Source organism: Bradyrhizobium sp. IC4060, from assembly GCF_020193715.1.
Lineage (GTDB): Bacteria > Pseudomonadota > Alphaproteobacteria > Rhizobiales > Xanthobacteraceae > Bradyrhizobium > Bradyrhizobium yuanmingense.
The window spans coordinates 1-56,460 of record NZ_JADYVJ010000014.1 but is presented as its reverse complement, the minus strand read 5'-3'; the positions used below and the strand labels follow the sequence as shown (position 1 = coordinate 56,460).

At 64.7% G+C, this 56,460-nt stretch carries 51 protein-coding genes and 1 tRNA gene (1 of these 52 only partly in view); 27 read left to right on the top strand and 25 right to left on the bottom strand.

Going from position 1 to position 56,460, the window contains the following annotated elements; translation table 11 throughout:
* The 3 genes from I6F16_RS31840 to I6F16_RS31830 all read left to right on the top strand — a co-directional run.
* Nucleotides 1-41 carry the end of a transporter substrate-binding domain-containing protein gene (locus tag I6F16_RS31840; protein WP_225113712.1) on the top strand. 1,156 nt of this gene lie to the left of the window's left edge, so the window shows 41 of its 1,197 coding nt (coding positions 1,157-1,197); its start codon lies off the left edge, out of view; it ends in the stop codon at nt 39-41.
* Nucleotides 42-194: 153 nt separating this feature from the next.
* Nucleotides 195-887, top strand: a complete 693-nt coding sequence (locus I6F16_RS31835) for a response regulator transcription factor (protein WP_036016149.1) — start codon at nt 195-197, stop codon at nt 885-887.
* Nucleotides 888-1,002: 115 nt separating this feature from the next.
* On the top strand, nt 1,003-1,704 hold the full coding sequence (locus I6F16_RS31830) for a response regulator transcription factor (RefSeq protein WP_050996263.1): 702 nt from the start codon (nt 1,003-1,005) through the stop codon (nt 1,702-1,704).
* A 36-nt stretch (nt 1,705-1,740) separates the two neighbouring features.
* Here I6F16_RS31830 and I6F16_RS31825 read toward each other — a convergent pair whose 3' ends face one another.
* Nucleotides 1,741-2,418 (bottom strand): VOC family protein, encoded by a 678-nt coding sequence (locus I6F16_RS31825; protein WP_225113713.1) that lies wholly within the window; start codon nt 2,416-2,418, stop codon nt 1,741-1,743.
* Nucleotides 2,419-2,566: 148 nt separating this feature from the next.
* On the opposite strand from I6F16_RS31825, the gene I6F16_RS31820 reads away from it, so the two are divergent.
* The gene (locus tag I6F16_RS31820) at nt 2,567-3,082 is read left to right on the top strand and encodes a MarR family transcriptional regulator (RefSeq protein ID WP_225113714.1); all 516 of its coding nucleotides are present in this window, start codon (nt 2,567-2,569) and stop codon (nt 3,080-3,082) included.
* Nucleotides 3,083-3,183: 101 nt separating this feature from the next.
* On the opposite strand, the gene I6F16_RS31815 is transcribed toward I6F16_RS31820, so the two are convergent.
* Together I6F16_RS31815 and I6F16_RS31810 are read right to left on the bottom strand one after the other, a co-directional pair.
* Nucleotides 3,184-4,539 (bottom strand): hybrid sensor histidine kinase/response regulator, encoded by a 1,356-nt coding sequence (locus I6F16_RS31815; protein WP_225113768.1) that lies wholly within the window; start codon nt 4,537-4,539, stop codon nt 3,184-3,186.
* A 5-nt stretch (nt 4,540-4,544) separates the two neighbouring features.
* On the bottom strand, nt 4,545-5,711 hold the full coding sequence (locus I6F16_RS31810; protein ID WP_225113715.1) for an FIST N-terminal domain-containing protein: 1,167 nt from the start codon (nt 5,709-5,711) through the stop codon (nt 4,545-4,547).
* 205 nt (nt 5,712-5,916) lie between these two features.
* Between I6F16_RS31810 and I6F16_RS31805 the strand changes: the two genes are divergently transcribed.
* Together I6F16_RS31805 and I6F16_RS31800 are read left to right on the top strand one after the other, a co-directional pair.
* Nucleotides 5,917-7,956, top strand: coding sequence for a HAMP domain-containing methyl-accepting chemotaxis protein (locus I6F16_RS31805; RefSeq protein ID WP_225113716.1), 2,040 nt, complete (start codon nt 5,917-5,919; stop codon nt 7,954-7,956).
* A 158-nt stretch (nt 7,957-8,114) separates the two neighbouring features.
* A complete protein-coding gene (locus tag I6F16_RS31800) occupies nt 8,115-10,163 on the top strand; it encodes a HAMP domain-containing methyl-accepting chemotaxis protein (protein WP_225113717.1) in 2,049 nt (682 codons plus the stop codon).
* An 83-nt stretch (nt 10,164-10,246) separates the two neighbouring features.
* Here the strand turns inward: I6F16_RS31800 and I6F16_RS31795 are convergent, their stop codons facing one another.
* Nucleotides 10,247-10,627, bottom strand: coding sequence for a DUF3175 domain-containing protein (locus tag I6F16_RS31795; RefSeq protein WP_128265462.1), 381 nt, complete (start codon nt 10,625-10,627; stop codon nt 10,247-10,249).
* 182 nt (nt 10,628-10,809) lie between these two features.
* Here I6F16_RS31795 and I6F16_RS31790 point away from each other — a divergent pair, with 182 nt between their 5' ends.
* The 3 genes from I6F16_RS31790 (at nt 10,810) to I6F16_RS31780 (ending at nt 14,829) form a co-directional block, all read left to right on the top strand.
* A complete protein-coding gene (locus I6F16_RS31790) occupies nt 10,810-12,297 on the top strand; it encodes an MFS transporter (protein ID WP_225113718.1) in 1,488 nt (495 codons plus the stop codon).
* A gap of 4 nt (nt 12,298-12,301) precedes the next feature.
* Nucleotides 12,302-13,123, top strand: coding sequence for a trehalose-phosphatase (otsB, locus tag I6F16_RS31785; protein WP_036016048.1), 822 nt, complete (start codon nt 12,302-12,304; stop codon nt 13,121-13,123).
* A 242-nt stretch (nt 13,124-13,365) separates the two neighbouring features.
* Nucleotides 13,366-14,829: a trehalose-6-phosphate synthase gene (locus I6F16_RS31780; protein WP_057030182.1), complete on the top strand. Its 1,464-nt coding sequence runs from the start codon at nt 13,366-13,368 to the stop codon at nt 14,827-14,829.
* Nucleotides 14,830-14,987: 158 nt separating this feature from the next.
* On the opposite strand, the gene I6F16_RS31775 is transcribed toward I6F16_RS31780, so the two are convergent.
* Entirely contained in the window at nt 14,988-15,329 is a 342-nt protein-coding gene (locus tag I6F16_RS31775; RefSeq protein WP_057030181.1) for a hypothetical protein, read from the bottom strand.
* Between the two features lie 193 nt (nt 15,330-15,522).
* On the opposite strand from I6F16_RS31775, the gene I6F16_RS31770 reads away from it, so the two are divergent.
* Nucleotides 15,523-15,612: transfer RNA gene (locus I6F16_RS31770), tRNA-Ser, on the top strand.
* A gap of 24 nt (nt 15,613-15,636) precedes the next feature.
* Here the strand turns inward: I6F16_RS31770 and I6F16_RS31765 are convergent.
* Nucleotides 15,637-16,677: an SMI1/KNR4 family protein gene (locus I6F16_RS31765; RefSeq protein WP_225113744.1), complete on the bottom strand. Its 1,041-nt coding sequence runs from the start codon at nt 16,675-16,677 to the stop codon at nt 15,637-15,639.
* Between the two features lie 263 nt (nt 16,678-16,940).
* On the opposite strand from I6F16_RS31765, the gene atzF reads away from it, so the two are divergent.
* Nucleotides 16,941-18,353, top strand: a complete 1,413-nt coding sequence (gene atzF, locus I6F16_RS31760; RefSeq protein ID WP_346730185.1) for an allophanate hydrolase — start codon at nt 16,941-16,943, stop codon at nt 18,351-18,353.
* Here the strand turns inward: atzF and I6F16_RS31755 are convergent.
* The 6 genes from I6F16_RS31755 to I6F16_RS31730 all read right to left on the bottom strand — a co-directional run bounded on the left by I6F16_RS31755 (nt 18,350) and on the right by I6F16_RS31730 (nt 24,173).
* Complete coding sequence (locus tag I6F16_RS31755) at nt 18,350-19,039, bottom strand: Crp/Fnr family transcriptional regulator (protein ID WP_225113746.1); 690 nt, start codon at nt 19,037-19,039, stop codon at nt 18,350-18,352. The two genes, atzF and I6F16_RS31755, sit on opposite strands and share 4 nt — an antisense overlap.
* Before the next feature lie 204 nt (nt 19,040-19,243).
* Nucleotides 19,244-20,110, bottom strand: a complete 867-nt coding sequence (locus I6F16_RS31750; RefSeq protein WP_225113747.1) for an ABC transporter ATP-binding protein — start codon at nt 20,108-20,110, stop codon at nt 19,244-19,246.
* Entirely contained in the window at nt 20,107-20,769 is a 663-nt protein-coding gene (locus I6F16_RS31745; RefSeq protein WP_225174283.1) for an ABC transporter permease, read from the bottom strand. Before I6F16_RS31745 ends, I6F16_RS31750 begins: the two co-directional genes overlap by 4 nt.
* Nucleotides 20,770-20,876: 107 nt before the next feature.
* Complete coding sequence (locus I6F16_RS31740; RefSeq protein ID WP_225113748.1) at nt 20,877-21,872, bottom strand: NrtA/SsuA/CpmA family ABC transporter substrate-binding protein; 996 nt, start codon at nt 21,870-21,872, stop codon at nt 20,877-20,879.
* Between the two features lie 229 nt (nt 21,873-22,101).
* Nucleotides 22,102-23,061 carry a fatty acid desaturase gene (locus I6F16_RS31735; RefSeq protein ID WP_225113749.1) on the bottom strand — a complete coding sequence of 320 codons (960 nt, stop codon included), beginning with the start codon at nt 23,059-23,061 and terminating at the stop codon, nt 22,102-22,104.
* Between the two features lie 158 nt (nt 23,062-23,219).
* Nucleotides 23,220-24,173, bottom strand: coding sequence for a LysR family transcriptional regulator (locus I6F16_RS31730; RefSeq protein WP_225113750.1), 954 nt, complete (start codon nt 24,171-24,173; stop codon nt 23,220-23,222).
* 98 nt (nt 24,174-24,271) lie between these two features.
* Here I6F16_RS31730 and I6F16_RS31725 point away from each other — a divergent pair, with 98 nt between their 5' ends.
* From I6F16_RS31725 to recQ, 7 genes are all read left to right on the top strand, one after another.
* Nucleotides 24,272-25,453, top strand: a complete 1,182-nt coding sequence (locus tag I6F16_RS31725; protein ID WP_225113751.1) for an MFS transporter — start codon at nt 24,272-24,274, stop codon at nt 25,451-25,453.
* A 10-nt stretch (nt 25,454-25,463) separates the two neighbouring features.
* Nucleotides 25,464-26,498, top strand: a complete 1,035-nt coding sequence (locus tag I6F16_RS31720; protein WP_225113752.1) for an aldo/keto reductase — start codon at nt 25,464-25,466, stop codon at nt 26,496-26,498.
* A gap of 123 nt (nt 26,499-26,621) precedes the next feature.
* Complete coding sequence (locus tag I6F16_RS31715) at nt 26,622-28,181, top strand: amidase family protein (RefSeq protein WP_225113753.1); 1,560 nt, start codon at nt 26,622-26,624, stop codon at nt 28,179-28,181.
* A 353-nt stretch (nt 28,182-28,534) separates the two neighbouring features.
* Nucleotides 28,535-29,836, top strand: coding sequence for an O-acetylhomoserine aminocarboxypropyltransferase/cysteine synthase family protein (locus I6F16_RS31710; RefSeq protein WP_225113754.1), 1,302 nt, complete (start codon nt 28,535-28,537; stop codon nt 29,834-29,836).
* 12 nt (nt 29,837-29,848) lie between these two features.
* A complete protein-coding gene (locus I6F16_RS31705; protein WP_225113755.1) occupies nt 29,849-30,880 on the top strand; it encodes a homoserine O-succinyltransferase in 1,032 nt (343 codons plus the stop codon).
* A 63-nt stretch (nt 30,881-30,943) separates the two neighbouring features.
* Nucleotides 30,944-31,687 (top strand): polysaccharide deacetylase family protein, encoded by a 744-nt coding sequence (locus I6F16_RS31700; protein WP_345960936.1) that lies wholly within the window; start codon nt 30,944-30,946, stop codon nt 31,685-31,687.
* A gap of 240 nt (nt 31,688-31,927) precedes the next feature.
* The gene (recQ, locus tag I6F16_RS31695) at nt 31,928-33,793 is read left to right on the top strand and encodes a DNA helicase RecQ (RefSeq protein ID WP_225113757.1); all 1,866 of its coding nucleotides are present in this window, start codon (nt 31,928-31,930) and stop codon (nt 33,791-33,793) included.
* A 200-nt stretch (nt 33,794-33,993) separates the two neighbouring features.
* On the opposite strand, the gene I6F16_RS31690 is transcribed toward recQ, so the two are convergent.
* Both I6F16_RS31690 and I6F16_RS31685 read right to left on the bottom strand, forming a co-directional pair.
* Entirely contained in the window at nt 33,994-34,944 is a 951-nt protein-coding gene (locus I6F16_RS31690) for a transposase (RefSeq protein ID WP_225113758.1), read from the bottom strand.
* Nucleotides 34,945-35,296: 352 nt separating this feature from the next.
* Nucleotides 35,297-36,313 carry a 1-aminocyclopropane-1-carboxylate deaminase gene (locus tag I6F16_RS31685; protein ID WP_036014767.1) on the bottom strand — a complete coding sequence of 339 codons (1,017 nt, stop codon included), beginning with the start codon at nt 36,311-36,313 and terminating at the stop codon, nt 35,297-35,299.
* Between the two features lie 159 nt (nt 36,314-36,472).
* Between I6F16_RS31685 and I6F16_RS31680 the strand changes: the two genes are divergently transcribed.
* The 3 genes from I6F16_RS31680 (at nt 36,473) to I6F16_RS31670 (ending at nt 38,815) form a co-directional block, all read left to right on the top strand.
* Nucleotides 36,473-36,937: an Lrp/AsnC family transcriptional regulator gene (locus tag I6F16_RS31680; protein WP_057030169.1), complete on the top strand. Its 465-nt coding sequence runs from the start codon at nt 36,473-36,475 to the stop codon at nt 36,935-36,937.
* A gap of 44 nt (nt 36,938-36,981) precedes the next feature.
* Nucleotides 36,982-38,145, top strand: a complete 1,164-nt coding sequence (locus I6F16_RS31675; RefSeq protein ID WP_225113760.1) for a PLP-dependent cysteine synthase family protein — start codon at nt 36,982-36,984, stop codon at nt 38,143-38,145.
* Nucleotides 38,146-38,254: 109 nt separating this feature from the next.
* Entirely contained in the window at nt 38,255-38,815 is a 561-nt protein-coding gene (locus I6F16_RS31670; protein WP_036014759.1) for a carboxymuconolactone decarboxylase family protein, read from the top strand.
* On the opposite strand, the gene I6F16_RS31665 is transcribed toward I6F16_RS31670, so the two are convergent.
* On the bottom strand, nt 38,812-39,675 hold the full coding sequence (locus tag I6F16_RS31665) for a hypothetical protein (protein WP_249785676.1): 864 nt from the start codon (nt 39,673-39,675) through the stop codon (nt 38,812-38,814). The genes I6F16_RS31670 and I6F16_RS31665 overlap by 4 nt on opposite strands.
* Before the next feature lie 210 nt (nt 39,676-39,885).
* On the opposite strand from I6F16_RS31665, the gene I6F16_RS31660 reads away from it, so the two are divergent.
* Nucleotides 39,886-40,134: a hypothetical protein gene (locus I6F16_RS31660; RefSeq protein WP_036014770.1), complete on the top strand. Its 249-nt coding sequence runs from the start codon at nt 39,886-39,888 to the stop codon at nt 40,132-40,134.
* A 9-nt stretch (nt 40,135-40,143) separates the two neighbouring features.
* On the opposite strand, the gene I6F16_RS31655 is transcribed toward I6F16_RS31660, so the two are convergent.
* The gene (locus I6F16_RS31655; protein ID WP_225113762.1) at nt 40,144-41,079 is read right to left on the bottom strand and encodes an alpha/beta hydrolase; all 936 of its coding nucleotides are present in this window, start codon (nt 41,077-41,079) and stop codon (nt 40,144-40,146) included.
* Nucleotides 41,080-41,299: 220 nt separating this feature from the next.
* Here I6F16_RS31655 and I6F16_RS31650 point away from each other — a divergent pair, with 220 nt between their 5' ends.
* Nucleotides 41,300-42,187: a branched-chain amino acid aminotransferase gene (locus tag I6F16_RS31650; RefSeq protein ID WP_225113763.1), complete on the top strand. Its 888-nt coding sequence runs from the start codon at nt 41,300-41,302 to the stop codon at nt 42,185-42,187.
* A gap of 104 nt (nt 42,188-42,291) precedes the next feature.
* Here I6F16_RS31650 and I6F16_RS31645 read toward each other — a convergent pair whose 3' ends face one another.
* The gene (locus I6F16_RS31645) at nt 42,292-42,813 is read right to left on the bottom strand and encodes a class I SAM-dependent methyltransferase (RefSeq protein ID WP_225174282.1); all 522 of its coding nucleotides are present in this window, start codon (nt 42,811-42,813) and stop codon (nt 42,292-42,294) included.
* Between the two features lie 137 nt (nt 42,814-42,950).
* On the bottom strand, nt 42,951-43,541 hold the full coding sequence (gene phaR / locus I6F16_RS31640) for a polyhydroxyalkanoate synthesis repressor PhaR (RefSeq protein ID WP_027577426.1): 591 nt from the start codon (nt 43,539-43,541) through the stop codon (nt 42,951-42,953).
* Nucleotides 43,542-43,853: 312 nt separating this feature from the next.
* Between phaR and I6F16_RS31635 the strand changes: the two genes are divergently transcribed.
* From I6F16_RS31635 to I6F16_RS31625, 3 genes are all read left to right on the top strand, one after another.
* Nucleotides 43,854-45,032, top strand: a complete 1,179-nt coding sequence (locus I6F16_RS31635; RefSeq protein ID WP_036026194.1) for an acetyl-CoA C-acetyltransferase — start codon at nt 43,854-43,856, stop codon at nt 45,030-45,032.
* A gap of 243 nt (nt 45,033-45,275) precedes the next feature.
* Nucleotides 45,276-46,001, top strand: coding sequence for an acetoacetyl-CoA reductase (gene phbB, locus I6F16_RS31630; protein WP_036014745.1), 726 nt, complete (start codon nt 45,276-45,278; stop codon nt 45,999-46,001).
* Between the two features lie 142 nt (nt 46,002-46,143).
* Nucleotides 46,144-47,013, top strand: a complete 870-nt coding sequence (locus tag I6F16_RS31625) for an EamA family transporter (protein WP_057030162.1) — start codon at nt 46,144-46,146, stop codon at nt 47,011-47,013.
* 11 nt (nt 47,014-47,024) lie between these two features.
* Here the strand turns inward: I6F16_RS31625 and I6F16_RS31620 are convergent, their stop codons facing one another.
* Both I6F16_RS31620 and gloB read right to left on the bottom strand, forming a co-directional pair.
* Nucleotides 47,025-47,447 (bottom strand): cupin domain-containing protein, encoded by a 423-nt coding sequence (locus tag I6F16_RS31620; protein WP_057030161.1) that lies wholly within the window; start codon nt 47,445-47,447, stop codon nt 47,025-47,027.
* 23 nt (nt 47,448-47,470) lie between these two features.
* Complete coding sequence (gene gloB, locus I6F16_RS31615) at nt 47,471-48,238, bottom strand: hydroxyacylglutathione hydrolase (protein ID WP_225113764.1); 768 nt, start codon at nt 48,236-48,238, stop codon at nt 47,471-47,473.
* Nucleotides 48,239-48,346: 108 nt separating this feature from the next.
* Here gloB and I6F16_RS31610 point away from each other — a divergent pair, with 108 nt between their 5' ends.
* Complete coding sequence (locus tag I6F16_RS31610) at nt 48,347-49,093, top strand: methyltransferase domain-containing protein (protein ID WP_036014737.1); 747 nt, start codon at nt 48,347-48,349, stop codon at nt 49,091-49,093.
* 110 nt (nt 49,094-49,203) lie between these two features.
* Here the strand turns inward: I6F16_RS31610 and I6F16_RS31605 are convergent, their stop codons facing one another.
* The 5 genes from I6F16_RS31605 to I6F16_RS31585 all read right to left on the bottom strand — a co-directional run bounded on the left by I6F16_RS31605 (nt 49,204) and on the right by I6F16_RS31585 (nt 56,314).
* Complete coding sequence (locus I6F16_RS31605) at nt 49,204-49,962, bottom strand: DUF4167 domain-containing protein (protein WP_036042629.1); 759 nt, start codon at nt 49,960-49,962, stop codon at nt 49,204-49,206.
* A 461-nt stretch (nt 49,963-50,423) separates the two neighbouring features.
* A complete protein-coding gene (prmC, locus tag I6F16_RS31600) occupies nt 50,424-51,305 on the bottom strand; it encodes a peptide chain release factor N(5)-glutamine methyltransferase (protein WP_225113765.1) in 882 nt (293 codons plus the stop codon).
* Nucleotides 51,306-51,308: 3 nt separating this feature from the next.
* Nucleotides 51,309-52,394, bottom strand: coding sequence for a peptide chain release factor 1 (gene prfA, locus I6F16_RS31595; protein WP_225113766.1), 1,086 nt, complete (start codon nt 52,392-52,394; stop codon nt 51,309-51,311).
* Between the two features lie 59 nt (nt 52,395-52,453).
* Nucleotides 52,454-54,721, bottom strand: a complete 2,268-nt coding sequence (ptsP, locus tag I6F16_RS31590) for a phosphoenolpyruvate--protein phosphotransferase (RefSeq protein ID WP_036014720.1) — start codon at nt 54,719-54,721, stop codon at nt 52,454-52,456.
* Nucleotides 54,722-55,057: 336 nt separating this feature from the next.
* Nucleotides 55,058-56,314, bottom strand: a complete 1,257-nt coding sequence (locus I6F16_RS31585; protein WP_225113767.1) for an aspartate kinase — start codon at nt 56,312-56,314, stop codon at nt 55,058-55,060.
* Nucleotides 56,315-56,460: the final 146 nt, after the last annotated feature.

Genomic DNA, 56,460 nt, shown 5'->3' with positions numbered 1-56,460 from the left:
ATTCCTTCCTGCTGACGGTCCAGGTCGAATCGAACGATTGAACGGTCTTGACCGAACCCGATCGGGAGGATGTGGTAGCGTTCATCCGGCGCCATCCCGGTGCCGGATTGATGCCGGATGGTTCCGCCTCTTCCGCTGCGGCGGCGGATGCCCGTACGGTGCAGCATTCGGCGGTGCAGTCCTGTGAAGGCGCCATGACCAGCTTCCTGATCATCGACGATCATCCGCTGTTTCGCGAGGCCCTCGGTAATGCGGTGCGGCTGGCCTTGCCGGAGGCGCGGATTGTCGAAGCGATGTCGATCGAGGACGCCCTTCACATCCTGACGGCCGAGCAGGGCGAGGGCATCGACCTCGCGCTGCTCGACCTCCTGCTGCCCGATGCGACCGGCTTCTCCGGTTTTCTGCGCTTGCGCGAGGCCCATCCGCGCCTGCCCGTCGCCATCGTGTCGAGCGAGGAGGACCAGCGCGTCGTTCGCGAGGCGCTGGAGCTCGGGGCCGCGGGTTTTCTGCCGAAGTCGCTGTCGAAGCGCGAGCTGGCGCAGTCGATCGAGGGCGTGCTGAACGGATCGGTGTCGGTGCCGAAGGATTTCGTGGCAACGTCGCAGCGGCGCCGGGCCGAGGCCAGCAAGGCGCTCGAGGTCAAGCTGCGCGAGCTCACGCCGCAGCAGCTTCGCGTGCTCGATCTGCTGCGGCGCGGCTATCCGAACCGGCAGATCGGCCAGGAGCTTCAGCTCGCCGAATCCACGGTGAAGGCGCATATCACCGAAATTCTGCGCAAACTCGGCCTGTTCAGCCGCAACAAGGCGATCATCGAGATCGGCAAGGTGGACCTGCCGGATCCCAAGGCCCGGCCTTATGCGCGGGCCGACCGCGGGCGGCCGCAATGACGCGCGATGTCCCGCTTGACCTGGATCAAGCCGGTCTGGTCCGGCTGCGACATTCTCGTTTCGGCGTCGAACCCGTCGATCATCTGGCCAATCAACCGAGAATGGCTCACGCGTGATGCGATTTCTGATCGTCGAAGACCATCCGTTGTTTCGAGAAGCCTTGGAGGGCGCGCTCCAGATGGCGGCGCCGGCGGCCGAGATCCTTCAGGCGACGTCGATCGACGGTGCGCTCGAGCAGGCCGCGGCGGCTGCCGAGCTCGACCTCATCCTGCTCGATCTGTCGATGCCGGGCACCACGGGCCTTTCCGGCATCATCCGCATCCGCAAGGCCTTTCCCAGGATTCCCGTCGTCATCGTATCAGGGCATCAGGATCCGCAGATCATAGCCGGCGCCTTGTCGCTCGGCGTCTCCGGCTACATCCTCAAATCGTCCTCCAAGCAGGAGCTGGCGCAGTCGATCGGCGAGGTGCTGCGCGGTGCGGTCTGTGTCCCAGCCGCCTATCGCGGGCTCGTCCGCCCGCAACGCGCCGCCGGCCCGGCGCAGGATCTGCTGAAACGCCTGCACGAGCTGACGCCGCAGCAATTGCGCGTGCTCGAAATGCTCAAGCGCGGCCTGCAGAACAAGCAGATCGCCTTCGAGCTGAACATCTCCGAGACCACGGTGAAGGTCCACGTCTCCGACATCCTGCGCAAGCTCAACGTGCTCAGCCGCACCAAGGCCATCGTCGAAATGTCCCGGATCGATTTCGCGACCCTGGCCGGCGAGGGGGCCGGCCTGAAGGGGGAGCGTTCGCAGGCCGATCCGCCCTCAGGATAATCCGGTGTCATTCGTCGGAACGAGGCGAGCCGCGGTTCAAGCCGGTAGCGGCTGGCCGGCTTGCTCGCGAGCGATGTAGTCGGCGTACCAGTCCGGCCAGTTCGCATCGTACTGACCGCCGTTCCGCTTCTCGTGCTCACCGTGTGCCTTAGCCGCACGTCGGAGCGCGCTCGCGAGCTCGGACGAGGAGGTGAATGTTGTTCCTGCTGCCTCTACGCGTCCCGGCAATCGCGTGGTGATCTCCTGGAACAGCCAGCCGTTGCCATCGGGATCGTTGAACGAGACGTACGAGCGATAGCTGGCGCGTGCGGGATCCAGACCAGCAATCCGACGGCGCCCGAACAGATAAGGCTCGTCGGGTCCGGTGTGGACGTCGCCTTCAGCGTGGAAGACTTCGCTGACCTCGACGCCGCGACCGCGCAGATCGTCTCGCGCGGCTTCAATGTCGGAGACGATCAGGTACAGACCCTGGGCGGAGCCGGGCGCCGCCGCGGTCACGTTCTTGCCGAAAATGACCGAGGAGGGGGAGCCGGGAGGTGTGAACTGGATGACGCGGTAGTCGTCAGGCCCGGCGAAATCGGCATCGAGCCGCCATCCGAGGTTCGCATAGAACTTCTTGGCGCGATCGACGTCCGAAACAGGGATGACGACGACTTCGAGCTTCATGTCGATCGTTGGCGCTTGGGTGGTTTCATTTGCATCGGGGGCAGGCATTGCTTCTCTCCTGAATTGTAGCGTTTACGATATAATCGTGTGCGCGATATAAAGTACCTTGGAGCCTCAATGTCAACCTTCCGATTTAATCGGACACGATATATATGCACGCGGAGTTTCACATGTCCGTGTTGGAAAGGGCACCCCCATGAGCCTGCAGAACGGTCCCAGAGCCGAATTCAGAGACGATTCCAGAGATGATTCAACGACCAATCAGCCGAAACCGGCCGAGGGCGACCGGCGCCTCGACGATTTCCTGTGCTTCGCAATCTATTCGGCCAACCTCGCCTACGGACGAGCCTACAAGCCGGGCCTCGATAAGCTCGGCCTAACCTACCCCCAGTGGATCGCGATCGTAGCGCTGTGGGAGCAGGACGACCAAACCGTCAGCGAACTCGGCGACAAGATGTTCCTGGAATCCAACACCCTGACGCCGATCCTCAAAAAGCTCGAGGCGGCGGGCTATTTGCGCCGCCAGCGCGATCCCGCCGACGAGCGGCAGGTGCGCGTCAGTCTCACCGACGCCGGCCGACGCCTCCGCGAGAAAGGCATGCACATGAATCTCGTGAAGTCGAGCGGACTAAAGCCCGATGAGTTCGCGCTGCTGCAGAAAAGCGTCGTCAAGCTCCGCGACAATCTAATGAAGGCGATGGAGGAGGAGTGACAGGCCCCTGTCTACTTTGCATGGGGTTGTTTTCGACATTTTTGTCTTGGCTACGTCCGATAGCCCCGCCGCAAGGAAGACGAGGCGAAGATCATCGCGCTTCAGCTCAGCAGGAATGACAGCAGCGCCCGCATCTCGGCCGGCTTGATCGGCTTCTTCAGCACTTCGAGGCCCTGCAGGCTCGCCTGCTTCGCCGCCTGCTCGGAATAGTCGGCGGTGATGATCATGGCGGGCGTGTCGAGCTTCAAATGCTCCCGCACGTCGGTGATGGCCGAAAGGCCGCTTTCGCCGTGGTCGAGATGGAGGTCGGCGATCACGACATCGGGCGCGCCGCCGAGCTCGCTGAGGCGCACGAGCGCGTCCGCACCCGATCGCGTGGTCGCGACGTCGCAGCCCCATCCCTCCAGCAGCGCGGCCATCGCCTCCGAGCCGTTCGGATCGTTCTCGATCAGCAGGATCTTGGCGCCTTCGAGCCCGCTGTAATCGTAGTGCCGCGCGGCGGGCGCGACCTCCTGCACCTCGTCGGCGACCTCGGCGAGGTCGGCCGGCTCCAGCTCCAGGGTGAAGGTCGATCCCTTGCCGAGCTGTGACGACAGCCGCACCTCGTGCCCGAGCTCGCTGGCGAAGCGGCGGACGATGGAGAGGCCGAGCCCGAAGCCGGCTTGGTCGGCCGCGTTGGCATCGCCGCGCTGGAATTCGCGGAAGATCGCCTCCTGCTGCGCCTGCGCGATCCCGGGTCCGGTGTCGGAGACCTGGACGCAGATCTGCCCGCTGCGCGGCCGGCATCCGATCACGACGCCGCCGCTGCGGGTATAGCGAATGGCATTGGCGAGCAGGTTCTGTAGGATCCGCCGCAGCATCATCGCGTCCGACATCACCGCGAGCTGAGAGGGGCGGATGCGCAAGGACAGGCCTTGCCGCGCGGCGATCGGCTCGAACTCGTTGCGGAGCTGCTCGAACAGGGGGGCCAGCGCGATCGCGCGCACGTCGGGCTTGAGCGCGCCGGAATCGAGCTTGGCGATCTCCAGCAGCGAGCGCAGCAGGTCCTCCAGCATCACCAGCGAGCGGCTCGCCTGGTCGATCAGCACGCCCGCTTCCTGCGACTCCATCATCTCCGTCAGTGCGGACAGGGTCAGGCGCGCCGCGTTGAGCGGCTGCAACAGATCGTGGGTGACCGAGATCAGCACGGAGGATTTCAGCGAGCTTGCCGCCTCTGCCTGCTGCTTGGCGCGGTAGAGCCCCTCATTGGCACGCTCGACCGAATGCAGCGCCTCGCGCAATTGGTGCGTCCGGTCGCGAACCTTGTGGTCGAGCGCGATGGCGGTTTCGAACAATGAAAAGGCGTTGAGCTGCTGGTCCATCGAGCGCTCGACGCGCGACATCAGCGCGGCATTGATCTTCCTCAGCTTGGCGGCCTCGCGCCTGAGCTGGTCGACCGCATCGGGGCCCTGCCACATGTCCGTCACGACGGGCGCCTTCCGATCGCAACTCCCGTGAAGGTCTGATTCACATGCATGGAGCCGAACTGCTCGCCGTAAGTGTGAAAGCCGACCACACGGTTCTGCCGGTACAGTTCTGACATGTCGCGGGCGAGCTGATGCTGCTCGGCATCGAGCCGGCGGAGCAGGCATTCGAAGCCGATATAGATCGAGACGTCTCCGATCTGGTCGCGGATGTCGGCGAACGTCTCGCGGGCCGCGCCGACCAGGCTTCGCGAGGTCGCGGCGGTCAGCACCATGCCCTCGTCGATGGCGCAGAAGAAATGCAAGGAGCCGTCCGGCTCGACGCGCTGGATCGAGCGTGCGTAATAGGCGCCGCCGACGCGCACGAGGACCGGATGCGAGGCGAAGGAGAACGGATCGAGCTTGGCATCCATGATGCCGACCACGCGCGAATATTCTTGCGCGGCAGGCTCTGCGTTCAGCTCCCGGACCATGCGGTTTTCGATGTCGGCCTCGGTCACCACCATCTTCTGCGCCTGCGGCTCGAAATTGTCGCACTTGAAGACGCGGAACGGCAACGAGGTGTTCAGCAGGATCAAGAGGGCGGCATTGCTGTGTGCCTTGCCGTCGAAGAACACGAATGTCTTCTCGAAGCGCAGCCCGTCGCCTGCCGACCCGCCGACGACCGGAATATCGTCCAGCGATGCATAGATCGCGGACATCACCGCTTCTTCGCGGCGGCACAGGCCGTCGATCAGGACTAGGCCGAAGGGACTGCCGCGCTCGACCTGCGGCGCGGCCCGCAACAGCTCGTGCCGGAGCTCGCCGCCGATCCTGCGGCCGTCCTCGACGCGGAAGCTGTCGAGATTGAAGATCGGCCGCACCACCGCGGAAAAGTCCGCGCGGCTGAACGCCAGCGCCACGACGCTGTTCTCGTCCCAGCCGTCAGGAGCAAGCTCGCCCGCGGTGGTACAGCCGCAGACTTGGGTGTCGTCGAATTGGCGGCTGATCTCCGCGATGAAGCGATCGGGGTCGTAGCTTGGGGAGACGAACACCAGGAGCAGCGCCAGCCCGTCGGACGGGAGCTGGGCCGCCAGCTCGGCCACGGCGTCATCGACGCTCGCGGCCTTCGACTTGGCCACGGCAACGCCAGACGCACCGCCAAACCGAAAATCGGTTTGCCCCACTCCGTTTCTCCCTTAAGGCTCGGTCTGATGCCAAGTGCCTGATAATTATCGAGAGTAGGGCGTTTTCCGGTGAGCCGCAACACGGCAGCCGCTCCCCGCAAGCCCGGTCGGATTTACCACCCCTTGAGGATTCTGCCCTAATTTTCCGCAACGTTCGGAAAGGGCTGCTTCCGGGCCGCAGAATCACATGAGCTGGGGGTTGGGAATGTCCGGGCGTACCGCGTCGCCGTCGAAGCGTGCACTATTTCCGACCCTCAAGTTCCGCGCAAAGATCATACTCGGCTTCGCCGCCGTGCTGGTGATCTCCGCCGGCAGCATGGCGTTTTCCTATTTCGGCTTCGAGCGGGTCGCCGCCGGGGTCGGATCGTACCGCAGCAGCGTGTCGGAGGCCGATCTCGCGCGCAACATCGATCGCGAGCTGCTCGCCTATCGTTCGGCCGCCAAATATTTCGTCGTCACCGGTAAGGAAGACGACGCCAAGGCGGCGCTCGATGCCGAAGCCAGCCTGAAGAACGCCATCGACCAGGCCGTCAAGGCCGCCACCAAGCCGGCGCGGCAGGAAAGCCTCGGCAAGCTCGCCAAGGAGTTTTCCAACTTCTCCGCAACCTTCGCTAAGGTGCTCCAGGCCAAGCGCGACAGCGCGCTGCTGGTGCAGAACCAGCTCCAGCGCCAAGCCAATCTCCTGAAGTACAAGCTCGACGACATCGGCAACAACGCCTCCGACGCCGAAGCGCAGGCGATCGAGTTCGGCACCAAGCAGGTCAACGCCCAATTCCAGACCGCAAGCGCTGCAGCCACCCAGTTCGTGCTGACGTCCGATCAGGCGATCGCGAACAGCGCCCTGGCGCGGCTGAAATTCGTCGAGAACTCGCTGGGCGCGGTCTATTCCATGGACGACAAGATTGTCGCTGGCCTGAAGGCGGCCAAGTCCATCCTCGGCGCCTATCGCGAGGCGCTGGAGAAGTTGATCGCCAACGCCAAGCTGGTCGATGGCCTCGTCACGGAGATGAGCGGCTCGGCCGGCGCGATCCAGCAAGGCGCCACCGCCATGAAGGCGGACCTCGTCGCCGAGCAGCAGCGGCTGGATTCGGAGTCGGCGGCGACCATCGGGCAGACCGAGCAGCTGGTGCTGATGCTGGCCGTCGGCGGCACGCTGTTAGGCGCGGTCCTCGCCTTCCTGCTCGGCACCGGCATCTCGCGGCCGATGATTGCGATGTGCAAGGCGATGCGCGAGCTGGCCTCGGGCAATTTCGATGTCGTGTTGCCGGGCCTGGGGCGCAAGGACGAGATCGGCGAGATGGCCAGCGCGGTCGAGGAGTTCAAGATCCAGGCCGTCGCTAAGGCCGAGCGCGATGCCGCCGCCAGCGAAGTGCAGAACCGCGAGCAGGCCGCAAGCCGCCGCGCCGAACTGATCCGCTTTGCTGACGATTTCGAGAGCGCGGTCGGCGCCATCGTCTCCAACGTCTCGGCCTCGGCCGTGCAGCTGGAATCGGCCGCCTCGACGCTGACCCGCACCGCCGAGACCACGCAGAGCCTGTCGAGCCAGGTCGCCGGCGTCTCCGAGCAGGCCTCCTCCAACATGCAGTCGGTCGCGACCGCGACCGAAGAGCTCTCGGCCTCGGTCGAGGAGATCGGCCGCCAGGTGCGCGATTCCAGCCGCATCGCGGAGGCTGCTGTGATGCAGGCCAAGGAGACCGACGGCCGCATCGGCAAGCTGTCGCACGCGGCCCAGCAGATCGGCGAGGTGGTCAAGCTGATCACCGCGATCGCCGAGCAGACCAATCTGCTCGCGCTCAACGCCACCATCGAGGCCGCCCGCGCCGGTGAAGCCGGCCGCGGCTTCGCCGTCGTGGCGAGCGAGGTGAAGTCGCTGGCGAGCCAGACCGCGAAGGCGACCGACGAGATCTCCTCGCACATCACGGGCATGCAGGGCGCCACCGCCGAATCGGTTGCCGCGATCAAGGAGATCGGCGCGACGATCGGCCAGATCTCGTCGATCTCGACCTCGATCGCGAGCGCGGTGGAGCAGCAGGGCGCCGCCACCCAGGAGATCGCCCGCAGCGTCCAGACCGTCGCGCAGGGCACCCAGACCGCGGCCACCGATATCGGCGAGGTCAACCGCGGCGCCGCCGAGACCGGCTCGGCCTCGGAAGAGGTGCTGAACTCGGCCAAGACGCTATCGAGCGAAAGCACCCGTCTTCGCGCCGAGCTCGACCGCTTCATGGCGAACATCAGGGCGGCGTAGTAAAGCGCACCTTAACAAATCCCTACGTCACCTAACCGCCAGTTGCGGCGCCACAAGTTTACCGCAGCTTATCCTTTGCCGGTTACCGTGCACACGAGTCGGAAGCGGGCTGCTTCCCGGCTGCGCCTGGTTTTCCGCGAATGGAATGGGGTGGGGGAATGTCGGTCACGTCCAAATCGAGCCAATCGAAGTCGCGCCAATCGAAGCTGCCAACGCTGCGTTTTCGCGCAAAAATCGTCCTCGGCTTCGTGGCGGTGCTCGCCATCCTCGCCGTCAGCATGGCGTTCGCCTATTTCGGCTTCGAGCGGATCGCAGGCGCTGTGGCCTCCTACCGCACCAGCGTAGCGGAAGCCGATCTGGCGCGGACGGTCGATCGCGAGCTGATCGCCTATCAGGGGTTGGCACGGGCCTATACCCTGACCGGCGCGGCCGATGACGAGACCGCAGCCAAGGCCGCTGAAGGAAATCTGAAGAGCGCGATCGCCAAGTCGATGGCCGCCACCACGGGCGCGGCTCGCCGCGAGCAGGTCGGCAAGCTCGAGGCCGAGTTCCAGAGCTTTACGAAAGTCTTCAGCGAGATCATCACGCTGACGCGCGAGAACAACAAGATCGCGGCCGACGAGCTCAACAGTGTCGGCAACAAGATCCGCTTCAAATTCGACGATCTCGCCGACACCGCGGCGCTGGCGGGTCTCTCCTCGGTGCAGACCACGGCCAAGGACATCACCTCGCAATATCTGGCGGTCTCGACCTCGGTCAGCGCTTTCGTCGCCAAGCCGGAGCCGAAGACCGCCGACGGCGTGATCGCCCGCATCAAGTTCCTCGAGACGCTGCTGGTCTCTGTCTACGCGAACGACCAGAAGATCACCGATCGCGTCAAGGAGATCGGCGATCTCTTGAAGCAGTACCGCACCTCGTTCGCAAAGCTGACCGAGAACGTGAAGGTCATCGTCAAGCTGAACGGCGAGATGACCAAGACAGCGGCGACCATCCTCAAGCTCTCGGCCGAGCTGCGTTCGGATCTCACCGCGGACCAGCAACGCATCGAGGCGAGCGCCAATGCGACGATCGTAGAGACCCAGCAGCTGATGCTGATGATGGCGCTCGGCGGGCTGGCCATCGGCATCGTGCTGGCCTTGTGGCTCGGCAACGGCATCTCGCGGCCGATGATCGCGATGTGCAAGGCGATGCGCGAGCTGGCCTCGGGCAATTTCGACGTCGTGCTGCCGGGTCTTGGCCGCAAGGACGAGATCGGCGAGATGGCCAGCGCGGTCGAGGAGTTCAAGATCCAGGCCGTTGCAAAGGCCGAGCGCGACGCTGCCGCCAGCGAAGTGCAGAACCGCGAGCAGGCCGCAAGCCGCCGCGCCGAACTGATCCGCTTTGCCGACGATTTCGAGAGCGCGGTGGGTGCCATCGTCTCCAACGTCTCGGCCTCCGCCGTGCAGCTGGAATCGGCCGCCTCGACGCTGACCCGCACCGCCGAGACCACGCAGAGCCTGTCGAGCCAGGTCGCCGGCGTCTCCGAGCAAGCCTCCTCCAACATGCAGTCGGTCGCGACCGCGACCGAAGAGCTCTCTGCTTCGGTCGAGGAGATCGGCCGCCAGGTGCGCGATTCCAGCCGCATCGCAGAGGCTGCCGTCATGCAGGCCAAGGAAACCGACGGCCGCATCGGCAAGCTGTCGCACGCGGCCCAGCAGATCGGCGAGGTGGTCAAGCTGATCACCGCGATCGCCGAGCAGACCAATCTGCTCGCGCTGAACGCCACCATCGAGGCCGCCCGCGCCGGTGAAGCCGGCCGCGGCTTCGCGGTGGTTGCGAGCGAGGTGAAGTCGCTGGCGAGCCAGACCGCGAAGGCGACCGACGAGATCTCCTCGCACATCACGGGCATGCAGGGCGCCACCGCCGAATCGGTTGCGGCGATCAAGGAGATCGGCGCGACGATCGGCCAGATCTCGTCGATCTCGACCTCGATCGCGAGCGCGGTGGAGCAGCAGGGCGCCGCCACCCAGGAGATCGCTCGCAGCGTCCAGACCGTGGCGCAGGGCACCCAGACCGCGGCCACCGATATCGGCGAGGTCAACCGCGGCGCCGCCGAGACCGGCTCGGCCTCGGAAGAGGTGCTGAACTCGGCCAAGACACTATCGAGCGAAAGCACCCGCCTTCGCGCCGAGCTCGACCGCTTCATGGCGAACATCCGCGCGGCGTAGGTTCGCTGCTCCTGTAGCTCGCGGTCCCGAAGGGCCGCGCTATCGCCTTACACTCCGCTGTCCGGAACGACAGCGGAGTGAGTTCATTCCCTTCCGAACGCCCGCTTCAGCTCGACCTTCGCGCGCTCCAGTCGCGTGCGCTGCGTCTTGGGCAGCGTCTTGCCGGCGCGGTTGATGTAGAAGGTCAGCATCGACAGCGCCGAGCGATAGGCGCCAGTCTTGCGTCGCGAGCTGTGCTCGGCCGAGCGCTTCAGCGAGGCCGCAATCCTCTTCGCGCTGGTCAGCTTGAACACCCCTTGCTTGAGGTCGAGCGCATCGCTCTCCTCCGTCACGCGCTGCGACCAGCGCCTTGTGGCGCGTTTGGTGCTCTTGTGCGCGGTCCCGCTCCGCCGGGTGTTTGCCTTGCGTGCCGTCTTGCGCGGGCTGCTGTTTCGAGAATGTGTCGTCTTTCTGACCTGAGCCATGCGCCAACTCCTTGCGGGTCCAGCGGAAACGAGCGGTGCTCGCTGGCGTTCCCGCGGGAACCCGGCCCCCTCGCAAACGTTGTCGCAGGTGGCAGGCAGAATGCCGCACCCCGATGATCGGATCGACCCCGTCCACGTCATGTGAGCCGGGGCCGCTTCCATTGATCAGACGCAACAATCCGATGGAACTGCAGCAGAGCCCAGCGCTGAACTATGCACCCGTAGTCTCGGCGGCGGCCGTGACCGACCGCATCGTCGAGACCAGCATTCCCTCGCGGCTCGATGCGCTGCCGTGGAGCGGTTTTCACACCCGCGTCGTGCTCGCGCTGGGCATCACCTGGATTCTCGACGGCCTCGAGGTGACGCTTGCGGGTGCGCTCTCCGGTGCGCTGAAGCAAAGCCAATCGATGCAGTTCTCCAATCTCGATCTCGGCATCGCCAACTCCGCCTATCTCGCGGGCGCCGTGCTCGGTGCGCTCGGCTTCGGCTGGCTGACCGACCGTATCGGCCGCAAGAAGCTGTTCTTCATCACGCTGGCGCTCTACCTCTCGGCAACGGCCGCAACCGCGCTGTCATGGGATGTCGCGAGCTATGCGCTGTTCCGCTTTCTCACCGGCGCCGGCATCGGCGGCGAGTACACAGCGATCAACTCGACGATCCAGGAGTTGGTGCCCGCACGCTATCGCGGCTGGACCGATCTTGTGATCAACGGCAGCTTCTGGATCGGGGCTGCGATGGGCGCAGTGGCGGCCATCGTGCTGCTCGATCCCGCAGTATTCGCTCCCGATCTCGGCTGGCGCCTGGCCTATCTGATCGGCGCCGCCCTCGGCCTCGTCGTGCTCTTGATGCGGATGTGGATCCCGGAAAGTCCGCGCTGGCTGATGATTCATGGTCGTCCCGACGAGGCCCATGCCATCGTCGACGGGATCGAGCGGTCGGTGATCGGGCACGACCAGGATACGAGCGACGGACGCTTCACCAAGATCCGCCTGAAGATGCGCGATCACACGCCGATCGCCGAGGTGGTCCACACCTTGTTTTCGGTCTATCGCCGGCGCGCATTGGTCGGCCTCGTGCTGATGAGCGCGCAGGCATTCTTCTACAACGCCATCTTCTTCACCTTCGCGCTGGTGCTGACTGATTTCTACGGCATCAAGGCCGACCACGTCGGCTGGTACTTGCTGCCGTTCGCGGCCGGCAATTTCCTCGGGCCGCTGCTGCTCGGCCGCCTGTTCGATACGCTGGGACGCCGCACCATGATCACGTTCACCTATGGCGCATCGGGCCTGTTGCTGGCGCTATCAGGCTATCTGTTCTCGATCGGTGTCCTGAGCGCGCAGGGGCAGACCATCGCCTGGATGGTGATCTTCTTCTTCGCCTCGCCCGCCGCGAGCGCGGCCTATCTCACCGTCAGCGAGACCTTTCCCCTCGAGGTTCGCGCGCTGGCGATCGCGGTGTTCTATGCGGTCGGCACCGGCATCGGCGGCGTGATCGGGCCGGCGCTGTTCGGCGCGCTGATCGACACGGGATCGCGCACCAGCGTATTCGCCGGCTATCTGCTGGGGGCCGTCCTGATGATCGCGGCTGCGATCGTGGCGTGGCGCTATGCCGTCGCCGCCGAGCGCAAATCGCTCGAACACATCGCGCGGCCGCTCGCCTTTATGGAGTAGACTGATGAAATCGGAACTTGCGGAAATGGCGTTGGACCAGAAGCTCACCATACCTGATGACGACGAGACGCCGGAAACGGTGCCGGTGCCGCATGCGTTGGTGCCGCATCTCGATGAAATCGCCATTCTGCTCGACATCGATGGCACGCTGCTTGAGCTGATGCCGACGCCGCGCGAGGTGTGGGTGCCGCCGGGCCTGTCGGAAACGCTGAAAGCTTTGACCGAGCGCACCTCGGGGGCGCTGGCGCTGGTCAGCGGCCGCTCGCTCAACGACATCGACCTGATCTTCGCGCCCGACGTGTTCCGCGCCGTCGCCGGTCATGGCGCGGAGATGCGGCTGGCGGTGGACAGTGAAGCGGATGCCCTGCACGCGCCGCCGCTCGACAAGGAGCTGAAGCGGCGCCTCGCCGCCATCGCCAAGCTCAGCCCTGGAATCCTGCTCGAGGACAAGGGCTATTCGCTCGCGCTGCATTACCGCCTGGCGCCGCATGCGGAGAAGGCGATCTACGAATCCGTCTCACTGATCCGCGCCGATCTGCCCAATGCGCCGATCGAGGTGCTGCCGGGCAAGTTCGTCTGCGAGATCAAGCATTCCGGATTCACCAAGGCGAGCGGCGTGCGCGAGTTGATGAAGCGCGCGCCGTTCAAAGGACGTCGTCCGCTGTTCATCGGTGACGACGTCACCGATGAGACCGTGTTCGCGATCATGCCCGACATGGACGGGCTGGCGTTCTCGGTCGGCCGCCGCGCCATGGGCGTGAATGGCCACTTCGATGCGCCGGCGGATGTGCGTGCGTTCCTTGCGCACCTGCTCGATCCCAGGTGAAACCAAGGCAGCGTCATCTCGCAGACACAAAGGCTTGCATCGCAGCGCCATTGCGCGGTGCGATGCATGCTGCGCAACAGGACCGGAAACGCTGTCTTTGCAGCGAAATGACTGGGTTCCACGAGCGAAACCAGTTCCAACGCGCACGCCCGATTTTGGTTTCAATTGGTTGAAACGATGATCAGGAACCATATTGATGAACGGCAGTTAAATGGGGCGGAATGAACAGGAGGGGACGACCTGTGAACTTGATCGTCGTTTCAAATCGCGTCGCCCGCGGCAAACCCAACGAGCCCATGACGGGCGGCCTTGCGGCGGCATTGCTTCCCGTTGTGGAACATTCTGGTGCGATCTGGGTCGGTTCCTCCGGCCGGGTGCGTGATGGCCACCAGAAGGAGCCGTTCGCCGAGATCGAGGCGCTCGGGACAGGCGCGATTGCGACGTTGGATCTGCCGGCGGCCCATTACGGCGGATACTACGAAGGCTTTGCCAATTCGGCGCTGTGGCCGGCGCTGCATTCGCGCAGCGACCTGATCCGCGTCTCACGCGAGGACTATGTCAGCTATCGCGAGGTCAACGCCTTCATGGCGCGCGCCTTGATGCGTTTCCGCAAAGCCCGGACTGCGTTCTGGGTTCAGGACTATCATTTCCTCGCGCTTGGTGCCGAGCTGCGCGAGCTCGGCGTCGATGATCCCATCGGCTTCTTCCTGCATACGCCGTGGCCCGTCACTGCTGTGATGCAGGGCGTACCCAACCATCGCGAGCTGATCACCGCGATGCTGGCCTATGATCTGCTCGGCTTCCAGACCGAGGAAGATCGGCAGAACTTCCTCGGCTATGTCGGCGCCGAGCTCGGCCTCACCATCGAGGACGGGGTCGTGGTCTCGCAGCATGGGCGCACGCGCTGTGAAGTTTTCCCGATCGGCATCGATGCGGAGAAGTTCGCCGCCTATGCCGCGAAGTCGGCCGCGCATCCGGATGTGTCGCGCCTGCGCCGCAGCCTCAACGGCGAGCGCCTCGCGATCGGCGTCGACCGGCTCGACTATTCCAAGGGTCTCGTCAACCGCATCAGCGCATTCGACCGGCTCTGGACCGAGCAGCCGCAATTTGCGCGCAGCATCTCGCTGCTCCAGATCGCCAATCCCTCGCGCGGCGGCATCGAGGCCTATGGCAATCTCCAGAACGAGGTCGCGCGCCTCGTCACCGACGTCAACGGCCGCCACGGCGAGGTCGACTGGACGCCGATCCGCTATTTGAACAAAGGCTTCAGCCAGGCCGTGCTCGCCGGTCTCTACCGCACCGCGCAGGTCGGCGTGGTGACGCCGCTGCACGACGGCATGAACCTCGTCGCCAAGGAATACGTCGCCGCGCAAAATCCCGCCGATCCCGGCGTGCTGGTGCTGTCGAAGTTCGCCGGCGCCGCCAACGAGCTCGACGCTGCGCTGCTGGTCAATCCGCACGACGTCGACGGCATGGCCCGCGCGATTGCGGTCGCGGCCTCGATGCCGCTCACCGAGCGCAAGATGCGCTGGGACGCGATGATGAAGAAGCTGCGCGGCCACACCATCCAGCAATGGTCCGCCGATTTCGTCGCCGAGCTCGAGAAGTGCCGCACCGAGAAGGCCGCCGTGGCGCCGCTCGCGGCCCAGCCGCCGCAGGCGCTGCGCTGGTTGAAGTCGGCGATCTCAGGCGTGCGGTTGATCTAGTTCTTCTCCCTCTCCCCATTCTTACGGGGAGAGGGTTGGGGTGAGGGGCTCTCTCCATACCTGATATCTATCGAGAGACCTGTATCCCCTCACCCGGATTGCATCTACGATGCAATCCGACCTCTCGCCGCAAGCGGGGAGAGGTGAAAAACGGCCCCTCAATAGCAATACGACACGCCGTCCAGGATCGCGCATTGCCGCTTGTTCGGCGCGTTCGGATCGTCCAGCGGCACCACGCCCTTGCCCTGACCGACAAACACGCCGGTCCCGACACGCACCGAGCTCTTGTTGCCGATGATCACGCTCTGATGCGGCGTCGAGCTGGAGCGGGTTCCGTCCGGCCAGAGGATGGTATCGCCTGAAAGCACCCCGCGCCGGCCGTCGTCGCAGCTGACGTCGACCCCCTGCCGGGTGCAGACCTGTGCCAGGGCCGGCGCGGCAAGGGCGGAGCCGAGGGTCGAAATCAGGCTCAGGGCGGCGATGGTCTTGCGGATGGTCATGGCGTCCCCGGTCGTGTGTGGCGGCTTGCCGTGAATCGTCGCGCCAGGGCCGCCCGCGGTTCAGCCCCGCGGCCGCTTCGGGTGCCCGCGGAGCCGGATATTGTGCTGCAATACAGTAAGTTGCGGAAAAATCGCCCGATATCTCCGCGATCCCTTGCAAAATCGTCGGCGCCCCTTCAAGAGAGGGCGCTCCGGAGAGATGGCCGAGTGGCTTAAGGCGCACGCTTGGAAAGCGTGTGTGCGGGAAACCGTACCGTGGGTTCGAATCCCACTCTCTCCGCCACCCGCTCAAATCAATGGCGCCGGCTTATTCGCCTTGCGCACCAGCAATCGTCGCCAAGCGTCCGAGCAGGGCCGCCTCGGCCTTGGGAGTCAGACGGTAGCCTTCCGCCATCTCGACGATGTCGCCACGGGCGACGCACGCGTCCCACCAGTCCCTCACAAAGCCCTCGGCGTACCCGCGCGTGTTGAAGCCGTAAGGTTCGGTGACAAGGTCGAAAGCGATCATCAGCTCATAACAAGGCGAGTCGTAGGAGGTGCTGGTCTCGGGACGGCCCACGAAAGCTTCGAAGGATCTGGCCGTACAGAGGCTCGAATAAAGCCAGAACATCAGTCCATACATCAGGTGCGAGCGCTCGTCGTCGTGCAGGGCAAAGAAACCTTTCTCGTCCACGATCTGCCGGGCCAAGGCTCGCAACATTCGCTCGCCGTGCGGCAGACGGTCGCCGACGGCGGCCAAGGCTCGCACCAGGATTGGCGATAACGTTCCCCGCTCGACGGTCGCGATCGCAGCGGCCCGATCCTCCTCAGCAGTGTCGTACTGGGATTCTTCGACCAAGCCTCGAATGAAGCTCTCGAAGTCCGGTGCAATGACGGCGATGCGGTAATCATCCTCCTGGTCGACGTACACGACCTGCGGCTCGCCCCGCTTTCCGCAGGTCCGGTAGTCCAGCATAATCAGTTCGTGGCCCCCGGCCGGCGTGTCGGCGATTCCAACGCCGATCGGTGGGTAGCCCCATTCCTCGATCATGAACTTGGCGCCAAACTTCCCGGCGAGCGAATATGTGGACGTGCGGCCAATGGCGAACAGCCCCTCGATAGCCACGTGGTCCTCCGCCCAGCCTGTACGCTCCTTCATTGGGTGGCAGTTGCGCTTGACCATTCCGCCATTGTGGCGCCGTGCGAGGTCGACATAGGCCGCCGGCAGCCGATACCCACCGATTTCATGCTCAATGGAGGCGATCAACTCATCGGTCGGCGGAGGCTCGACATAGTTCTCCAGGGAATACGGACAGTCGTCCCAGAAGCCTTCGAAATCGAAGTCGTCAAAGAGCCGTTTCGTCGTCATTCTCATTACCCCGTCATGTACGAGGCGTGTCTACGCGCCCAGTCGCCAGGACCGTTGATTGCCATTCTTCGGAATGAAAAACAGCTTATACGTCAATCAGGATTGACTGACACTCTCTCCGCCATTTGCACGATTTTGTACGCCAGACTGCGATTTAGGATACCTACGAACCGTGCAATTCCCGGCGTGAATGCGCCGGGGTATATGCGCGGTGCGGTCGAGGCGCTTAGTTGCTTTCATTGCTGGGCAGCGGCTTCATATTCGTGGGGTCATTGCCCTCAGGAGCTTATTCCGTGCCGCAAGCCACCCCATCAGCGCAGAGCCGATCCCTCCGTTCCCGTGCAGAGTTAGCCTCCGTCATCATAACCGCCTATGAGCGCATCGAACGGGACCGGCGCCGCAACTGCTGGATCTATGTGCGGCCCATGGAAGAAGCGCTGGCCGAGGTTGATGCCCTTGTGCAACGAGCGGAAGAGGGTGAAGTCCTGCCGCTCCTTGGCGTGCCATTCGGCGTCAAGGACAATATTGACGTCGAGGACATGCCAACGACAGCAGCCTGTCCGTCATTCGAATATAGGGCTGCGCGATCGGCCGGATGCGTCGAGAAATTGACGGCCGCGGGTGCGATCTGTCTAGGCAAAACCAACCTGGATCAGTTCGCAACCGGACTGTCCGGCGCTCGGTCCCCCTATGGCGCCTGCTCCAGTGCGGCGAACGATCTGTATGTCTCCGGCGGTTCGAGCTCCGGCTCGGCTGCTGCCGTAGCATCCGGCCATGTTGCCTTTGCTCTCGGCACAGATACCGGCGGCTCGGGCCGGATTCCCGCAGGCTTCAATGGGATCATCGGGATCAAGCCAACCGTCGGCCTCGTCTCATCCCGGGGGCTTGTGCCGAACTGTCCGACGCTCGATTGTCCCTCGATCTTCTGCAATTCCATTGGCGAGGGTCGAATTCTGCTCGGGTTGATCGAAGGATTCGACGACAGCGATCCCTTTAGCCGCCAACGGATTGCCTCGTCCTTCCCATCGCCTCGCAAATTTCGGTTCGGCCAGGTCCCCGTCGGTCATCTCAATTCATTCGGCATGCCGGAATGCGATGACCTTTACAGGCAGGCCTGCACGAAGCTTTCGGGACTGGGAGGTCAAGCCAGGAACATTGACTTCGCGCCTTTCGCCGAAGCCGGTGAAATGCTCTTTTCAGGGCCTTGGATTGCCGAACGTCATGCGGCGATCAGCAAGCTCCTGGATATCGATCATGGAGACCTGCTTGACGTCATCCGCAAGGTGCTGAGCGGAGCTGCCCGGTTTTCCGCAACAGATGCATTCGCCGCGCAACATAGGCTTTGGAAGCTGCGACGCCAGATCCAAACGCTTTTCGAGGAGATCGATGTCCTGGTGGTACCAACCGCGCCACGCCCCTTCACGATCGCGGAGATGATGGAAGATCCCATCGCGCTCAACAACCGCCTCGGCTACTATTCCTATTTTGCCAATCTCGTGGACTTGTGCGCGGTGGCAGTTCCCAACGCAACGCTCGGCAACGGCATGCCGATGGGTATCACTTTGCTGGCGCCTGCGTGGCGTGATCACGCTCTTCTCGACCTTGCCGAGCGATGGTTGCCCGATGCGAAGGCCGGACTGTTCGATCTAAGAGTATTTCCGCAGGCCGCCTCCTAGACGACTTCGAGATCGAGAGCGCGCAGATTGAGGATCACAATCAGGCCCCGGTGATAACGGATGACGCCTCTTGCCTGCATGCGGGAAAGCTGCACCGTCACCCATTGGCGGGTTGAGCCGATCAGATTGGCGAGATCACCATGCGTGAACGGGATCCCGATCACGATCTCGCGGCCCTGCTGCGAACCGTAGATCTTCGAGAGGAAGACCAACAGACGATGCAACCGCTCGGTCACCGAGCGGGTCCCCAGCATTTGCGCCATGGCCGAGTAGCACCGTGCCTTGAAGGCGAGCGCATCCAGCAGCGCGACTGCGATACTTGCCGATTGAAGCGCCAGCGCGCGCAGGGCTGGGCCGGGCAAGAACGTCACGCGGCTCCGTTCCACTGCAACCGAAGACCATACGTGGGCGCCAGTACCGAACAGATCCGGGCCGCCGACGAAATTGCCGGCGAACCAGTAGGCCAGCGTCACCTCGCGTCCGGAAGGCGCCGCGTAGTAGCTGCGAATACGGCCCTCATCGATCAGATAAATGCCGTTCTGCAGATCGCCCTGACGCCAGACATGCTTGCCTGCCTGCAGGACCTCCTCGCGGCCGATGGCGAGGACACGACGCCGGTCAGCCTCACACAACGGATCCAACAAGCTCGGCAGCGACCCGACCAGAGCATCCGATCCCGCCAGCATGATGCCGGTCGCATTCCTGAGACTTGCCGCTGACATTTGCTCGCTCCCCTGTCGCCGCAGGGGAAACCCATTCAAGAGCCATGCCAGAACTGGCGTAAGAGCATGATCCGGAAAAGTGTGAAGCGGTTTTCCGAAAAGATCATGCTCAAACAAAGACCTAAAGCGCGATGACGATTCATCTTAATCCCATCGCGCTTTAGGCGCCTACGTCTTGATTTCCATCTGCTCGAAGGCCCTGCGGCCTTCCGAGCGGATCAAGTCAAGGCAATCCCGCTTGAGGGCGAGATAGGCGGCCTCCGCGACGATGGCGCTGGAGCGCGGCCGCGGCAGGCTCACCTGAAGATCCCTGAGGATGCGGCCAGGTCCGGCGCTCATGATCAGCACACGGTCAGAGAGAAGGATCGCTTCATCGATGTCGTGCGTGACGAAGACGATTGTTGCGTTGATCCGCTCGCGGAGCTCGAGCAGGTTGTCCTGCATGACCGCACGGGTCTGCGCATCCAGCGCTCCGAACGGCTCGTCCATCAACAGGACGCTCGGCTGATTGGCGAGGGCACGGGCAATCGCAACCCGCTGCTGCATGCCTCCCGATAGCGTGTGCGGATATGCCGACGCAAATCTGGTCAGGCCGATCATCTCGATGAGGCCGTCGGCAATCCGCAGCGCCTCCGCTTTCGGCTTGCCGAGGGCGCGGGGCCCGTGCGCGATATTCCGGCGCACCGATTTCCACGGAAACAGATGTGGCTGCTGGAAGACCATTCCGATCTCGGGCCGTGGCTTGCGCATTGCCTCGCCGGCGATGAGCACCTGGCCTCCGAACGGCCGCTCGAGGCCGGCCATTGCATTCAGCAGCGTGGACTTGCCGCAGCCGGATGGACCGACGATCGAGACGAATTCCCCCTGGGCTACTGCCAGCGATACGCGGTCGACCGCGATGACCTGCCCGCTCGGTGCGTCGAAGACGATGCTCAAATCCTCGACCCGGATGATCGCCTGACGCGCCGCGGCGGACGGCGAGTGCGTATCCACGAGCCTGAGCGGCTGGTCTGGACGAAGCAGGCTCGGGGTCATCGCCACCACACGGCACGTTCGGCAAGAATCGCGAAGGAACGGTCGGCGACGAAGGAAAGCAGCCCGAGAGCTGCCAACCCGCCCATGACCTGGCCCGTTTGCATGTTCTGTTGCGCAATTTCGATACGGTAGACGATACCGGCGAACGCTCCCGCCAGCTCGGCGGCGACCAGCGTGTAGAAGGAGATACTCACCGCGGTTCGAAGACCGACCGTGATATAGGGTAGCGCGCCAAGAAGGACGATCTCCCACAGCATCTGCGGTTGCGGCGTGCCGAGCATCTGGGCGGCACGGATAAGTCCGCGGTCGACTTTCTGCACCCCGATGTGGGTCGCCAGCCATACCGTGAAGAACACGCCCCAAACGACCAGGAAAAGCTTGCCTGTTTCCGAGAGGCCAAACCAAAGGATGACGATCGGCACGAAGGCTATGGGAGGAATTGGGCGAAGGATGTGAAACAAGGGCGAAAGCAGGCTGGACACCAGCCGAAACCGGCCGGTCAGGATGCCGAGCACGATTCCGCCCGCGGCCCCGATGGCAAATCCCGCGGCCACGCGCGCGAGGCTCGCCATCAGGTCGGCGAAGAATTGTCCGCTGCGAATCCATTCGAGAACGGCGACGGCGACGGTCGATGGCGGCGGAAACAGCACGGTGTTCACGATGCCGGAGCGCGCAACCAATTCCCACATGCCTGTGAAGGCGGGCACGGAGAGGATTGCGACCAGTACGCTCAGCCGTTCGGTCGCGTTGCTGCGTCTGCCGACGCTCACGGGCGTGCGCCAAGCGTGACGCGAGCCGGATCGAGCGCCTTCAGCGGCGCCGTCACCAGGACTTTCGTGAAATCGGGCATGCTCGCTCCAGGGGGATGATTGCCGGTCTCGAGCCGCCAGGCGGCATGGGTCTTCAGAGTCGTGAGAATCCTGTCGTCGAGGCGCACATGGTAGACGTAGTCCGACCAGATCGACGCCAATTCATCGCGTTTCATCCCCGTCGCCGCTGCGATGACGTCGATTGCTTCACCCGGATTCGCCTTGAGCCAGCCCTCGGCTTCGATGAGGGACGCCAGGAACTTGCTGACGATCGCCGGGTTGGCGGCGAGGTAGGACTGCGTCACGACGATATTGAAGGTCTCCGAGTAGAGACCTTTGGTATCAAGCGGGATCGCGCCTTCGCCGAGAGCCTTCTTCGCATTCGCGACGTGCGGCTCCCAGGTGTCGAATGCGTCGATGCTGCCGGCCGCCATGGCAGGAAGCATCTCCTGCGGTCGCAGGTTGACGAGCGTCACGTCCTTCGACGTCAGGCCCGCCGCTTTCAACAGAACCGAGGTGTAGACCTCGCTGCCGGTTCCGGCCGTAAACGCAATTCGCTTTCCACGCAGATCGGCCTTCGTCTTGATCCCGGCGGAAGTTGCAGTCATGGTCTTCAGATCCGAATATTCCATTCCCGCCACGAAGGCGATCGGCTGTTGCGCCATCGCGGCCGCCGTGACCGGCGCCTCGGCTGTTGTCGCGAAATCCGCGCCTCCCCCAAGCACCGTATCGAGGCACTGCTTCCCGCTGGTGAAATTGGAAACCGAGATGTCGAGCCCGTGCTTGGCGAAAATGCCCTTCGCATGGGCAACGATCGCCAGTCCCGAGATCGGCCCGAGATTCTGGGCGAGCCGCGCCTTCAGCAATTCCTGGGCTGTCGCGCGCTCGGACGGCGCAAACAGGAAGGACGCAGATAACACGAACACGGCGAACCGAAGAGTTGTTGATCGCATGCCAAACCCCTGTGATGCCGGCGACCGGAGGTGATCGACCTTAACGACAGGATCGTCTGAAGATCGAAGACCATGAAGCAATTAATCGACAAGGTCCTGCTGTCCAGTTTTTGCGCAAGCAAACAGCTTCTAGCTGTGATCGGGGCAATAAATTCATCAAGCTGCTCACACCTTGGGCGCAGCATGGCCTGCGGCAACGGCACTCTGCTGGCCAAGTCCTGATCTCGACTTAATCAGAACCGATCGGGCTTTCGATGCCGTTGCGTGCGCGGCGAAACCAGGCCCACGTCTGCCGCGTCACTGCGATGTAGCCCGGGCCCCGGTAGACGATCCGATCGGCGACGATCCGGTTCAGTTTCGGCAGCGCATGGAAAGGAATCGAAGGATAGGCATGGTGTTCGACATGATAGGGCATATTCCATGCGAACCAGCGGACGAACCTGGCGGTATAGGTGGTGCGGGTGTTCTGGAAGGCGCTGCGCGTGCGATCGCAGCCGGTGTGTTCGGCAAGCAGATACGGACGCAGAAACAATTGACCGACGATCACGGGGACGACCCAGACCCACAACAGGATCAAGGTGTGCAACGCGATCGATGCCAGCAACAGCGCGACGTAGCCTGCCAGATGGAGACGCGCTTCTGTCACGACAATGTGGCGTTTGCTTTCGGGAATCCAGGGTGACGTGGCGTTGCCGGTCAGCGCATGGCGAAGCATCAGCCCCACCCGGAAGGCAACCTGCCGCAAGCCGCTGTAGACGATCACCAACTGCGCGTCCGAGGCCGGGATCGGAACCGACAGCAGTTCCGGATCCCTCTTTGGATCCTGCGTATACCGATGATGATCCCAGTGGAATAAGCAGTAATATTCGTAAGGCAAGCCGACCGCGAACGAGGAGAGATGACCGAAGGCGAGATTAAGCGCCCGGCTGCGAAACGCCGTCTTGTGGGCGGTCTCGTGGACCACCATGAACAGGAATGCGACAAAGTAGCCTTGGACGACCACCAGCGGCAACGCCCAGATGATTCCGGATCGCGATGAGACCAGCCAGATCAGCGCGCCGACAACGACGATGACGCCGTAGTGGCTGGCCGCGCGGATCAGGCCCTGCCAATCGGACCGCACCGACAACTCGCGCAGCATGGCCGGAGTCAGCGGCTTCTCCCCGGTGGCGGTGATGGCATTGCTCATGATCGTCGTCGCCTCTTTTTCGGAATCGCACACCTGACCGTGCTCATGCGGACGCTGGAATTGGTCAAGAACAGGCCGACCCTAGGAAGCGCGGCCGCAATGCAGAAGCAATTTATTTCGCCGCCGTTGGCTCGCCGGGCATCCCGAGACTGACACTTTCACCCCGTCAATTTCCACTTCCCGTCCCCCGCCCGCTTCAGCGCGGGGTCACTCACCTGCACATATTCGGCGAGAAAATCGATGAACGCGCGCACGCGTGCCGGGAGTGGGGCGGTGTGGCCGACATAGACGGCGTGGATGTCTTCGCGGTCGCCGGGGTTGTAGCTTTGCAGCACCGGGACGAGGCGGCCGGATTCGATGTCGGGGCCGATATGGAAGAGCGCGAGGCGCGCGAGACCGACGCCGCCGAGGCAGAGACGGCGGGCGGCTTCGCCGTCGCTGGCGCGCGCGACGGGCGGGGGCAGGGCCTCCTCGGCGTGGTCGCCACGCTTGAATGGCCAGCCGCGGATGCTGCGCGGAAAGGTCCAGCCGATGCCACGGTGGTCGGCGAGATCGGCCGGAATCTTCGGCGTGCCGCAGCGGGCGAGATAATCCGGCGCGCCGACCACGACCATGCGGCTTGTGCCGAGCTTTCGCGCGACCAGTCGTGAGGCGCGCAGCGGGCCGACGCGAATGGCGACGTCGGCGCGCTCCTGCATCAGGTCGATCACCGTGTCGGTCAGCACGAGGTCGAGCGTGACGTCGGGATGCCGCTCGAGGAAGCGCGGGATCAGTGGCATCACATGCAGCATGCCGAAGGGGATATTGCTGTTGACCGTGAGGCGGCCGCGCGGCGCCGCACCTGAGGCTGCCTCGCGCTCGGCTTCCTCCATCTCGCTGAGGATACGCACGGCGCGGTCGTAAAAGGCCTGCCCTTCCTCCGTCAGCGTGAGCTTGCGCGTGGTGCGGTTGACAAGGCGTGAGCCGAGCCGCGCCTCCAGCCGCGAGATCAGCTTGCTCACGCCTGACGGCGTCAGGCGTAGCTTTCGCGCGGCCTGGGTGAAGCCGCCGAGGTCGACGACGCGGACGAAGACCTCCATCTCCGCCGAGCGGTTGGTGTCGAAACGGGCCATGTTGAATTCACGTCACAAATGATTGGATTGCGGACATTCTAATGGTTTGGCGGCGACGCCGCTATCTGCGTGGCTCGTCTCATCCCTTGGAGCAACGCATGCCTCCTGCCGTCCTCGCGCTCACCGCCGGTGCCTTCGGCATCGGCACCACCGAATTCATCATCATGGGCCTGCTGCTGCAGGTCGCCGCCGACATGCACGTCTCGGTGCCGGTCGCGGGCCTGCTCATCTCCGGCTACGCGCTCGGCGTGTTCGTGGGGGCACCAGTCCTCACCCTGGCGACGCGCAAAATGCCGCGGAAAACCGTGCTGCTGGCGCTGATGGCGATCTTCACGCTCGGCAATGCGGCCTGCGCGCTGGCGCCCACTTACGAATTGCTGATGGCCGCGCGCGTGCTGACCTCGCTCGCGCATGGCACGTTCTTCGGCGTCGGCTCGGTGGTGGCCACCAGCCTCGTCGCCGAGGACAAGCGTGCGTCTGCGATCGCCACCATGTTCATCGGCCTGACGGTCGCGACGCTCCTGGGCGTGCCCTTCGGTGCCTGGCTCGGCCTGATGCTTGGCTGGCGCGCGGCGTTCGGGGCGGTGACTGTCATCGGTGTGATCGCGTTCGCGGTCGTCGCCGCGCTCGTGCCTGGCCATGTCGGCAATGGCGACAAGCCGATCTCGCTTGCCGAGGAAGTGGCCGTGCTCGGCCGTCCGCAGGTGCTGCTCGGTCTTGCCATGACCGTGTTCGGCTTCGCCGGGCTCTTCGTCGTCTTCACCTATATCCAGCCGATCTTGACGCGCTTCACCGGCTTCTCGGAGGCTGCCGTCTCGCCGATCCTGCTGGTGTTCGGCGTCGGCCTTGGGATCGGCAATATCGCCGGCGGCAAGCTTGCGGACCGCGGCCTCGCACGGGCCCTGACCGGCACGCTTGCCGCGCTTGCGATCGTGCTGCTCGGCCTGGCGGCCATGCTGTCGATCAAGATCTTGTCCGTCGCGCTGATCCTGCTCCTCGGCACCGCCGCCTTCGCGACCGTCGCGCCGCTTCAGCTTCGCGTGCTGGAGGCTGCAGGTCCCAGCGGCCGGACGCTCGCCTCCAGCCTCAACATCGCCGCGTTCAATCTCGGCAACGCACTCGGCGCCTGGGTAGGCGGCGTCACCATCGACCGCGGGCTCGGCCTTTCGGCGCTGCCGCTGGTCGCGGCCGGGATCACGGCCATCGGTCTCGTTCTGGCGCTGTGGAGTCTCCGGCTCGATCGCGCGCCGGCCACCGTCGCGGCCTGCCCGGCGGAATAGGAGAGCGATCATGGAATACCGCAATCTCGGTGCTTCCGGGCTCAAGGTCCCTGTCCTCAGCTTCGGCACCGGCACGTTCGGCGGACAAGGTCCGCTGTTCTCCGCCTGGGGCCGCAGCGGCACTGATGAGGCCCGCAGGCTCGTCGATATCTGCCTCGATGCCGGCGTCAATCTGTTCGACAGCGCCGATGTCTATTCGAACGGCGCCTCCGAGGAGATCCTCGGTGCCGCCATCAGGGGGCGCCGCGACAAGGTGTTGATCTCGACCAAGATGAGCCTGCCGATGGGCGACGGTCCGCTCGATGCCGGCTCATCGCGGCCGCGGCTGCTGGCCTCAATCGATGCGGCGCTACGACGGCTCGGCACCGACCATATCGATCTGCTTCAGCTCCACGCCTTCGACGCGTTCACCCCGATCGAGGAGGTGCTGTCCACGCTCGATATGCTCGTGCGCGCCGGTAAGCTGCGCTATGTCGGCGTCTCGAATTTCGCCGGTTGGCAGCTGATGAAGTCGTTCGCGATCGCGGACCGGCATGGCTGGCCGCGCTATGTCGCGCACCAGGTCTATTACTCGCTGCTCGGGCGCGACTATGAATGGGAGCTGATGCCGCTCGCGCGCGATCAGGGTATCGGCGCACTGGTCTGGAGCCCGCTGGGCTGGGGCCGGCTCACCGGAAAGATCCGGCGCGGCCAGCCGCTGCCGCAAGGAAGCCGCCTGCATGCCACCGCACAATTCGGACCGCCCGTGGACGATGCGCGCCTCTACGCCGTCGTTGACGTGCTGGATGCGATTGCTGCGGAGACCGGTCGTACCGTGCCGCAGGTCGCGATCGCCTGGCTGCTGTCGCGTCCCACGGTCTCCTCCGTGATCATCGGGGCGCGCGACGAAGCGCAGCTGCGCGACAATCTCGGCGCCGTCGGTTGGTCGCTGAGCGCGGACCAGATCAAGCGGCTCGATGCGGTCAGCGCGGTGATGCCGCCTTATCCTTACTATCCCTATCGCGTCCAGGAGGGCTTTGCGCGGCTCAATCCACCGTTGGTGTAGGAGCTTGCTCATGGAAGGCTGCGATTGCGACAGAGCGTCGCGACAATGCGCCATGCAGAATCGCGCCTGTACAGGGTCCCATGTCGTCCCTAACCTCCGCCGCGCAAATTTAGGAGATGCGGCGTGGCGAAGAAGACGGCGACCAAGAAGAAAAGTGTGTTGAAGACGACGGCGAAGGCTTCGAAGAAGGGCTCCGGCCGCAAGAGCGCCGTCGCCAAGCCGGCCGGAAAGGCCGCTGCCGGCAAATCGGCGAAGCCGCGGCGCCCGAAGGGCCCGGCCTGGCAATGGTCGGCGGTTGAGACCGCGGCTGCGATCCGCTCCGGCGCCATCTCCGCGGTGGAGGCGGTGGAAGCGCATCTCGAACGAATGCGCACCGTCAATCCGAAGCTGAATGCGGTCGTCGTCGATCTCTCGGAGGAAGCACTCAAAGCGGCGCACGCGGCCGACAAGCAGCGCGCCAAAGGCGGCGAGCTCGGTCTCCTGCACGGCGTGCCGATTACGATCAAGGAAAATGTCGACTACGAGGGCCGGCCGAATTTCAACGGCGTGCCCGCCAACAAGGACCTCATTGCACCCTCCGACTCGCCCGTGGTGCGCAACCTGAAGAAATCAGGCGCGATCGTCATCGGTCTCACCAACACGCCCGAATTCTCCTTTCGCGGCTTCACCGACAATCCCCTGCACGGGCTGACGCTCAACCCCTGGGATCCCGACATCACCTGCGGCGGCTCCTCCGGGGGCGCGGGCTCGGCGATCGCTGCGGGCATCGGCACTATCGCCCACGGCAACGACATCGGCGGCTCGCTGCGCTGGCCGGCGCATTGCAACGGCGTTGCCACCATCAAGCCGACGCAGGGCCGCATCCCCGCCTTCAACGGAAGCGCAACGTCGGAGCGGCCTATGCTGGCGCATCTGATGTCGGCGCAGGGACCGCTCGCGCGCCATGTCGCCGACGTGCGCCTCGCTTTGGAGGTGATGAGCCAGCGCGATCCGCGCGATCCCTGGTGGGTGCCCGCGCCGCTGGTCGGCGAGCGGCCGAAGCGGCCGATCAAGGTTGCACTGGCAAAGATCCCCGAGGACATGGACGTCGATCCCTCTGTCGCCGCGGCGCTGCGCCAGGCTGCCGATCATCTCGAGCGGTCCGGCTATCGCGTCAGCGAGGTCGAGGTACCCGACATCAACGGGGTCTGGCAGACCTGGTGCGACATCATCACCAACGAGACCGTGATGATGCAGGAGGCCGCCATGCTGAAGGTCACATCCGAGGATTTTCACAAGTCCTGGGGCGGCATGAAGGCCAAGGCCAACGTGCTCGATCTCAAGGGCTGGATGCAGGCGACCGCCGCGCGCAACGGCCACATCCGCGCCTGGCAATTGTTCTTCGAGGAGTATCCGGTGGTGCTGGCGCCGACCACGGTGAAGCCGACGCCGGGCCCGCGCGAGGACACCATCAGCTCCGAGCGCGTGCGCGAGATCTTCTGGGGCGAGATCCGCTTCATCTCCGCCATCAACGTGCTGGGCCTGCCCGGCGCGGTGGTGCCGGTGGCGCTGCATGACGGCAAGCCGATCGGCGTGCAATTGATTGCCGGCCGCTATCGCGAGGATCTCGCCCTCGATGCCGCAGCCGCCATCGAGAAACGCGTCGGCGTGCTCGCGCACCGGCTGTGGGAAAGAATGGCGTAGCGGCGGGTAATTTCACCCTCTCCCCTTGTGGGAGAGGGTGGCTCGCCGCAGAGCGGCGAGACGGGTGAGGGGTATCCCTCCACGAGTTCGCGTGTGGATAGACACCCCACATCCGGCGCTTCGCGCCACCTTCTCCCACAAGGGGAGAAGGAGCGCCACGGCGAGAGCGCGTTCGTTAATCCGCCTTAACCCGGATTTCAGCCAATCCGCGAGCAAGCATTAGGGTTACTTCCTCGATCTCTAAGCGAATTATTGTCCGCTTTACCACCCGCCTCTAACAGAGAAGCGGCGGACAACGCACATGCCTCATTCTAGGCCAATAAGTGCGGCCCGCTCCACGCGGAGGTGGCACGATGCGGAACGAGACGATCGCTATTCACGCCGGCTACGAGCCTGAAGCCACCACGCACGCAGTGGCCGTGCCGATCTACCAGACCGCGGCCTACGCCTTCGACAGCGCCGATCATGGCGCCGCCCTGTTCAATCTGGAGACCGAAGGCTTTCGTTACAGCCGCATCGCCAATCCGACCAGCGCAGTGCTGGAGAAACGCATCGCCCAGCTCGAAGGCGGCGTCGGCGCGCTCGCGGTCGCGACCGGGCAGGCAGCGCTGCATTTCGCCTTCGTCAACGTCGCCGATCACGGCGGCAACATCGTCTCCGTGCCGCAACTCTACGGCACCACGCATACGCTGCTCTCCCACATCCTGCCGCGCCAAGGCATTACCGGCCGTTTCGCCGAGAGCGACAAGCCCGAGGCGGTCGAGAAGCTGATCGACGAGAACACCCGTGCGGTGTTCGCCGAGACCATCGGCAATCCCGCCGGCAATGTCTGCGACATCGAGGCGCTGGCGAAGATCGCCCATGCGCATGGCGTGCCGCTGATCGTCGACAACACCGTCGCCACCCCGATCCTCTTCAAGCCGTTCGACTATGGGGCCGATATCGCGGTGCATTCGCTGACCAAGTTCTTGGGCGGTCACGGCACCACGCTCGGCGGCGCCATCGTCGATTCCGGAAACTTTCCCTGGGCCGAGTACGCCGATCGCTTCCCGGCCTACAACAAGCCCGACGCCTCCTATCACGGCCTGGTCTATGCCGAGCGCTTCGGCAAGACCGCCTATATCGAGCGCGCGCGCAGCGTCTATCAGCGCACCATGGGCTCGGTGTTGTCGCCGTTCAACGCCTTCCTGCTGCTTCAGGGCATCGAGACCGTGGCGCTGCGCATGGAGCGCCATGTCGAGAACGCCCGCAAGGTCGCCGAATTCCTGCGCGGCGATCCGCGCGTGGCCTGGGTCAACTACACCGGCTTCCCGGACAGCCCCTATTATCCGCTGGTGCAGAAGTACCTGAACGGCAACGCCTCCTCGCTATTCACCTTCGGCATCAAGGGCGGCATGGAGGCCGGCAAGGCGTTTTACGATGCGCTGAAGCTGATCACGCGCCTCGTCAATATCGGCGATGCCAAGTCGCTCGCCTGCCATCCGGCATCGACCACCCATCGCCAGATGTCGGCGGAGCAGCAGCGCGCCGCCGGCGTGCTGCCGGAGACGATCCGTCTGTCGATCGGCATCGAGCATGTCTCTGATATCATCGAGGACATCGACCAGGCGCTGGAAAAGGCCTGCCCGTCGGCGCGCCGCGAGGCTGCGGAGTAGGCGCCGCCGGCCATGACGATCTTGATCGACAAGGATCAGGTCATCGCGGGCCCGACGCTGGTGCCGGCCGCGCACGATCTCGCGCGCGATGCCGGCGCCGAACTCACCATCGGCCTCGTCAACAACATGCCGGATGCCGCGTTGAAGGCGACCGAGCGGCAGTTCATGAAGCTGCTTCTGGCCGCGGCGGGCTCGCGCCGTATCCGCTTCCACTGCTTCTCGCTTCCCGGCGTGAAGCGGTCGCCGGAAGCCAAGTGGCACGTTGAGAGCGAGTATTCCAACCTTTCCGATCTCGAGCACGGCAAATTCGATGGGTTGATCGTGACGGGCGCAGAGCCGATCGCGCCCGAGCTCGACGGGGAGCCGTACTGGCGCGACCTCACGAACCTGATCGACTGGGCCAAGATCAACACGCGTTCGACGATCTGGTCGTGCCTTGCCGCGCATGCCGCGGTGCTGCACCTCGACAATATTGAACGGCGGCGGCTGCCGGCCAAATGTCACGGCATTTTCGATTGCGGCGTCGTGACGGACGATTTGCTGACCCGCTCTGCGCCCGCACCGCTCAAGGTCTCGCATTCACGTTTGAACGAGATCGCCGAGAGCGACCTCGTGCACGCCGGTTATCAGGTGCTGACACGCTCACAGGAGGCTGGCGTCGACGTCTTCGTTCGCCAATATGCCAGCCGCTTCGTGTTCTTCCAGGGTCACCCCGAATATGACGCGCTGTCGCTGCAGCGCGAATATCTGCGTGACATCGGCCGCTATCTCGCGCGGGAGCGGGAGACCTATCCGCGCCTGCCGGTGAGTTATTTTGACGCAGCGACTGAAGAGAAGCTGGCTCGGTTCGAGAAGAAGGCGGCGCACCAGCGCCATCCGGCGCTCAGCAACGAGCTGCCCGCGCTGAACCTGCGCGCCGATATCGGCGCTGGCGACGCTGCGGCGGTGCTCTTCCGCAATTGGCTGCGCTATCTCGGTGCGGACGCCGACGCGTGCGCTAGCCAAAGCGGTCTTGGTTCGGCGTTAGGATTACCCGGGCGTTAGGCTTGCCTCGACCTGCGCACGAATGTTTCAGTAGAGCAAGAAGGCATCACGGGAAACGCAGTCGTGTGGTCGGCACTCCAGGGACGCGTGAGCAATCGGTTGGCCCGGCATTTCCGCGCCGCGCCGCACCGGCTGCCTGCGCGTGCGCCGATGGTGAGCTTCACGTTCGACGACGCCCCCGATAGCGCCGCAGGCGAGGGCGCCGAGCTTCTGCAGCGGCATGGCGGCCGCGGCACCTATTACCTTGCCGGCAGCCTGATCGGCCAGCCGTCGGAGCATTGGCATGGCCTGTCGGACGATGCGATCGTCCGGCTTCACCGCGCCGGGCACGAGATCGCCTGCCACACCTTCTCGCATCAGAGCTCGGCGACGCTCGACGCACCCGCCATGGCGCGCGAGATCGAACGAAACCGCAGCCATCTCCGCGGCATCGATGCTTCGATCACGCTGGAGAATTTCGCCTATCCCTATGGCATCGCCTCGGTGTGGCGCAAGCCGCAGCTGACAAAAGCCTTCCGTTCCGCGCGCGGCATTCTTCCCGGCGTCAACAGCGGCGTCATCGACCTCCAATTCCTGCGCGCCTCGCCCTTGGTCGATTGCGAGATCGACGAGGCCGGGGTCGATCGCTATTTCGATGAGGCGGTCGCGAGCGGCGGCTGGCTGATCTTCTACGGCCACGACGTCAGCGACAGGCCGAGCCCCTATGGCTGCACGCCGCATCTGATGCGTCATGCGCTTGAAGCCGCCGCCAAGCGCAACATGCCGATCGTGACGGTTGCGGAAGCGCTGCGACGGATCGGGGCGTAGCCTCTTCTTCCCTTCTCCCCTTGTGGGAGAAGGTGGCGCGAAGCGCCGGATGAGGGGTATGTCTCCACAAGCTCATATCTGCGTTCGCGGATAGAACCCCTCACCCACCTCGCTTCGCGAGGACCCTCTCCCACAAGGGGAGAGGGAAGAGTCGTGCCTCGCCTCCAAACAGTCTTGCCACAGCCACACCAGCATGCGACTGGCCTTGTGACGAATCCCACGGCCTGATCTGCTTCGCCCATGTCCGCTCCCTCCAACGCCCCACTGCCTGCGCCGGCCAACGGCCGCGACGCGCTGTCGGTGCTGCATTCGGTGTTCGGCCTGCCGGGCTTTCGCGGCGCCCAGGGCGAGATCGTCCGGCACGTCACAAACGGCGGCAATTGCCTGGTCTTGATGCCGACCGGCGGTGGCAAGTCGCTGTGCTATCAGCTTCCGTCCTTGCTGCGCGAAGGCTGCGGCATCGTGGTCTCGCCGTTGATCGCCTTGATGCGCGACCAGGTCGCCGGCCTGATCGAGGCCGGTGTCAATGCCGCCGCGCTGAACTCGTCGCTGACGCCGCAGGAGGCCTCCGACATCGAACGCCGCCTGCTCGCCGGCGATCTCGATCTGCTCTATGTCGCGCCGGAACGGCTGGTCACGCCGCGCTGCCTATCGCTGCTGGCGCAGGCGAAAGTGGCGCTGTTCGCGATCGACGAGGCGCATTGCGTCTCGCAATGGGGCCACGATTTCCGGCCCGAATATGTCGGCCTTTCCGTCATCGCCGAGCGCTTTCCCGACGTGCCGCGCATCGCGCTGACTGCGACCGCCGACGAGCTGACGCGCAAGGAGATCGTCGAGCGGCTGCAGCTGACGGGCGCGCCGCAGTTCGTCTCCAGCTTCGACCGGCCCAACATCCGCTATGAGATCGTCGAAAAGCGCAATGCGGTGTCGCAGCTGAAAGAATTCATCCGCGAGCGCCACATGGGCGATGCCGGCGTGGTCTATTGCCTGTCGCGCAACCGCGTCGAGGAGGTCGCCGCCGCGCTTGCCGAGGCCGGTATTGCGGCGCTGCCCTACCACGCCGGGCTCGACGGAGCGTTGCGCTCGCGCAACCAGGACCGTTTCCTCAACGAGGATGGCATCGTCATCGTCGCGACCATCGCCTTCGGCATGGGCATCGACAAGCCCGACGTGCGCTTCGTCGCCCATCTCGACCTGCCCAAGAGCATCGAGGCCTATTACCAGGAGACCGGACGCGCCGGCCGTGACGGCAAGCCGTCGGCGGCGTGGATGACCTACGGCCTCTCCGACATCGTGCAGCAGCGCCGCATGATCGACGAATCGGCCGGATCGGAGGATTTCAAGCGGGTTTCGATCGGCAAGCTCGACGCGCTGGTCGGCCTCGCCGAGACGCCGCATTGCCGGCGCCGGCGCCTGCTCGCCTATTTCGGCGAGATCGTGATGGGCGAGAGCTGCGGCAATTGCGACAATTGCCTGACGCCGCCGAAGATGCGCGACGGCAAGGTGCTGGCGCAGAAGCTGCTGTCCTGCGTCTATCGCACCGGGCAGCGTTTCGGCGCCATGCATTTGATCGACGTGCTGGTCGGACGCCTGACCGAGAAGGTCACGCAGTTCGGTCACGACAAGCTGTCGGTGTTCGGCATCGGCCGCGAGCTCAACGAGAAGCAGTGGCGCACGGTGCTGCGGCAATTGGTGGCGATGGGCCATTTGCACAGCGACAGCGAAGCCTACGGCGCGCTCAAGCTGACGGAGTCTTCGCGCGGGGTGCTGCGCGGCGAGACCGAGGTCTGGCTCCGCGAGGAGGCGACCGGCACACGTGTTCGCTCCAGCCGCGCCACGTCACGCCGCGGCGACCTCGCGCCGGCAGCGAGCGCGCCGCAAGGCGACGTCGATCCCGAACTGCGCGCGCGCCTGCGCGCCTGGCGGTCAGAAGTCGCGCGCGAACGCGGCGTGCCGGCCTATGTGGTGCTGCACGATGCAACGATCGACGGCATCGTCCGGGCCTGGCCGACCACGCTGGACGAGCTGCGCAACGTGCCGGGGATCGGCGACAAGAAGCTCGAGCACTACGGCGACGAGCTGCTGCAGATCGTGAGGACGAGGTAGGCGAGCCAAAAACTCCCCTGTCATCCCGGACAAGCGAAGCGCAGATCTACCGTGGTGGCTGTCAAGGTGGCCGACCGGCGATCAGTGTGCGGCATCGTGCTCGGCAGTCAAGGCGGCTTCGCCCCGCCTTGCGGCGGTGGCCTGCGGCCAGCCTTGACGGCCTGCGCTCGCTGCCGCAAGGAGCTGCCATGATCGACGCCTCACTGAACCGCAGCTCCGGTTGAAGCCTGGGCCATTGCGTCCCGCATTTGGGCATTCAGCCGCACCAGCATCTTGCGCATTACCGCCACCATAATCACCTTGCCGGGCTTGCCCCGTGCCCGCAGCCGACCGCAAAACTCCTTAATCTGAGGGTCGAACCGCATCACCGTACGCGCCGGGTTGAACAGGATCACCTTGATGGACGTACGCCCGGGCGCCAGCCCGCGGCGCTTGCGAATGCTCCCGCTCTCATGGACGCGCGGAGCCAACCCGCCGAGCGCGGTAACTGCCTTGCGGTCGAGCCTGCCGAGTTCGGGCAACTCCGCCAGGATGCCGCGGGCGGTCTGTTCGGCAACACCAATTTGGCCACACAGAATCTCCTCTTTGAAGACCAAATCCGTGTGCTCTTTCTCGTGTCGGGCAAGCTCGGCCGCGATTGCGGCGAGTGCCGCGTCAAGAGCGGCAATCATACGCTCAATAGAACTGCGGACTGCTTCCAGCGCCGCGGTGGCTAGGCGGCAACTCTCCGCGTGCCGCATGGCCTTGAGCTGCCGCTGTCGCGCCATCAAGCAATCCAGCGTCACGTCCTCCCTGTGCCCAGGCCGCAGCTTGCCGGCATCGAGCCGGTCGCGGCCATAGCCACGCAGCAGCTGCGCGTCGATCCGATCCGTTTTTGCCTTGATCCCTTGTGCCTGGCGGAAGGCCCTCACGCCTTGCGAGTGAACGACGGACCACGTGATGGCCCTCTCCGCCAGCGCCGCCTCCAGGTTCCGTTCCCAACCGCCGGTGCGCTCGAACACCACGACATCCCGCGCCGGGTCAAAATGTTCGATCAGAGCCGCGATGCCGGCCGCATCGTTGTCGTACCGTCGCACGCGGTGACAACCTTCAACCGCCGCATCGAGCCAGGATTTGCCAACGTCGACACCAATTACCCGCTTGCCGTTCATACCGACCTCCATCATCCTCGATGGGTCCGGAGCGAGCACTGGATTGCAAACGGGCGAATAGCCCTCTCTACCGTTCGTGCCCGGACCCAGAAGCGCCGGCGGGCCTCAAGATCTGCACGATCGTTACGATCTTCCGGGACCGCGAGGTCCCGCCGGCGTCTGACCTTCCATCAGGAAGGCGCCAACAACATGCAATCCGGGATCCATAACCACAGGCCGGTGTGATGACGGCAGGCTGGCAACTGCCAGTCCTCGCAAAACGATTGCTGCGGCGTATGGGTCCCGGGCTCGCGACTTCGTCGCGCCCCGGGACGACAGCAGTGTATGACGTGCGAGTGCGCTACGCTCTCACTCACCCATTCCTGAACGCATACGCATATCCGTTCAGCGCCGGCGCGCCGCCAAGATGGGCATAGAGGATCTTCGCGCCCTTCTCGAAATAGCCCTTCTTGGCGAGATCGATCAGGCCCTGCATCGACTTGCCCTCATAGACGGGGTCGGTGATCATGCCTTCGAGGCGCGCGGTGAGGCGGATCGCCTCCTTGGTCTCCTCCGATGGCACACCATAGGCGGGATAGGCGTAGTCCTCGATCAGCACGACGTCGTCAGTGACGAGGTCCTTGCCGAGCTCGACGAGCTTTGCCGTGTTCTGCGCGATCTCGAGCACCTGGGCCTTGGTCTGTGCCGGCGTGAACGACGCATCAATACCGATGACTTTTCGCGCACGGCCGTCCGCCGCAAACCCGACCAGCATGCCGGCATGGGTGGAGCCGGTGACGGTGCAGACGACGATGTAGTCGAACTTGAAGCCGAGCTCGGCTTCCTGCTTGCGCACCTCCTCGGCAAAGCCGACATAGCCGAGGCCGCCGAACTTATGCACGGAGGCACCGGCGGGAATGGCGTAAGGCTTGCCGCCCGCCGCCTTCACTTCCTCGATCGCCTGCTCCCAGCTCTTGCGGATGCCGATATCGAAGCCGTCGTCGACCAGGCGCACGTCGGCGCCCATGATGCGCGAGAGCATGATGTTGCCGACGCGGTCATACACCGCGTCCTCGTGCGGCACCCAGGCTTCCTGCACCAGGCGGCATTTCATGCCGAGCTTGGCCGCGACCGCCGCGATCATGCGGGTGTGGTTCGATTGCACGCCGCCGATTGAGACCAGCGTATCGGCATTGGAGGCGATCGCATCGGGGATAATGTATTCGAGCTTGCGCAGCTTGTTGCCGCCATAGGCGAGGCCGGAATTGCAGTCCTCGCGCTTGGCATAGACCTCGACTTGGCCGCCGAGATGTTTCGACAAGCGCTCCAGCTTCTCGATGGGCGTCGGGCCGAAGGTCAAAGGATAGCGCGGAAATTTGTCCAGCTTCATGGGTCAATCCCGATTGGCGTTGGTGTTGGCGGCTCCCTAGCATCGCGTCGGGAAAATGTGCTCTCGAATATTGCGGCCATGTTGCGCAATTTCTTGCGAAAGTTGCGGCGATAGCTAATATTCCTTCCAGAACAGCATTTTCTTACGGAAGTTTCTTTCATGGCTGCCCGGCTCGACCGCACCGACCTCAAGATATTGAGATTGCTTCAGAATAACGGTCGGCTCAGCAACGCCGAGCTGGCCGAAACGGTCGCGATCAGCCCCGCCACCTGCCATCGTCGCACCCAGCGCCTGTTCGAGGACGGCTTCATCGCCAATGTCCGCGCCATGGTCGCGCCGAAGAAGGTGGCAAAGGGCACGCTGGTGATGGTCGGGGTCGTGCTCGACCGCTCGACGCCGGAAAGCTTTGCCACCTTCGAGCAGGCCGTTGCAAAGCTGAAATTCGTGCTCGACTGCCATCTCGTCGCCGGCGATTTCGATTACTTCCTCAAGATCCGCGTCGGCGACATGGAGGATTTCAACCGCATCCACGGCGAGCAGCTGATCGCGCTCCCCGGCGTGCGCCAGACCCGGACCTTCTTCGTGATGAAGGAAGTCGTCGATAACGCGCCGCTGGAATTTTAGGCGCAGCTATTGATGCGCTATCCGCATCATGAGAGATTCGCCCGATGCAGACATTCCCCTTCCGCCAGCACAATCCGGCCGGGCCGGCCTATCGGCGCGGCTGGGTCGACGAGGCCGTGGCCGCGATCGAGGCCGACCAGTGCCGCACCGCCGACACGCATCTGATCCGGCTGATCGTGCCGGCGCTATCGGGCATCGACATCTATCTGAAGGATGAATCCACGCATCCGACCGGCAGCCTGAAGCATCGCCTCGCGCGCTCGCTGTTCCTCTATGCGCTCTGCAACGGCCACATCCGCGAAGGCACGCCCGTGGTCGAGGCCTCGTCGGGATCGACCGCGGTGTCGGAGGCTTATTTCGCAGAGATGATCGGCGTGCCCTTCTACGCCGTGATGCCGCGCACGACCTCGGCGGAGAAGATCGCCGCGATCGAGCATTATGGCGGCCATTGCCATTTGATCGACGACGGCCGCGCGCTCTATGCGGAAGCCGCCGCGCTCGCCGGCCGCCTGAACGGCCATTACATAGACCAGTTCACCTTCGCCGAGCGCGCCACCGACTGGCGCGGCAACAACAACATTGCCGAATCGATCTTCACGCAATTGGGAGGCGAGCCGCGGCCGATTCCGGACTGGATCGTGATGGGCGCCGGCACCGGTGGCACGTCGGCCACCATCGGACGTTATCTGCGGTATCGGCAATATCCGACCCGGCTGTGCGTCGCCGATGTCGAGCATTCCGCGTTCTTCGATTGCTTCCGCACGCAGGACCGCTCCCGTGTTTGCGACCGCCCGTCGCTGATCGAGGGCGTCGGTCGTCCCCGCTGCGAGCCGTCCTTCGTGCCCGGCGTGGTCGATCGCATGATGAAGATCCCGGATGCGGCAACGGTCGCGGCGATGAACGTGCTGTCGCGACGGCTGCGCCGTGCGGTCGGCGGCTCCACCGGCACCAACTTCCTGGCGCTGTGCCGGCTCGCCTCGGAGATGCGCCAGGCGAGCGTCACGGGATCGCTGGTGACGCTGATCTGCGATTCCGGCGAGCGCTACCGGCAGACCTATTACGAGCCGGGCTGGCTGAAAGCGCGCGGCATAGATCCGACGCCGTTCGAGGCGGCGCTGTCGTCGTTCCTCGCCACAGGTGAGCCACTGACGCTGGACGTCGACGACGTCGTCAATCCCCAAAGCGTGCCAAGCCCCACGGCGTCATAGCCGAGATCTGCCTGGCATTTGCGAAATCGCACGGTCGTCACGGCAACTTCACTTGCCTTGCGCAGGCACGCAGGTGACGGTTGCGTCTTCTCAACGAGGAGACCCTACCGTGCGCCTTCCCATTCTCGATCCGAAAGAGCTGACCGACGAACAGAAGCCGCTCTATGACGACATGCGGGCCGGCATGAAGGACCACTTCAAGGGTTTTGTGAACATGCGCGAGGACGGCGCGCTGCTCGGGCCCTGGAATCCCTGGATCCGCGAGCCGCGCTTCGGCAAGCCGGTGTGGGAGCTGGTCAAGGCGATTGCGTCGAACCCGCTGCTGCCCGCGGCCGTACGCGAGGTCGCGATCCTCGTCACCGGCTCGCATTTCCGCTCCGGTTACGAGCTCTACGCTCATGTGCTGGTGGCCGAGCAGCGTGGCCTCTCCGACGAGAAGCTCGCGACCATCGTTGCCGGCCAGCGGCCGGTGGACCTCACCAAGCAGGAAGCCGTCGCCTACGACATGGCTTCGGCACTGGTCAGCGGCGGCGTGCTGCCGGAGCTGACTTGGCGTGCGGCGGTGAAGGAATTCGGCGAGCACGGCGCGGCCGAGCTGTCCTATCTCGTCGGCGTCTACTGCATGGTCTCGGTCACGCTCAACACCTTCGACGTGCCGGTGCCTGACTAGTTGCGCACGGCGTAGAGCGGTGTGCGCAACGTGACCTGATAGGACGGCTTCGGCATCCAGGCGATCTGCGCGGTGATGCCGAACAGGCGGTTGTCGTTGTCGTCCATGCGATCGAGGTCGAGCCGCAGGACAGGCTGGGTGAAGGATTCCGCGAGCGTCCGGCCCGCGAGCTGCGCGCCGCCGAACGACTGCATGCCGAGGCGCCCGGTGAACTTCCAGTTGCTCGGCCATTGATAGTAGCCGCCGGCATAGAGGATTGTATTCGGCCGGATCGTGGCGAACGGGCTGGCGATGGTGACGGTGGTGTATTGCAGGCCGGCGAGCCAGCCCCGTGTCTCGTCCTCGTCGACCGCGTAGTCGAATTCCACGATGTTGTTGAAGGAGTTCGTCATGCCCTGCTCGTTGGGCACCGACTGCGTCAGGGTCGATTGCAGCGTGATGGTCGGGATCTTCCCGCCATTCTGCTGGTAGAGATCGGCCTGCACGCCGATGTTCCAGCTCGTGATGTCGAAGGACGACCAGCCGCCGCCGATATCCGTCGTCGTGCCGGATACGCCGCCGTAGAGCGAAACGCGGTCGCTGACGTCGACGGTCAGCGGCAGGTCGATCGCAATCGATTTCGCGGCCGGCAGTCCATTCGGCAGCGACGTGCGTCGTTGCGCCGCCAGGGCTTGGAATGCGGCTGACAGAGAGGTGTTGCCGAAGCCGAGCGCGAGCGTGCCTGCGGGGATCGTCGCATGGATGGTGCGGAGATCGAGATAGATGTTCGGGACCGCCGGCTTTTCCTCCTCATCGTCGGCGGCGAAGGCGCCGCCTGCCGGGACCGCGAGACACAGCAGTCCCGCCGCGGCAGCGCGCAACGCACGACGGGATTGGCTGCGAAGAGGCACGTGACGATCCGACGCGTGGCGATTTGAGGGTGGAACCGTTGTTAGATGGAACGTGATCGCGCGCTTGGTCAAGCGCTATCCGCAAGCGATGGACGGCGCGGATGTGCGCGGTTACCCTGGCGTGATCGCACTGACACACTCGCCCGCCACAGTGCAGGCCGAAGAATGGAGGAGACAGCCATGAACACGTCACGCCGCATCCTGCTCACCGGTCTGGCGGGGCTTGCCGTTACTCCCGGTGCTGCGGTGGCTGCTGCACCCATAGCCGAGCCCGGCAAGGCGACTGTTGCGGAGGAACGTTTCGCGCGCACGATTGCGGCGGCGCATGCGCCCGACCGCACCTGCGCATGGCAGGCGGAGCATTATGCGGAAGCGCACTGGCCGGAATATGTCGCGGCGGCGCGCGCGGTGATCGGCGCGCGCGTATGATTGACGCTGTCAGGTCTTCACCGCGCGCCGCACCTGTTCGCCGATTTGCGACAGCACGAGCTGTGCCTGCGGCAGGATTGCGCCCATGGCGTGGAAATTGTGAACCATGCCATCGTGGCAGACATGCTCGACCGCGACCCCCGCGGCGAGCAGCTTGCGGGCATAGGCATTGCCCTCGTCACGCATCGGGTCATATTCGGCGGTGTGGATGATTGCGGTCGGCAGGCCCGTGAGGCGTGTTGCGCGCAAGGGAGAGACGCGGGGATCGGCGGTATCGATGCCGTCAGGCAGATAATCGGAAAGATCGGCTTCGATCGTGGCGCGATCGATCAGATGGCCCTCGGCAAAGGCCTCGCGCGAAGGCGAGGTTTCCTCGAAATCCAGCACCGGGCAGATCAGGCACTGCGCGGCGATGGAGAGGCCGGCGGTCTGCGCCGCCTCCTGGCACACGATGGCTGCGAGTGTGGCGCCGGCGGAATCGCCGCCGATCACCAGGCGATTGGCGTCGATGCCGAGCGATGCGGCCTCGCGCGCCACCCATTCGGTGGCGGCGATCGCATCTTCGACCGCAGCGGGGAATCGGTGCTCCGGCGCGAGCCGGTAGTCGACCGACACGAGGCGGCAGCCGGTGGCATGCGCCAACGCGGCCGCGATGCGCTCGTGCGTCGCAATGCTGCCGGCGACGAGCCCGCCGCCATGAAAGAACACGAAGCCCGGTGCGGGCGCTTCAGTGTCTGCCGGCGTGTAGAGGCGATAGGGCAGCTCGCCGCCGGGACCGGGCAGCTTGCCGTCGGATATCGTCACATCCGGCGCCTCGGCCCGGGCGAACTGCATCAGCTTTGCCAGCGATTGCCGCCGCACCTCCACACTCGGCCGGCTCCGCGCCTGCGGCGCAGCCGCAGCCATCATGGTCAACAAACGCTTTGCGAGCGGATCGAGCGGCATGGATTCTTCCTTCTCCCCTTGTGGGAGAAGGTGGCGCGCAGCGCCGGATGAGGGGTTTTCTCCGCAGGTGAGTTCGCGGATGGATACCCCTCACCCGTCTCGCCGCTACGCGGCGAGCCACCCTCTCCCACAAGGGGAGAGGGTAACTCACCATTTCCTCGCAGCAAATCGTTTAGAAATTGGGACAATAGTGCCGGATCGTTCGAAAAGGAGGCCGGTCATGGCCGAGATCAAGAAGCCCATCGACTACTCGCCGAGCTGGACCTTCTTCGAGGGCAAATGGCACGAGGGCAACGTGCCGATCATGGGGCCGCGCACGCATGCGGCCTGGCTCGGCTCGATCGTGTTCGACGGCGCTCGCGCTTTCGAGGGCGTCGCACCGGATCTCGATCGTCACGTCGCCCGCGCCAATCAATCCGCGATCAGTTTCGGCCTGAAGCCGGTGGTCGATACCGACACCTGGCTGACGCTCGCGAACGAAGGCATCGCGCGCTTTGCCGGAAATGCCGAGCTCTATATCCGTCCGATGTACTGGGCGCAGAACGGAAGCGGCGGCGGCGTGCTGTTCGACCCCGAGACCACCAATTGGTGCCTGTGCATCTACGAAGCGCCGATGCCAAAGCCCGTCGGCAACGCGATCACCTTGTCGCCGTTTCGTAGGCCGACGGCCGAATGCGCGCCGGTCGAAGCCAAGGCCGCGTGCCTCTACCCGAACAATTCGCGCGCACTCGCCGAAGCTGCGTCGCGCGGCTTCCAGAACGCGCTGATGCTCGACATGCTCGGCAACGTCGCCGAGTTCGGCAATTCCAACGTGTTCATGGCCAGGGATGGCGTGGTGTTCACGCCGGTGCCGAACGGCACCTTCCTCAACGGCATCACGCGCCAGCGCGTCATCAGCCTGCTTCGCGCCGACGGCGTCACCGTGGTCGAGAAGACGCTGCGCTACGCCGATTTCCTGACCGCCGACGAGATCTTTTCGACCGGCAATTTCGCCAAGGTCGCGCCCGTGATCCGCATCGACGAGCGCGAGCTGAAGCCGGGCCCGTTCTACGCCAAGGCGCGCAAGCTCTACTGGGACTTTGCGCATGCGATGAAGATGGCGGCTTGATCCGGAGTCTCTGTCGTCATGCCCGGGCTTGTCCCGGGGATCCACGTTCTTCGCGTCGCGCGTCAAGACGTGGATGGCCGGGTCAAGCCCGGCCATGACGAGAACTATTTCTGCCGCCGAAACCGGCTGAACTGAAACGCCTGCGTCGAATGCCACGGCGTGTGGTGCGTCTCGCTGCGCGTCTCGACCAGTTTAAATTCCGGCCCGAGCTCCGCCGCAAGGCTGGCGCTGTCATGGCGCTGCACCGGCAGGCCGCTGCATTTCTCGGGACCGTCGGGTGCAAACGTCGCAATGATGACGTGGCCGCCAGGTCTGACCGCCGACCGCAGGCGCTCCACGTAAGCGACCTTGTCGCGCGGGTCAGTCAGGAAGTGAAACGCTGCGCGATCGTGCCAGACATCGTAGGTCCTGGTCGGACGCCACGTCGTGGCATCGGCGACGATCCAGTCGACCGTCGAAGCGGCCGGACCGATGCGCTTCTTCGCCGCCGCGAGCGCATTGGCAGAAAGATCCAGCACGGCGATGTCGCGATAGCCGTCCTGCAACAGCGCATCGACCAGGCGCGATGCGCCGCCGCCGACATCGATGATGGTCGTGTCGCGATCGGAGCCGGCTGCGCGAATCATCGCGAGCGAGATCGCGGGGCTATCCTGATACCAGCTGACCTCGGCCTCGCCCTTCGTGGCGTAGACATGGTCCCAATGGTTGCTTCGGTCAGACGTGGCTCGCCCTCCCGCGTACAGGGGCCGGCGCGAATGAAAGACTATTCGTCCTTCTTCGACATCCGCTCGAGGCGCTCCTGCATTTCCTTCATCTGCTGGCGCAGCTCGTCGATGTTGCTGTCCTTCGGCGCCTCGGCATTCGCATCGGGCTCCGGCTCGGGCGTGGCCGCCGGACGAGGCGCTGCGAACGGCTTGAACATCGAGAAGGTCTGCTGGAACAGCTCCATGTTGCGGCGGACTTGCTCTTCCAACGGAGCAAAAGGAGTGCCGGACAGCGTATTGGCGATCTGTTTGCGGAACTTCTCCTGCTCCTGGGTCAGGGTCGCGATCGACTGCTCCAGATATTTCGGCACCACCATCTGCATGCTGTCGCCATAGAAGCGGATCAGCTGGCGAAGGAAGGTGGTCGGCAACAGGTTCTGGCCGGCCTTGTTCTCCTGCTCGAAGATGATCTGGGCGAGCACGGAGCGGGTGATGTCGTCGCCGGTCTTGGCGTCATAGACCAGGAAGTCTTCGCCGTCCTTGACCATCGCGGCGAGGTCTTCGAGCGTCACATAGGTGCTCGTTCCGGTGTTATAGAGCCGGCGGTTCGCGTATTTCTTGATTGTGGTGGGTTGGTCTGATTTCGCCATGGGCTCTCACTTGCAAACGCGGAGAACGGGAACCTGTCGGGCAATGCCGCAGGGCGGGAAGAGTACGCAACGCAACAAAATAAGCATTTTCAAAGGGCTCACGCTACCGTTTTGTGCGGCACGGTTAATTGCAGAGCAAAATCCTGCTTGCGAAAACGCCAAGAACGCTATTTTGAATGCGCTGCGGTATGAATTCGGGCCCCGGCCGATTGACATGCCTCAACGACGTTAACAGGATGGCTGACGAGACTGGCGATCGCTTTCCAGCCCGCCTGCCCCCTTCACAAGAACCTCAAGCCCCAGGAGATGCCCATGTCAGACGATGTCGTCATCGTCAGCGCCGCCCGCACCCCGGTCGGAAGCTTCAACGGAGCGTTCGCGACCCTTCCCGCCCATGACCTCGGCGCCGTTGCCATCAAGGCCGCGCTGGAGCGCGCCGGCATCGAGCCCGGCCGGGTCTCCGAAGTGATCATGGGTCAGATCCTGACCGCCGCCCAAGGCCAGAACCCGGCCCGCCAGGCGTCGATCGGCGCCGGCATTCCGGTGGAGAGCCCGGCTTGGGGCGTCAATCAGCTGTGCGGCTCGGGCCTGCGCACGGTTGCGCTCGGCTACCAGGCGCTGCTCAACGGCGATTCCGAGATCGTGGTCGCCGGCGGGCAGGAATCGATGAGCATGGCCCCGCACGCCCAGCATCTGCGCGGCGGCGTGAAGATGGGCGGCCTCGAGCTGGTCGACACCATGATCAAGGACGGCCTGTGGGATGCCTTCAACGGCTACCACATGGGCAACACCGCCGAGAACGTCGCGCGGCAATGGCAGATCACCCGCGCCCAGCAGGACGAGTTCGCCGTGGCCTCGCAGCAGAAGGCCGAGGCGGCGCAGAAGGCCGGCAAGTTCAACGACGAGATCGTCCCCGTCACCATCAAGACCCGCAAGGGCGACGTCGTCGTCAGCGCCGACGAATATCCGCGCCATGGCGCCACGCTCGACGCGATGGCCAAGCTCAAGCCCGCCTTCGAGAAGGATGGCACGGTGACCGCGGGCTCGGCCTCGGGCATCAACGACGGCGCTGCCGCCGTGGTGCTGATGACCGCCAAGCAGGCCGCCAAGGAAGGCAAGAAGCCGCTGGCGCGGATCGTGTCCTGGGCGCAGGCCGGCGTCGATCCGAAGATCATGGGCTCGGGCCCGATCCCGGCCTCGCGCGCCGCGCTGAAGAAGGCCGGCTGGAGCGTCGGCGATCTCGATTTGATCGAGGCCAACGAAGCCTTCGCGGCACAGGCCTGCGCGGTCAACAAGGACCTCGGCTGGGATACCTCCAAGGTCAACGTCAACGGCGGTGCGATCGCGATCGGCCATCCGGTCGGCGCGTCCGGCGCACGCGTGCTGGTGACGCTGCTGCACGAAATGCAGAAGCGCGATTCGAAGAAGGGCTTGGCCACGCTGTGCATCGGCGGCGGCATGGGTATCGCCATGTGTGTGGCGCGCGACTGATCTTACGCGCAGCTGACGGGTGCGCCGCACACGTCAGCGCGTGCGTTGCACGCGACTAAAAAGGCAGCGGTTGCAAATCAAATATTCTTCGCAACCCGACAAGCCTCGACTAAAGAAAAACGCCCGGCTCGATGCCGGGCGTTTTGTTCTTGATGTCCGTCAAACCAACCGCATAATCCGTAGCTAAAAAGCGATCACGTCAGAAAAGTCCGAAGCGTCCAAGGAAGAGGGAAGGAATACGACATGGCACGTGTTGCATTGGTGACGGGTGGTACGCGGGGCATCGGTGCTGCGATCAGCAAGGCGCTGAAGGCCGCCGGCTACAAGGTTGCGGCGAGCTATGCCGGCAACGACGCTGCCGCGGAGAAATTCAAGGCCGAGACCGGCATTGCGGTTTACAAGTGGGACGTCAGCAGTTTCGAGGCCTGCGCCGAGGGCGTGAAGAAGGTCGAGGCCGAGGTCGGCCCGGTCGACGTGCTGGTCAACAATGCCGGCATCACCAAGGACGGTGCCTTCCACAAGATGACGCTTGAGCAGTGGAACGCCGTCATCAACACCAATCTCGGCTCGCTGTTCAACATGTCGCGCCAGGTGATCGAAGGCATGCGCGGGCGCAAGTTCGGTCGCATCATCAACATTTCCTCGATCAACGGCCAGAAGGGGCAGTTCGGACAGGTCAACTACTCCGCAGCGAAAGCCGGCGAGATCGGTTTCACCAAGGCCCTGGCGCTGGAGAACGCCAAGGGCGGCATCACCGTGAATGCGATCTGTCCCGGCTACATCAATACCGAGATGGTGCAGGCAGTGCCGAAGGACGTGCTGGAGAAGGCGATCCTGCCGCTGATTCCGATCGGCCGTCTCGGCGAGCCCGAAGAGATCGCGCGGGCCGTCGTGTTCCTCGCCGCGGATGAGGCCGGCGCCATCACCGGCTCGACGCTGTCGGTCAACGGCGGCCAGTACATGGTGTGATGCGATCGCATCACGCAGGCTGATATTGTCCACATCGTCATGCCCGGGCTTGTCCCGGGCATCCACGGCCTTACAACAGCCGTCGCCACGGAAGAACGTGGATGGCCGGGACAAGCCCGGCCATGACGGAAACATTGGGCCAATGACTCCCCGTACTGCCACGCTGATCGGTCTGACCGCGATCCTGATGTGGTCGCTGCTGTCGGTGATGACGGTGGCGACCGGAAAGATCCCGGCGTTTCAGCTCGCTGCGATGACCTTCGCGATCGGCGGTGTCGTCGGCCTGCTCACCTGGATCGGGCGGAGCGAGGCGGCGAGAAGCTTGCGGCAACCGCTCGCCGTCTGGATCGTCGGCGTCGGCGGCCTGTTTGGCTATCACGCGCTGTATTTCCTCGCGCTGCGCTTCGCCCCGCCGGCGGAAGCCGGCCTTCTGAATTACCTGTGGCCGCTCTTGATCGTGCTGTTCTCGTCCTTCCTGCCGGGCGAGCGGCTGGCGGCGCACCACATCATCGGCGCCGTGCTCGGCCTCGTCGGCACGGTGCTGCTGTTCGCCGGCAACACCAGCGGTTTTGCGCCTGGAGCTGTGCCCGGTCTCATCGCGGCCTTCATCGCGGCGTTCGTCTGGGCGACCTATTCGGTGCTGTCGCGCCGGTTGAAAGCGGTGCCGACCGATGCGGTCGCGGGCTTCTGTCTTGCCACGGCAATATTGGCCGCGCTGATGCATGGCCTGCTTGAAGCCACGGTCTGGCCGGAGACCACGGTGCAATGGCTCTCGGTCATCGCACTCGGCATCGGCCCGGTCGGTGCCGCGTTCTACGCCTGGGACATCGGCATGAAGCGCGGTGACATCCGTGTGCTCGGCGCCGCCTCCTACGCGACGCCATTGCTCTCGACGGGATTCCTCATCGCTGCCGGTTTCGCCAAGGCCAGCGCCAACATCGCCCTTGCTGCGATCCTCATTGCCGGGGGCGGCCTGATCGCGGCCAAGGACATGGTGCTGCGGAAGCGATGATTGGAGCGGAGCTACGGCTCCCAGCCGGACGGCGCGAGCTCGAAGCCTGCGAACTCGAATGCGGGCGCCACGGTGCAGCCGACCAGCGTCCACTCGCCGGTGGTTTCCGCCATCTGCCAGGCCAGCGCAGGCACGATCGCCTGCGGCCGCTCACCGCCGCCGAGGTCGGCGCCGAGCCGCACCTCGTGCTGCGAGCAGCCGTCATGGGCGATGCGCAGCGTCAAGGGGCTGCCGGCGTAATAGTGCCACGTCTCCACCGCATCGACGCGATGCCAGTGCGAACGCTCGCCGCGCGCGAGCAGGAAGTAGATCAGCGTCGAGCGCGAACGCCCGTTGGCGTCCGTGCTCTGGTCGCGAAACGTCTCGCGATAATGTCCGCCTTCCGGATGCGGGCGGAGCTCGAGGCGTGCGATGATCTCGGCTGCGGTCGGCATCGATCCTCGTCGGGATGTGTGCTTCAGGACTTGTTCTTGCGCTCGCGCAGCTCGCCGAACACCGCAGCCGGATCCGCGCCCTTCATATGCAGCCTGGCCGCGACCGCCGGCTCATCGGCGCGCAGGAACACGTTGGCGCGCTTCTCCTCGCCGAGCAGCGAGGGAATGGTCGGCTTGTTCTCGGCGCGCAGCTTTGTCACCTCCGCGGCGCGCGCCTGCAGCGCCGCGTTGTCCGGCTCGATCGTGAGCGCGAACTTGACGTTGGAGGCCGTATATTCGTGGCCGCAATAGAGCTTGAAGTCGTCGGGCAGGGCGCGCAGCTTCAGCAGCGAATCCCACATCATCGGATAGGTGCCCTCGAACACGCGGCCGCAGCCGATCGAGAACAGCGTGTCGGCGGCGAACACCGTCTTCTCATTGTCGAACACGTAGGAGATGTGGTCGAGCGTGTGGCCGGGCGTCTCCACGACACGCGCCAGCAGATTGCCGATCTTGACCACGTCGGCATTGGCGACGCGTTGGTCGACGTTGGCGATTTTCGTGGTCTTGTCGTGCGGCGCGACGACGCGGCAATTGTATTTCTGCTTGAGCTCGGCGACCCCGCCGACATGATCGCCATGATGATGGGTGATCAGGATGTCGGTGAGCTGCCAGCCCTCGCGCTCCAGGGCCTTGAGGATCGGGCCGGCCTCCGGCGCGTCGATCGAGGCCGTCGCTTTGGTTTCCACATCGTGGATCAGATAACCGAAATTGTCGTTTAAACAGTTGAAAGTACGAATTTCGGCGGCCATGTCATCTCCATCGCGCTCAGCCCCGCCAGACAAATATGGCGTTAACGTTGCGCAGGCAATGCAATATTCCGCGCGCAGCGGCGCCCTGGCGCATGTTACATTGCGGTCATGACCATCGACGTCGTCGACCTCCGCGAGTTCTATTCCCGCCGCCTCGGCATCGTGGCGCGGCAAATGATCAATCGCGGCATCAGGGAGCGTTGGCCCAGCGCCGAGGGCCAGCGCGTGCTCGGCGTCGGCTATCCCACACCCTATCTGGGGTTGTTCCGCGAGGACGCCGAGCGCTGCCTCGCCTTCATGCCGGCGGCGCAGGGTGTCCTGAAATGGCCGACGGGACGGCCCGCGCTGGCCTCGCTGGTGGATGAGTTCTCGCTGCCGCTTCCCGACGCCGCGGTCGACCGAATTCTCCTGGTGCACGCGCTGGAGATGTCGGACGATCCGGCCGCATTGCTGCGCGAGGTGTGGCGCGTGCTGTCGCCCTCTGGGCGCGTCATCGCCGTGATCCCGAACCGGCGTGGGGTGTGGACCCGCACCGACAGCACGCCGTTCGGCCATGGCCGGCCCTATTCGCGCTCGCAGATCACCGAGCTGTTGCGCCAGACCTGGTTCACGCCGACCGCTTGGGGCGAGGCACTGTTCATGCCACCTTACGCCGGCGGCTGGGTGTTGAAATCGGCCCAGATGTGGGAACGTGCCGGTGCCGCGCTGTCACTGCCCTTTGCCGGCGTCCACATCGTGGAGGCGACCAAGCAGGTCTACCGCGCGATCCCCGCCAAGCGCGAGCGGGCGCGGCTGATTCCCTCGCTCGCCAAGCCCGTGCTGGTGCCATCCTCGACGACGGTGACGCGCAGTTAGCTTCACCTCTCCCTTCGGGAGAGGTGGGCCTGTGCCCGGCCAACGCACAGCATCAAAAGCAAATCGTCCCGGCGAGGCCGGGACGATTCGAGTCGGAAAGTCAGAAGAGCTTACTCGCCCGGGGCGACTTCGTCGCTGGAAGCGACCGGAGCGGCTTCACGCTCCGGGCGCGGGCCATGCGGCCGGCGCCGCCGGCGCGGATAGCGCTCGCCGCCACCGCCGCCCTCGAAGCCGCCCTGATTGCCGTTCACCTGCGGCTGCGCGCCGGTGATGAAGGAGGGTAGGCGGTCGACGCCGCCATCGGCGATGACAGGCTGCGGCTGGTTGGCGGGTTGCGGCTGATATTGCGGCTGCGGACGGTGATCGCGTTCGCGGTGCTCGCGCGGCTGCTGATTGTCGCGCTGATAGGGCGGCTGGTTGTCGCGCGGCTGGTGATCACGCTGGTGATGATCGCGTTGGCCGTCGCGGTCGCGCATGAAGGGCTGCGGCTGGGGCTGCGGGACGAAGCCGGGCTCCTGGCCGAAGGCCGAGAAATTCTCACCGTCGTCCTCGCCCTCGTCGCTGCTGGCGATGGGCTCATCGCCGCGCGGCTGCTGGTTCTGACGGAACTGCTCCTGAGCCGCCGCGATCAGGCGGAAATAATGCTCGGCGTGCTGGTAGTAGTTCTCGGCTGCAACGGGATCGCCGGAGGAGCGCGCGTCACGTGCAAGCTGGAGATACTTTTCGGCGATGTGCGAAGCAGTGCCGCGAATCTTGATGTCGGGTCCGTTGGATTCGTAGACCCGGGTCATCGGGTTCTGGCCGCGCCGGTTGTTGTTGTTATTGTTGTTGCGGTTGCGCATCCGCTGCTTGTTCTGACCGTTTCTCATGTCCTGCCTTCAATTCCAGCCCTAAAGGTTGCACGCATTACTGATTGCTAGGAGTGACCTGGTGACAGTGGCTCACATGTCTTGCGCGCACCGCGCAAAAGCGGATCCAACCCTGCCGATGTTCGTCGACCGTCGCGTTCAACAAAGACGCGTTCCCCACCCGCCAGCATCCATTGCCAGCGAACCCATTCATTTCGCCTGCCGAAACAAGCCCAGCTTTCTTGCGTAAGTGTTCAAGCGCAATATCAGGCTTTCGTTCACTTGCGGTCGGAGAGAGCAGCGCAGCTCCACGGGCCATCGCGCTCAACAGGACCTGCGGCTTGGAACCTTCAATCAGTAAAGCTCTCGCCCGAGAGCCCGGCTTTCGCCCGTAGGTCTACGGGGCCGGCACCGATGTGTTGACCGGAACGTAGTCGTTCCCACGGGATATTCCAAGTGGTTTTTGCAGGCCAATCGGGCTTTTATGGGGGCATTTTTCGGGCCGAAACGGCCCGCGGAATGCCCGCCAAGTCGGCCTTGGGTGACCTGTCCAGCGATAACGCGGCGGCCCTCATCAAGGTTTCAATATTTTGGGCCTGGCCCTGTCCGGCCTCGACGACCAGGGCGCCGCCGGGGGCGAGCCGCTCGCTCGCCTGCGGGATCAGGGCGCGATAGGCGTCGTATCCGTCATTGCCGCCGTCGAGCGCCAGATGCGGGTCGTGCTCGCGCACCTCGACGCTCAATTTCGGAATTTCAGCCGAGGGAATATAGGGCGGATTCGACACGATGAGGTCGAACGGGCCACCGAGCGCCGCGGCGTAGGAGCAGGCGACGAAGGCGGCGCGGTCGGCGAGTCCCAGCGCCGCGGCATTGTCCCTGGCGGTCATGAGCGCGTTCTGGCTGAGATCGGTACCGACGCCGAACGCATCGGGGATTTCGTGCAACAGCGCGAGCAGGATCGCGCCCGAGCCGGTGCCGATGTCGGCGATCCGCGGCGGGTGAGATGCCTGCCGCTCGCGGAGAATCTCGAGCGCAAGCTCGACCACGGTCTCGGTATCGGGGCGCGGCACCAGGGTTGCTTCCGACAGGCGGAACGGCAAGCCCCAGAATTCGCGCGTCCCGAGAATGCGCGACACCGGCTCGCCGGCGATGCGGCGCTGTGCATGTTGCGTGAGCCGCGATGCTTCGGCCGCGGTCAGGAGACGGGCCGCCTGCGTGACCAGGCTGGTGAGGTCGAGGCCGAGTGCCGCACTGATCAGGATGCGCGCGTCGAGCTCGGCTTCGTCGAGCCGTGCCGATCTCAGTTGCGCAGCCAGCGCCCGCCGCGCGCTCTCGATGGATTGTCCGGTGAAGGGGTTGCTCACGCCTCAGGCCGCCGCGCCTTGCGCAGCGAGCTGTGCGGCCTGGTGCTCCGTCGTCAGTGCGTCGATCAGTTCGCCGAGCGCTTCACCCGCGATCACCTGCGGCAGCTTGTAGAGCGTGAGGTTGATGCGATGATCGGTGACGCGTCCTTGCGGAAAATTGTAGGTGCGGATGCGCTCGGAGCGGTCGCCGGAGCCGACCTTCTCCTTGCGCTCGGCCGAGCGCGCCGCCTCGACGCGTTGCCGCTCGGCGTCATAGATGCGCGAGCGCAGGATGTTCATGGCGGAGGCGCGATTCTTGTGCTGCGAGCGGCTGTCCTGCATCATCACCACGATGCCGGTCGGGATGTGGGTGATGCGGATCGCCGATTCCGTCTTGTTGACGTGCTGGCCACCGGCGCCCCCTGCGCGCATGGTTTCGATGCGCAGGTCGTCGTTCTTGATGTCCACGTCGACGTCCTCGACCTCGGGCAGCACGGCGACCGTCGCGGCGGAGGTGTGGATGCGCCCCTGCGTCTCGGTGTCGGGCACGCGCTGCACGCGGTGCACGCCGGATTCAAATTTCAGCTTGGAGAATGCGCCGCGGCCCTGGATCTCGGCGATGATTTCCTTGTAGCCGCCGACGGTGCCTTCACTGGCGGAGATCACCTCGACCTTCCAGCCCTGCAAGCTGGCGAAGCGCTCGTACATCCGGAACAGGTCGCCGGCGAACAGCGAAGCCTCGTCGCCGCCGGTGCCGGCGCGGATTTCCAGCATGACGTTGCGGTCGTCCATGGCGTCCTTGGGCAGGAGCGCGACGCGGATCTTCTGGACCAGTTCCTCGATTTTCGGCGCGAGCTCGTCGCGTTCGGCTTCCGCCATGCCGCGCATCTCGGCATCGGTGGCGGCATCGGCGATCAACGCGTCGGTGTCGGCGAGCTCCTTGACGGCGGCGCGATAGGACTTCACCGCCTCGATCAGGGGCGTGAGCTCGGCGAGCTCGCGCGTGATCTGCACGTAACGCTCGGAGGCGAGCTGTCCGAGCGATTCGGCCTCGAGCGAAGCGTGATGCGCGAGCAGGACGTCCAGTTTGGCTTCGGGAAGTGACGACATCGGTTCTGTCTCAAAGTGCGGAAGGAGGCGAGGGCGGCGGGAAGCTGGCGACAGGCCCGCTACAACGCAAGGCCCTCGGCCTCGGCAAATTCCGTCAACTTCTGCCGGATCGAGACGCTGCCCGCAGGCGCATCCAGCAGAGGGCCCAGCATCGCTTCGGCCTTCTTGGCGTCGAGGTCGAGCACCATCGCCTTGACCGGGCCGAGCGCGGTCGCCGAGAGCGAGAGCGAGCGGTAGCCCAGCGCAATCAGCGCCAGTGCGCCGATCGGCTTGGAGGCCATCTCGCCGCACAGCGAGAGCGACTTCTGCGCCGCGTGCGCCTTGCGCGCGATGTCACGCAAGGCGCGCATGATCGGCGCCGACATGGTGTCGAAGCGCTCGGAGACCTTGGCGTTGCCGCGGTCGACCGCGAACAGGAACTGGAACAGATCGTTGGAGCCGACCGAGATGAAATCGACCTTCTTCAATAGCTCGTCGAGCTGGTAGAGTAGGGCGGGCACCTCGACCATGGTGCCGATGTCGATTCGTTCAGGCAGCGTGTGGCCGTGCTGGCGGAGGTATGTGAGCTCGCGCTCGACCAGCGCCTTGGCCGAGTCGAATTCGGCGACCTCCGAGATCATCGGGAACATGATGCGCAGCGCGCGGCCGCCGCCGGCGCGCAGCAGCGCGCGGATTTGGCCGCGCAACAGGCCGGGACGATCGAGCCCGAGCCGGATCGCGCGCCAGCCGAGCGCGGGGTTTTCCTCGATCACCGCTTCCATATAGGGCAGCGCCTTGTCGCCGCCGATATCGAGCGTGCGGAAGGTGACGGGCTTAGGTCCGGCGGCATCGAGCACGGTGCGATAGAGCGCGAGCTGGTCGCTGGTGCGCGGCAGGCTCTGACCGACCATGAATTGCAGCTCGGTGCGGAACAGGCCGATGCCGGCACTGCCGGTGTCCTCGATATGCGGCAGGTCGATCGCAAGACCTGCGTTGATCATCAGCTCGACCTTCTGGCCGTCCCTGGTGACGCAGGGCCGGTCGCGCAGCGCCAGGTACTGCGCCTGGCGGCGGGCGCGGAAGCGCACGCGCTCGGCGAAGGCCGCCTCGATCTCCTGCGACGGGCGCACATAGATCGAGCCCGAGGTGCCGTCGACGATGATGGCGTCGCCGGGATCGGCGATTCCAGGCGCGTTCGGCACCTCGCCGACCGCAGGGATGCCCAGCGCCCGCGCCACGATCGAGACGTGCGAGTTCGCGGTGCCTTCCTCCAGCACGATGCCGCGCAGGCGCTTGCGGTCGTAGTCGAGCAGCGCCGCCGGGCCCATCGCGCGGGCGATGACGATGGCGTTGTCGGGCAGCTGCTCGCGCGAGGGCGCATGATCCTGGCCGACCAGCTGCCGCATCAGGCGGTAGCCGAGGTCTTCCAGATCGTGCAGCCGGTCGCGCAAATAGGGGTCGGTCGAGCGCAGCATGCGCGCGCGGGTGTCCGACTGGACGCGCTCGACCGCGGCTTCCGCGGTGAGGCCGGTCGCGACCGCCTCGTGCAGCTTGTGCGACCAGCCCTGGTCGTTGGCGAACATGCGATAGGCTTCAAGCACCTCACGGTGCTCGCCGCCTTCGGCGACGTCGCCGCGCTCCAGCATGCGGTCGAGATCGGCACGCAGCTTGGCGAGCGCAGTATCGAGCCGCTTGATCTCCTTCGGCAGGTCTTCGGCGATGTAGTCCTTGATGACGACGCGCGGCTCGTGCAGCACGACATGGCCGAGCGCGATGCCCTCCGACAGGATGGCACCGACTTTCTGCGCCGAATGGCGCGCCGCCGGCTCCTGGCCCGGCTGCGCCAGCGCGGAGAGTTCGCCGGAGGCGATCAGCTCGGCCAGCACCATCGCGGTGGTCTGGAGCGCCTCGAGCTCCTCCTCGACATAATTGCGCTTGGCGCGATTCTGCACCACCAGCACGCCGAGCGTGTTGCCGGCGCGCAGGATCGGCACGCCGAGGAAGGAATGGTAGATTTCTTCGCCGGTCTCGGGCCGGAACGAGAACGCCGGGTGGCTCTGCGCGTCGCTCAAATTGAGCGGCGTCGCCTCGCTGGCGACGAGGCCGACCAGGCCCTCATGGGCGCTGAGCACGGTGTGGTGCACCGCCTCGCGGTTGAGACCTTCGGTGGCGTAGAGCTCGAGCGTATTGTCGATGCGCAGCACATAGACCGAGCACACCTCGGCCACCATGTTGGCGGCGATCAGCACCACGATCTTGTCCAGCCGCTCCTGGGCCGAGACCTGCTCCGCCATGGTCTCGCGGAGCCGTCTCAACAAGACGCGGGGACCTCCCGACGCGCTCCGCATGAACCGTCAATCTCCTCCATCGGCCGGGCCCGGCGATATCGGCCGGCGGCTGGACCAAAATTCCAGAAAAACAATCAAATTGTTTGTCCGGCGCAGGCACAAGCCCAAATCCACGGGAGATTGAGTGCTCGTACCGAATCAGCGCCGCCTGAACTGGGACACAGTCTGCGGCAGCCCACCCTGTCCGCCGTATAGCGAATTGAGGCTTGTTTTGCCAAGCAAAACGCCTGCCAAACGCGAAGGTGTGTACACCTTCGCGTTTGCTGCGACCGCTAAGAGAAAATTAGCCTTTTGGCACTGTCCGGAAAAGTGCGAAGCGGTTTTCCGGAAAGACCGTCAGGTCTGATCGAGACCGTAGAGCGTATGCAAGGTGCGCACCGCAAGCTCGGTATAGGCGGTATCGATCAAGATCGAAAATTTGATCTCGGAGGTTGTAATGGCCCGAATGTTGATGTTCCGCCCGGCGAGCGCCGAGAACGCCTGGGCGGCGACGCCGGCATGGCTGCGCATGCCGCTGCCGATCACCGAGATCTTGGCGACATCGGTGGCGGTATCGAGCCGCGCATAGCCGATCTTGGCCTTGGCTGCGGTAATCGTATCCTTGGCGCGGGTGAAGTCGGCGGCCGGCACGGTGAAGGTGAGGTCGGTGGTCTTGCCGTCCTCGGACACATTCTGCACGATCATGTCGACGTTGATATTGGCATCAGCCAGCGGGCCGAAGATCGAGGCCGCAACGCCGGGCTTGTCCTCGATCTGGCGCACCGAGATCTGAGCCTCGTCCTTGGAGAAGGCGATACCGGTGACGACGTGGCTTTCCATGATCTCCTCCTCGCTGCAGATCAGCGTGCCGGGCGGCTGGTTGGCATGCGGGTCGATATCCTCGGGCTTATCGAAGCTCGAGCGGACGAAGATCGGCATGTTGTGGACCATGCCGAGTTCCACCGAGCGGACCTGGAGCACCTTGGCGCCCTGCGAGGCCAGTTCCAGCATGTCTTCGAATGCGATCTTGTCGAGCCTCTTGGCCTTCGGCACGATTCGCGGGTCGGTGGTGTAGACGCCGTCGACGTCGGTGTAGATGTCGCAGCGGTCGGCCTTGACGGCGGCGGCGATCGCCACGGCCGAGGTGTCGGAGCCGCCACGGCCGAGCGTGGTGATGCGACCCGTCTCGGGGTTGATGCCCTGGAAGCCGGCGATGACCGCGACCTCCTTTCGGTCCTTGAAGCGCTTGATGATCTCGCTGCCGTCGATGTCCTCGATCCGGGCCGAGGCATGGGCGTCGCTGGTCTTGATCGGGATCTGCCAGCCCTGCCACGAGCGGGCTTGGATGCCCATGCCCTGGAGCACGATGGCAAGAAGGCCGGACGTCACCTGTTCGCCCGAGGCGACCACGGCGTCATATTCGCGCGCGTCGTGCATCGGCGAGGCCTCGGTGCACCAGGCGACCAGCTCGTTGGTCTTGCCGGCCATCGCCGAGACGACCACGGCCACTTCGTGGCCGGCATCGACCTCACGCTTCACATGGCGTGCGACGTTGCGGATACGTTCGATGTTGGCGACGGACGTGCCGCCGAATTTCATCACGAGGCGGCTCATGACGGCGCGTGCATTCCTTCATAAGGATCAGTATGGTGGCCCGCACTGGACGGGTGCCTCGGGGACACCGACCGCGCGTATACAGAGCGGCGGGGCCGGGGGCAAGCGGGTTCCTGCCTCTTTCTTCTATCCCCCTTTTTCTTTTC

Bases quoted from the DNA above. Each gene is read 5' to 3' on its own strand.
- I6F16_RS31835 (WP_036016149.1), top strand. From the start codon at position 195: ATGACCAGCTTCCTGATCATCGACGATCATCCGCTGTTTCGCGAGGCC.
- I6F16_RS31830 (WP_050996263.1), top strand. From the start codon at position 1,003: ATGCGATTTCTGATCGTCGAAGACCATCCGTTGTTTCGAGAAGCCTTG.
- I6F16_RS31825 (WP_225113713.1), bottom strand. From the start codon at position 2,418: ATGCCTGCCCCCGATGCAAATGAAACCACCCAAGCGCCAACGATCGAC.
- I6F16_RS31820 (WP_225113714.1), top strand. From the start codon at position 2,567: ATGAGCCTGCAGAACGGTCCCAGAGCCGAATTCAGAGACGATTCCAGA.
- I6F16_RS31815 (WP_225113768.1), bottom strand. From the start codon at position 4,539: ATGTGGCAGGGCCCCGATGCGGTCGACCAGCTCAGGCGCGAGGCCGCC.
- I6F16_RS31805 (WP_225113716.1), top strand. From the start codon at position 5,917: ATGTCCGGGCGTACCGCGTCGCCGTCGAAGCGTGCACTATTTCCGACC.
- I6F16_RS31800 (WP_225113717.1), top strand. From the start codon at position 8,115: ATGTCGGTCACGTCCAAATCGAGCCAATCGAAGTCGCGCCAATCGAAG.
- I6F16_RS31795 (WP_128265462.1), bottom strand. From the start codon at position 10,627: ATGGCTCAGGTCAGAAAGACGACACATTCTCGAAACAGCAGCCCGCGC.
- I6F16_RS31790 (WP_225113718.1), top strand. From the start codon at position 10,810: ATGGAACTGCAGCAGAGCCCAGCGCTGAACTATGCACCCGTAGTCTCG.
- otsB (WP_036016048.1), top strand. From the start codon at position 12,302: ATGAAATCGGAACTTGCGGAAATGGCGTTGGACCAGAAGCTCACCATA.
- I6F16_RS31775 (WP_057030181.1), bottom strand. From the start codon at position 15,329: ATGACCATCCGCAAGACCATCGCCGCCCTGAGCCTGATTTCGACCCTC.
- I6F16_RS31765 (WP_225113744.1), bottom strand. From the start codon at position 16,677: ATGACGACGAAACGGCTCTTTGACGACTTCGATTTCGAAGGCTTCTGG.
- I6F16_RS31755 (WP_225113746.1), bottom strand. From the start codon at position 19,039: ATGCTGGCGGGATCGGATGCTCTGGTCGGGTCGCTGCCGAGCTTGTTG.
- I6F16_RS31750 (WP_225113747.1), bottom strand. From the start codon at position 20,110: ATGACCCCGAGCCTGCTTCGTCCAGACCAGCCGCTCAGGCTCGTGGAT.
- I6F16_RS31740 (WP_225113748.1), bottom strand. From the start codon at position 21,872: ATGCGATCAACAACTCTTCGGTTCGCCGTGTTCGTGTTATCTGCGTCC.
- I6F16_RS31735 (WP_225113749.1), bottom strand. From the start codon at position 23,061: ATGAGCAATGCCATCACCGCCACCGGGGAGAAGCCGCTGACTCCGGCC.
- I6F16_RS31730 (WP_225113750.1), bottom strand. From the start codon at position 24,173: ATGGCCCGTTTCGACACCAACCGCTCGGCGGAGATGGAGGTCTTCGTC.
- I6F16_RS31725 (WP_225113751.1), top strand. From the start codon at position 24,272: ATGCCTCCTGCCGTCCTCGCGCTCACCGCCGGTGCCTTCGGCATCGGC.
- I6F16_RS31720 (WP_225113752.1), top strand. From the start codon at position 25,464: ATGGAATACCGCAATCTCGGTGCTTCCGGGCTCAAGGTCCCTGTCCTC.
- I6F16_RS31710 (WP_225113754.1), top strand. From the start codon at position 28,535: ATGCGGAACGAGACGATCGCTATTCACGCCGGCTACGAGCCTGAAGCC.
- I6F16_RS31705 (WP_225113755.1), top strand. From the start codon at position 29,849: ATGACGATCTTGATCGACAAGGATCAGGTCATCGCGGGCCCGACGCTG.
- recQ (WP_225113757.1), top strand. From the start codon at position 31,928: ATGTCCGCTCCCTCCAACGCCCCACTGCCTGCGCCGGCCAACGGCCGC.
- I6F16_RS31690 (WP_225113758.1), bottom strand. From the start codon at position 34,944: ATGAACGGCAAGCGGGTAATTGGTGTCGACGTTGGCAAATCCTGGCTC.
- I6F16_RS31685 (WP_036014767.1), bottom strand. From the start codon at position 36,313: ATGAAGCTGGACAAATTTCCGCGCTATCCTTTGACCTTCGGCCCGACG.
- I6F16_RS31680 (WP_057030169.1), top strand. From the start codon at position 36,473: ATGGCTGCCCGGCTCGACCGCACCGACCTCAAGATATTGAGATTGCTT.
- I6F16_RS31675 (WP_225113760.1), top strand. From the start codon at position 36,982: ATGCAGACATTCCCCTTCCGCCAGCACAATCCGGCCGGGCCGGCCTAT.
- I6F16_RS31660 (WP_036014770.1), top strand. From the start codon at position 39,886: ATGAACACGTCACGCCGCATCCTGCTCACCGGTCTGGCGGGGCTTGCC.
- I6F16_RS31655 (WP_225113762.1), bottom strand. From the start codon at position 41,079: ATGCCGCTCGATCCGCTCGCAAAGCGTTTGTTGACCATGATGGCTGCG.
- I6F16_RS31650 (WP_225113763.1), top strand. From the start codon at position 41,300: ATGGCCGAGATCAAGAAGCCCATCGACTACTCGCCGAGCTGGACCTTC.
- I6F16_RS31645 (WP_225174282.1), bottom strand. From the start codon at position 42,813: ATGATTCGCGCAGCCGGCTCCGATCGCGACACGACCATCATCGATGTC.
- phaR (WP_027577426.1), bottom strand. From the start codon at position 43,541: ATGGCGAAATCAGACCAACCCACCACAATCAAGAAATACGCGAACCGC.
- I6F16_RS31635 (WP_036026194.1), top strand. From the start codon at position 43,854: ATGTCAGACGATGTCGTCATCGTCAGCGCCGCCCGCACCCCGGTCGGA.
- phbB (WP_036014745.1), top strand. From the start codon at position 45,276: ATGGCACGTGTTGCATTGGTGACGGGTGGTACGCGGGGCATCGGTGCT.
- I6F16_RS31625 (WP_057030162.1), top strand. From the start codon at position 46,144: ATGACTCCCCGTACTGCCACGCTGATCGGTCTGACCGCGATCCTGATG.
- I6F16_RS31620 (WP_057030161.1), bottom strand. From the start codon at position 47,447: ATGCCGACCGCAGCCGAGATCATCGCACGCCTCGAGCTCCGCCCGCAT.
- gloB (WP_225113764.1), bottom strand. From the start codon at position 48,238: ATGGCCGCCGAAATTCGTACTTTCAACTGTTTAAACGACAATTTCGGT.
- I6F16_RS31610 (WP_036014737.1), top strand. From the start codon at position 48,347: ATGACCATCGACGTCGTCGACCTCCGCGAGTTCTATTCCCGCCGCCTC.
- I6F16_RS31605 (WP_036042629.1), bottom strand. From the start codon at position 49,962: ATGAGAAACGGTCAGAACAAGCAGCGGATGCGCAACCGCAACAACAAT.
- prfA (WP_225113766.1), bottom strand. From the start codon at position 52,394: ATGTCGTCACTTCCCGAAGCCAAACTGGACGTCCTGCTCGCGCATCAC.
- ptsP (WP_036014720.1), bottom strand. From the start codon at position 54,721: ATGCGGAGCGCGTCGGGAGGTCCCCGCGTCTTGTTGAGACGGCTCCGC.
- I6F16_RS31585 (WP_225113767.1), bottom strand. From the start codon at position 56,314: ATGAGCCGCCTCGTGATGAAATTCGGCGGCACGTCCGTCGCCAACATC.